Here is a 57,336-nt window from a genome sequence, read left to right as displayed (position 1 = left end):
GGACCCGCTTGAACTCCAGTCGTAGTGCGGCGGCCAGTGATCGGACCAGCAGCGTCTTCGCCACGCCCGGAACACCTTCGAGCAGCACGTGCCCGCGGCACAACAGCGCGATCACCAACCCGGTGATCACCGCGTCCTGCCCCACGACGGCCTTGCCGATCTCGCCGCGCAGCGCGAGCAACGCCTGTCGCACCGCTTGGTCCGCCGGCGGCTGAGCCGGGCTATGGGGCTGTGTCATGAGTGGGCGACCTGCCTTTCGATGTCATCGAGTGCGCGGGCGAGCTGTACCAAATCGGTGTCCGTGGCAGGTGGTGGGCCAAACAGGATGTGCCACAGCGGCTCCGGGCCAGATCGGTTGCGTGCCGCGATCGCTTGAACTACCGCCGCCGGAGACGCGTCAGCGCCCACCCCTAGCCTGGGCCGCAGTCGTTGCAGCGCCGCATTGCGCAGTGCGTCCGCGGCACGATCACGCGCCCGCCTTGACCGGTACAACCGGCCACGGCCCTCGACCGTCTCCGATGCTCGGACGACCACTGGGAGCGTCTCGGCCACCAGCGGCCCGATCCGGCGACCCTTCCACAGCGCGACCAGGCCGACGGTAACGCACAACTGCATGATCATCCACAGCACGCTGTCCGGAATCAGGTCGACGAGTTTGCCTTTGGCCGACGATCCCCCTTCGACGTGATTCGGCGTGAACCAGACGAGACGGGAATGCGTCCCCGCCAGGTTCATCGCCAGCGCGGCGTTTCCGGCCCGCAGCAACGCCCCGTTCGTCATGAACTCGGTACTGCCTACCACCGTGACGGTGCGGTCACCGTCGCGGTAGCGGACCAACGCGCCGCCATAGCAACTCGACACGGTTCGGCCGCCGGCGGCCTGAAAAGCGTTCGACAGCCCGAAGTCGACCGATCCGGCCTGATTCGCCTCGCGCAGCTCACAATTGGGCCTGTCGGTAGGTGAGCCGCTACTGGCGTTGCGGATCCCCGGGGACAGGGCGGCGCGCGCTCGGGAAGTGGGTTCGAGCAGCAGCAGGTCGCCGGGAGTGCCGGCCAGGCGGTTGAGCAGCGCTTCGGTGGTGACGCGCTGCGTTTGTCCGAACAGCAACAGCGATCCCTGGCCGGCGGCGTTCACCGCCTCGTCGACGCTGTGCGCCACGACGACCGTGACACCGCGATCGCGCAGCAGTGTGACGAGCGCGTGTGCGCCCGCCGGGCCAGTCGATTCAGGGTCCATCTGCCCGCCCGGGCGCGGTGCGGTCAGATAGGTACTCAGCGCGGCGACCGCGCAGATGACCACAAGGGCGGCCAGCAGCCACCAGCGCCGTCGGCGCACCGGTCGTGGTGCGTGCGTCGCGGTCACCGTACCGGCATCCACGTGTCGCGGACTACCTGCTGAGTGGAGTCGAGTCCCCTTGCGCCGGGGCGGTTTTGAAGGTGGTCATCGAGGTCGACGATCACGCGGTAGGCGGCCTGGGTGCCGGGCAGTTCACCGTATGTGACGTCGTTGAATGCGGCTGCCGCGCGGGATAGCTCACCGGCCAGCTCGGGTAGCCGGTCGGCGGTGTCGGCGGCCAACTCGTTGGCTGTCCGTCCTGGCACCGGCTCCAGCGTGCCGCTCTCCTCGAGCCCGCGAGCCACCGCGCGCAGTCGGTGCCGAATCGCCGCGGCCCAGTTTAGCTGAGCCGCATAGCCTTCCGAGATCGCGCGATGCTGTGCGGAGGTGAGCTGGCCGTCGTCGAACAACTGGTGATCGCCGTCTCGGCGGGTTCGAATGGTACGACGTGCGATGCGAACGGCCGCCACCACCGCGGCGACGATCAGAATCGCCAGGACCACGATGGTGAGCCAGCCGCCCGGAATCGACGATCCCTTCTCGATGATCCGGTACAGCAATTCGTGGATCCACTCGTGGATGCGTTGTGCGACCGAACCCTTCGGGTAGATCGGCTTGCTGAGTTCGCGCTGCGCGGCGTCGTGTGCGGTCTCGCGGTCGATGTCGATGGCGGGCATCCTTCAGCCGTCCCTACACCGGCCGCGTCAGCCATAGGTAGTCGGTCGACGCGGGATGTGCGGGCGCGCCGGTCTGCAGCACGAGATCGAATGCCTCGCTGCGAATTCGGCGATCGGTATAGAGCAGGACGACCACACCGGCGTCGAATGGTGTGGTGATGATCCGGCCGATTACCGCCCCGACGGCTCCCACTGTCGCCGCGCCCAGCACAGACGATCCGGCGACCAGGTGACCGAGGAACTCGAACGGCACCGCGACCGCACCCGCGATCAGGCTCACCACCAACCAGGTGAGCAGGCGAATGCCGAATATCCGCCAGAAACTGTTGTGCACCAACGCAAAGGAACGCGTGATCGCGTCGAACACCGGAAGGCGCTCGAGCACAATCAGCACTGGCGCGAACGACAGCGCCACGTAGAGATACACCACCACCGCAATCGACGTCAGCACCAGCGGAAAGCCAAGCAGGACCGCGGCGGGGACGTTGCCGGCGGCCACGGTCGCACCGATGATCGTCCCCACACCGCCGGCGAGCAGGATCATTCCGACGGCTTCGAGCGCCATCAGTCCAAGCAGCGCGGCCAGTCGCCCGCGAATCCGGGCCCAGGCCTCGCCCGCTCCTATCGTGCCGCCGAACACTGCCCGTCCGACGACGACGGTGAGCATCCCGGTCAGCAGAAGGCCGCCTAGCCAGCCGACCAAGCCGCTGAGCCCGGCCGAGGCCACCCAGGCCCCGACGTCGCCACCGGTGAGCTCGTCAGCCGGCGCCGTCCGCAGCCGGCTCGCCGCGGCAAGTGGGCCTACCGAGGCAGCCAGCGAGATCAGCTGCGTGATCACCACGACGATCGCCGACCACCCGAGCGTCGCCCGGGGATTGGCCCGGATGTAGACGGCCGCACCGTTGAAGATGTCGCTGAGGGTCAGCGGCCGTAATGGGATGATGCCGGGCGCCCACGAAGGACGAGGCGGCGGCGGGCTGCCATAGAAGTAACCGGACTGCGGCGGGTAACCGGTCTGCCAGCCACGGGTCGGCGGCGGATAGCCCGGTGGCGGGTAGGGCTGCGGATAGCCGGGTGGCTGTCCCACCGGGGGATAGCCCGTCACAGGCGGGGCCGGAGGCGGCTGATGTCCGTACTGGTAGTACGGGTAGCCGGGTGGCGGGGTGTTCACCGGGTGATGCCGCTGTCGACCGGTACGCGGCGCTCCTTGGCATCGCTTGGCTCTGCATCGTCACCGCGGTTGCTGACGCGGCGCTCCTTAGCATCGCTTCGTCGCGGCAGTCCGACTCCTCCTCGTTCCGCTTCGCCGAACGCATCGTCGTCGGACGCTGCATCGTCACCGCGGTTGCTGACGCGGCGCTCCTCAGCATCGCTTCGCTCTGCATCGTCACCGCCGGGCATGTGGTCCATATTGTCGAGCACCCGACTATTTCTCAACGCGGCGCGGCCCGGCGCGTACCGTCTCCGGCATGGCCGAACTCAAGTCCCGACTGCGAGCAGACCTCACCGATGCGATGAAGGCGAAGGACAAGCTGCGCACCGCGACGCTGCGGATGCTGCTGGCCGCGATTCAGACCGAAGAGGTTTCCGGCAAGGAAGCTCGTGAACTTTCCGACGACGACGTGCTCAAAGTGCTGGCCAAAGAGTCCCGCAAGCGCGGTGAGGCGGCTGAGATCTACACCCAGAACGGCCGAGGTGAACTTGCGGCGAACGAGCACGCCGAAGCGCGAGTCATCGATGAATACCTGCCCACGCCGCTCAACGATGCGGAGTTGGCCGACGTCGTCGACACAGCGCTTGCACAGGTGGCCGAGGAATTGGGCGAACGTCCGGGTATGAAGCAGATGGGTCAGGTGATGAAAGTCGCCACGGCGCTGGCGGCCGGCAAAGCCGACGGAGCGCGGTTGTCGAAGGCGGTCAAGGACCGGCTGTAGACCGCATCGGCTCGAGTTGAGGCGACGAGGGTCGTTTGCCTCGGCACGTCCCGGGTACCCGCAACGCATGACCCGGTTCGGCTATACCTTGATGACAGAGCAAAGCGGCCCCAAAGAGCTTGTGCGGGATGCGATTTCGGCTGAACATCGAGGTTTTGACTTCGAGGTCAGCAGCGACCACTTCTCGCCCTGGCTGGTGTCGCAGGGGCACGCACCGAATGCGTGGGCGGTTCTCGGTGCGGTGGCGCAGGTCACCGAACGGGTGGACCTCTACACCTACGTCACCTGCCCGACCATGCGGTACCACCCGGCAGTCGTGGCCCAGCAAGCTGCGACCGTTCAGATCCTCTCGGACGGGCGATTCACGCTAGGGCTGGGCAGCGGCGAGAACCTCAACGAACACGTGGTGGGTAGGGGCTGGCCGGCAGTCACGCAGCGTCAGGAGATGCTCCGCGAGGCGATCGAAGTCATCCGTGCGCTGTTCACCGGCGACCTGGTCGACTGGCGGGGTGATCACTTCCAAGTCGACTCCGCGCGGCTGTGGGACCTGCCCGAGACCCCGGTCGGCATCGGCGTGGCCATGGGAGGCAAGAAAGCGGTCGACACGTTCGGTGTGCTGGCCGACCACCTGATCGCGACCGAACCCGATGGCGACCTGGTGCACGAGTGGCACTCCAGCCGCCAAGCCAACGGCCTGGCCGGCGGCGGCCGAGTCGTCGGCCAGATCCCGATCTGCTGGGACCCCGATCGAGACACCGCGGTCGCGCGTGCGCATGACCAGTTCCGGTGGTTCGGCGGTGGCTGGAAAGTCAACGCGGACTTGCCGACTCCCGCCGGCTTTGACGGGGCGACTCAATTCGTCCGACCGGAGGACGTTGCCGACAGCATTCCTTGCGGCCCGGATTTCGACGCGATCGTCGACGCTGTCCGGCCCTACTGGGAATCGGGGTTCACCGACATCGCCCTGGTTCAAATCGGGGGCGGCAGTCAAGACCAGTTCCTCAAAGAGGCCGCTGAGCCGCTGCTGGCGTCGCTGCGGTCGGCATCGCGGCAAAGCACCGACGACTGACAACTCGGCCGACCTGTACACGGCGTTGCATACCACGCGCAGCAACGGCCGGCACGCAGCGTCGTCATAACGTAGAAGAAGGAGCGAAAGTGTCAAACTCGTTGCAAGGCAAGAAAGTAGCCGTCCTGGCCGCCGACGGCGTCGAGAAGGTCGAGTTGGAAACGCCGCGTGCGCACTTGGTGGAAAGCGGCGCGGATGTTCGCCTGCTGTCGATCAAGAGCGGCGACATTCAGGCGCGAAACCATGATCTGGAGCCGGCCGGAACCATTCGCGTCGATCAAGAGGTGTCGGACGCATCAGTCGACGACTACGACGCGCTGGTATTGCCGGGTGGAACGGTCAATCCGGACAAGCTGCGGCTCGACGATGCCGCCGTCGCCTTCGTGCGTGACTTCGTCAACTCCGGCAAGCCGGTCGCGGCCATCTGCCACGGACCGTGGACTCTGGTTGAGGCGGGAGTGGTCTCGGGTCGAACCCTCACGTCCTATCCCAGCATCCGCACCGATGTGCGCAACGCAGGCGGCAACGTGGTCGAGGAAGAAGTGGTGGTGGACGGGAATCTGATCACCAGCCGCTCTCCGGACGACCTGCCGGCGTTTTGCTCGCGCCTGATCGAGCAGCTAGAACAGGCTCCCACGGGTAGCTGAGCACTTCGTGATTCGAACCGGTTTCGGGCGTGTGAATTCTGGGCATCAGTCACATCGAGCCGTAAGCAGCACGGCGTTTGTTATTCGCGAAAGGCCGACGTGACTACTGCTTACTCTGCTCCGTTCAGCACGCTTGACATCAACGGCGTCTACCCGCCGCAACAAGATTCGCAGCTACTGATCGACAGCCTCCGCAAGACCGGATTGGCCGCGGGCCGGCGAGTTTTGGATGTATGCACGGGCAGCGGCATTGTTGCTATCGCCGCCTCTGAGTTCGGCGCATCCAGCGTGGTCGCGTTCGACATCTGCCCGCGTGCCGTCAGCTGCTCGCGTGGCAACGCAAGCTACGCCGGTGCCGACATCGATGTCCGCGAGGGATCGTGGTCCAGTGCACTGGATTTCGCGCCGTTCGATCTCATCGTGTCGAACCCGCCATACGTGCCCACTCCGCCCGCCGGTGACACCAACGTGATCCCGCTGACCGCCGGTCCGGCGCGGGCCTGGGACGCGGGTGTCGACGGCCGGATGGTCCTCGACCCGTTGTGCGAATCCGCGGCCGGACTGCTCGACGTCGGCGGCTCACTGCTGGTGGTGCATTCGGCGCTCGCCGGTGTCGACCAGTCGCTGAAGACGCTCCGGTCGACCGGCTTGAAGGCCGAAGTCATTGCCTGGCAAAAGATCCCGTTCGGACCGGTGCTTTCCGCCCGGGCCGGGTGGCTGGAAGTCACCGGTCAGATCCCCCGCGGATGCCGAATCGAGGAGCTGGTCGTGATCCGCGCGGACAAGCCATGACCGACAGGGTTCGTGTGCAAGTGGTGCCGAGGGGCCCGGTCCTGGTGTCGGGCCCCGTCAGCATCGAGACACCCGGAGGCGAGGTCGTCGAGTCCGACCGCTTCATGGTGGCGATCTGTACCTGCAGGCGAAGTAAGAGCTATCCGATGTGCGATACCAGCCATCGGCGTTGCCGTCCTGTCGCGCAAAAGAATTCAGTCGAGGGGACGTCGTAGCGACGTCTCGTCGGCCTTCCATGACGACATGATCATGTCGGCCAGCCGGTCCTCGACGGCGGCGTGCGCACGGATACCGAACACCACGTCGTGATTCAGCTGCGGCTCCCGTGCCACCAGCGCGGCGACGACATCGTTGCGCACGACCTGCTCGTGTACCGCGTCCGCTTCGACGTGCTCGGCGTAGAACGTCACGCACTGTTCGGGCGCGCCCATCCGCCGCAGCGCATCGACCAAACGACGCGAGCCCGGAGACGAAGTGATCTCCGTCGAAGCGAAGTGTCCGACCGCAGCGCCGCGGAATTGGCGGTGTAATCCGAACAGCGACATCAGGTTTACGACCGCCAGTGCCTCGGCGGGTACCACCTCGAGATAGGCCAGATAGGTCGGGTCGAGTTCGGCCGCCGCCAGCAAGTCGGCAAACAGCTGTTGGTGCACCCTGGCGCCATGCCCGGCGCCGTACTCGTCGTATTCGACCGCGACGAACGATGCCTTGGCTTGTCCGGTGAGGCGGGGTATCGCGAAAGCGTGCGGGTCACCTTCCTTGAGGTGATACAGCGACCTGTGCACGAAGTACTCGCGCATCTGCTGCCAGGTTCCGTTGTCGCGCAACCAATACGACGGCCCCGTCCCGTCGGAGGGTTCGATGGCGAGGTCGGCCATTTCATCAGCGGCGGTTCTGCCCGGCTCGATGGGACCGACATCACGTCGCACTCCGGCCAGGAACGTGCGCTCCAATTGCGCTCGCAGATGCAATAATCCGGGATTCCACTCCCAGGTTGGGTCGACGCCGGCGAAGCCGCGGTAGTGCAGTTCGTAGCACATGTACAACGCCAGATGCAGATCCAGGCCGTAGGGGTCGGAGTCGCGGACCGATGCTCCGACGCGGGTCAGTTGATCGCGAGGCGCCGGCTGCGTGAGGCACTGGCGGACCGCCATGGATATCGGTCCATGCGCCACGGGCAACTGGGGCTCGACGATCTCCTGGAGTTGAGTCACGGGCATGTTTACCCCCGGCGCCGTCTCGGTCAAACGGGCCAGTCGCAGCCGGTTAGCTCGACGGACAGATCCCAGAGTCGGCGAGCCATCGCGGCGTCCCGCGCCTTACTACGGGGCTTGGTGACCTTCGGCCGGCCCCACTGGCCGAAGCGTGGCGCCAGATATGTCCCGCTCGGCAGGTCGGTGGTGACGGCCTGAATGGTCGAGCGTGCGCCGACCTGAGCGCTGTGGGCGGGAAACCCGCGGAACGTGTGGTCGCGTATCCACGGCACGATGCCGCTGGCGTCGCGGCTGATGTCGGTGTTCGTCGCGCCGGGGTCGGTCATGTAGTTGCGCACGCCGCGGCCGGTCAGTTCGTGGTTGAACAACATCACGGCCAACTTGGATTCGCCGTAGGCCAGCCAGGTCGAGTATTCGCGGCTGTGCCAGTTCAGATCCTCGAGGTGCAACCGGGACACGGCGTAGGCCGAGCTGACCACCGAAATAACCCGATCGGAGATCCGGTCACCGAGCAGACAGGTCAACGCGAAGTGGCCGAGGTAGTTGGTTCCCATGTGGGCCTCGAATCCGTCCGCGGTGCGGGTCAGCGGCAGGCCCAGGACTCCGGCGTTGTTGATCAGCACGTCGACGCCGTCGACAGAATCGGCGAACTTACGCACACTCGCGAGGTCGGCCAAATCCAGCTGGGCGACCGTGACGTCGCCGTTGATTGATGCCGCGACCCGCTCTGCCTTCGGAATCGTGCGGCACGCGATCACGACGCTGTGCCCGTCGGCGGCGAGTGCGGTCGCGGTGGCCGCGCCGATGCCGCTGTTGCCGCCGGTGACGATGACTCTCACCCGGCGATCATGCTTTGTCCTGACAGGCGCCCAAGGGGTTTTGGGCGAATTGACCACCCGAGCGCACCGCTTGCCGACGGCGTCGCACAGCCTTTACCAGCTACCTTCGCGTCGCTACGCCAGCCAACTCCGGAACGGCGACATTCGCACGAAAACTGAGGCTTCGGTAAAGAAAAGTTCGTGGCCTGGCAAATATTTCTCATTCCGGATGCTTCAAGATCGGCCGGGCGATACCCTCTGCAGATTCGGATCTGTTGCATACGAGTGCAACATCCCACAGGGGGGATTGAGGCATGGATCAACGTCGTCTTTTTTTGGTACTCGGCGTGGCCGTCAGCGGCCTTGCCGCCGCTGTCGCGCCCGCCACACTCGCGCACGCCGATGACGGATTCAGCGACCAGGGCCTTTCCTTGGTCTCGGGTGGACACCACGTGCCCTACACGCCGCTCGGTCCGGACGGATATGTGGGGTTCCAGCCGCTCTTCACCGAGTGGCAGCAATACCAGCCGACCAATGTGTTGATAGGCGGAACCACTGTCGGCAGTTACAACGTGTTCGAGTCCGACTACGCGACTCCGTGGAGCGACGAGTCGGTCTACACGTTCGGTACGGCCACCAGCGGGGGTACCGACCCCGGCGGTCTGGCCGGCGCGACGGTGACCGATTCCGCGTTCTTCCCGAGTTTCAACGCCGCCACCGAGCAAGAGCCGCCGGCTGACGTCACTGCCGCGTTGCACGACATCAACGTGGTGTTCGGCAACGGCCAAGTCGACAATTTGCTCTCCACGACTCTCGGCACCTACTACTCGGTGGACGACCCGGGCGTCGGCTCCGCATTTTGGTTCGAGGCGCCCGGCTCGACCGACGCCACGCTGTTATGGAGCGGGTTGGCTGACACGTCGGCGGCGCTCGCCGCGGTCGAGAACCTGTCCAGCCTGCTACCGCCGGATGTGTGGTACCCCGGCATCTGAGGTGACCAACCTTGACCTGGATAGCAACTATGTGAGCTGATACCGCAGTGAAGATCGTGGTGGTCGGCGGCACCGGAGCTCTCGGATCTAAAGTGGTCAAAGCATTAAATGATCGCGGCCATGACGCCGTCGCGGCCTCGCCGCGGACCGGCGTGAATGCCCTGACCGGGGAGGGGCTCACCGCAGCACTCACCGACGCCGCCGTTGTCGTGGACGTCGCCAACGCGCCCTCCTTCGATGACGATCCGGTGCTGGAGTTCTTCACAACGTCGACGACGAATTTGCTTGCCGCGGCGCGAGATACGGGTGTGGGCCACTACCTCGCAGTATCGATCGTGGGCTGCGACCAGCTGCCGGAGAGCGGTTATATGCGGGCCAAGGCCGCCCAGGAGAAGCTCATCGAGGGGGCGGACGTTCCCTATTCGATAGTGCGGGCGACCCAATTCGTGGAATTCACCGATGGCATCACGGAGTCGCTGACGGTAGGCGACCAAGTGCGCGTGCCGGACGCGCTGATACAGCCGATCGCTACCGCAGACCTGGCGATCGAGGTTGCCCGAGTGGCAGCGGCCCCGCCGATCGACGGCATCGAGAACATCGGCGGACCCGAGAAGATCACCTTCGAGCAGATGGCGCGCAATGTGCTGGCCAGACGCAGTGACGGCAAGAAGATCGTGGTTGATCCGCAGGCGACGTACTTTGGTACGCCGCTCTCAACCAACAGCCTGGTCGTCCCTTAGCGCAGCCTCAGCCGCTCTTCTTCAGTTGCGCGTGGGAGGTCTTTCCCGCGCACGACTGGGTCATGAAGAGTCTGGCGTCCACTGTGTCCGTGCACGATTGGCCGCTGAGCGATTTCGCTGTACCGGTCCACGCGCCGTCGCGGAGGTGCAGGTCGAAAGCGCCGGTTGGCGAAAGTACATGCGCGCAGCCGGGGCCGCATGCCACGAACGTCAGGGTCGACGTCATGCCGGGTACCTCGAGTCCCGTCGCGTCGTCGATCGCCATCGCGGTGTAGCGCCCGATCGGCGGTTCACCCGCCGCGTGAAAAGCCAATCCGGCGGCAACGGCTGCGAATGTGCCGCCTGCCGCCAATCCCCGTGCAACCCCCATGAACTGCTCCCCATCCCCAGTGAACCGCGTGCTGCTGCCTAAAAAATAATGAGCCTGTCGTGGCGGCGATACAGGGTTTTCCCTTGATTCAAAAGCTGAGAATATGCAGCAAGGCGCACCGCCGCCGTGCTGCCCAAATGTGAGTCGGGGTGGCGGGATTCGAACCCACGACCTCTTCGTCCCGAAACAAGCCACCTGAGCGTTTGCTGGAGTGAGGTGTGTTGGCCGGAATGCGATGGCGCAGCTCAAATATGTTGTCCACGTTAGTTGGAGTGGGCAGCCAGTGGTGCCGCTGCGGACTGTGTGCGGATCAAGCGGTCCAGAGCTAGATCGCCGGCCTCCCCAGGGGTGCGGCACCCCAAACCTGGCTATTTCACGTTGTAACGACGTCGAACGCGATCGCCCAGCTCGGCAGTGGTGATCGACCCACGGGCGTAGCGAACCTGGTCAGCTCGAGTGGCCGCGGTGCTGTGTGAACCTTCGAGCTCGCTGCTTTGACGGGCGGCGCGCACAGTCTTAACCCGGCGCTTGGCCCTCTGCAGATCGGTCACCGCGTCACCCCTCATTCCGATCACCTGAGTTACGCGGCGGGACCTCATAGGCGAGTCTTCACAAATCATCGTCGATGAGCTGGGGTGGGCACAGCGCTCATCTCAGGCCGTAGCGTGCGCGAACCTCTTCGCCGCTGACTGTACGTCCGGCCAAGTAGTCGGCGTCGGCCTGGCGCAGTTCCTCGAGTAGGCCCGGGGTTTGCAACGCTGCAAGGGTCTCTTCAAGCGATTCACGATCATCAGCAGCGGTCACTTCTAGCAGGGTAATCCGCCGCCTCTGCGGTTCTGAGAAGTCTGGAACCGTGCGCAGCAAGCGGGACAAGTGACTTACCGCGGCAGTGCCGACACCGTGACCGCTCAGACCGATGCATGGGCGCCTTCGAAGTGGCTTACCCGCGCGGGGTCGCGGCCTGGCGAGCGCGATTCTGCAGACGGATCTGCAATTGCTGGCGAACCTCCGTATGAATGTCCGATTGGACCGCGGCGCCGATCTCAAGGGTCGCGGCGAGACCGAAGCGGACCGGCGACGACAATCGGCCGGCGTCCACGCGGCAGTCCACGCCAATCTGCAGGGCGTCCCCGACAGCGAAGGCGACCGCGCGCCGGCCCTCGAATACCTCATGCTGCACGGTTCCGGCTCTAGCGACCCAATATTCGGCCTGAGTGCCCTCCACTGCCAGTGGGCCGCCGGGCGGGTCGAAAGACAAACGGGCCATCCGGTGCTTACGGGTGCGGGGGTTGACCTCGGAGATCCATCCCAGGGTGACGGTCAGCCGCCGCCACTCTGTTGTCGCGGCCAGACTTCCGGGAAGGGGCAGGGCGAACGTCAGGCGCTGGTTGGCCGAGATCGACCCGGCGCCGAGCAGAAGCACCCGGTTCGAGGTCGCAGTAGCAACGCGCTCGTCGTCGATGGCGCCGTATCCCAGCAGCCGTGAGACGGCGCGCCGGTTAAGGCTGGTGTCGGTGATGGCTTCTTCGACGTCGCTCCGCAGCGACCCCCACGATGCGGCGTGTACCAGCAGACTTTTGGCCAGCACAGGATGGTATTCCGCTGCAGGAAATGGGGGTTCACTCGGTTGGAGGGATAGTCCTTCGAGTACGTCAAAGATGCCGTCGACGGTTCTCGTGGCCAGCGCTGTGGCGTTACTAGTGCCATGGGTGTAGGCCGAGGAGGTGATCGCCCCGCCGGTGCCAGGGGCGGCGACGCGAAGCCCAGGACCGGTGACGGTCGTTTCGGCTGCATACAGTGCGGTATCGCCTTCGACGGATGGCGGCCGCTGATGCAAGCTGCGTCCGCCGGGCAGCATTACCTCGGGTTTCGCGGAGTTGTGGTGGCCAAAGCCCACCGGGGTGTACAGCGCCGGCATCCCGGCGCGAACGGTGTCGAGGACGGTGTCGCTGACCGGTGTGGTCGCTGCGTCGAAATGTAGGGCGCCGACCGTCACCACGTTGATTGCTTCGGCCGGCGAGAGGATGCGTCGTAGACGGGCCCGCTCGTGCATCGCAGTTGCGACGGATTGGCGTAACGCTTCGGTGTCGCTAAGTGTCGCGGCCGGGACTGTGACGTCGATATCGTGGTTGCCCGCGCTGACCAGGATGACCAAGTTGTAGCGATGCGCCAGCCAGTCGAGCAGTTTGGCGACCGGGCTGATGCGGCGGATGAACATTTGTGCGGGATCGCCGACGGACAGGTTGACTACCCGGACGCTGGGAACTTGCGGTGAAGCCGAGCCATCAGCCTCGAACATGCGCCGAAATGCGCGATGGATGAGATCGACCATCAGCCGATCGGGGATGACGATCTCGCTTTCGTCAAACAACGGGTGCGGCCGCATGATCGGGCGGACGTAGAGGCGGCGGCTGCTTGGCGCCGCGTCCTCGTTGAGGTCGCCGTGGCAGATGAGCGATGCCATCGCCGTACCGTGATGCATCTGGGAACTCGAGTAGTCGACGGCGATCTGGTCCGGGTCATCGATGATGAGCCGCCCGTTGAGGGCGAGGTGGCCAGCCATCGGCAGACCGTCAAGCAGCGCCACGCGCGGGGGCTTGCCGCTCGGTGGTGTAGCAAACCGTGCGGGGTCCAGCGGTTCGTCGGTGGCAGCGACTCCCAGGATCGACATCGGGCGCGCCGGAAGGACGTACATGATGGTGTCGGTGCGTAGCAGTTCAATCGCATCGGGGCCTTGTTGAACGACCGATTCGACTTGCTGGTAAGGAATGTCGACCAGCATTGCGTGGTAATCGATGCCCTCGATGGTCACCTGGCTGATGACCTGTCCGCCCGCCTCAGCGACTACGCCCGCCACCTCGGCTTGCGCAACGGCGCGACGGGCCGAGTCACGGCGGTACCACAGCTCAATCTCCACACGCGCGAAACTGGTTGACTGGCCTACTATTTCGACGGTTTCGCGCCAATCCTCCAACAGCCCGGTTTCACGGACCCGGTCCTGGGGACCCCACCGACGGACCTCCCGTAGGAGGGCAAACACGCGGCGTAGCGGAGCCAGGCCTCGCGGCAGCGGTCCACGCGGATCACGTTGCCATTGAGCGAACAACGACAGCAGTTGCGCGACAGCATCGGCGTTAGACATCACCACATAGAGGCTGTCGGTGACCGGGTCCGCGCTGCGCTTATTGCTCCGCACAAGGTAGAAGTCGTCGTCGGGTTCGAACTCTTCGCCGTCGACCTCGAGGAGGAACTCTAAGCCGGGCACCTCTCCGGCGGCTCGGGCGAACTCCGCAACGGTCCCGGCCAGATCGAATACCACGACCAGCTCGGGGTCGGCTTCCGCGGTCTCTGCTGTGACATCGACGCGGCCTGACTGCAGTGCGCCCTGCAGAGCGGTAAATTGCGGTTCCAGCCGTTCGCGCTGGCGGGTCGGCCCCGGTCCGGCAGTGCTGCCCGGGAAGCGTGGCGTGCCGGTGGGAATTTGGCCAGCAGTCGGCGGCCCGAACGGCAGCGGAGGTCGCGCTGAGGTCACAAATTCCTCAACGCGTGCCACTGCTTTAGCTGGTCGCGTACTACATCTTCGACACGACCATCGGGAAGAGCTAAGACGAAGCGGCGCATAACGTCTTGAGCGAACTCCTCGATTTCGGCATAGCTTGCTCCCGCCAACTTATCGGCCAGCGTCCGTGGAGTCTGGCCCAGGCTGCCGCCCAGTTTGATGCGCAGGCGCTCCAAAAACTCAGTGGCTTGAGCGCGCGACGGCGGTTCCAGGGGTAAACGCAGCTGAAACCGTCGCCAGGCGGCCCGGTCGAGGAGCTCCCCATGGTTGGTCGCGCATACGGCTACCACATGTGACGGCAGCCGGTCGATCTGCAACAGCAGGGTTGACACGACCCGCTTGATTTCGCCGGTCTCGTGGGCGTCGGCGCGCTCTTTCGCGATTGTGTCGAATTCATCGAAGAACAGGACGCATCGCCGGGTGCGGGCGAACTCGAAAACGTGATCAAGCCGGCTCGTTGTCTCGCCGAGGAAACTGGAGACGACCCCCTCGTAGCGCACTACGTAGAACGGCACCATCAATTCCGCCGCTATCGCTTCGGCCAGCGATGTTTTGCCGTTACCGGGCGGCCCTTCTAACAGAATGCGGTTACGCGGCTCCAGGCCGTGGCTGCGAAGCAATTCGCAGCGGTGGTGTTCCTCAATGACCGCGCCGACGGCCGCGGCGACGCGCGAATCCATCTGCACGTCAAACAGCCGCCGCTTTGGAACGACTTCCTGCACCAAGTCAGCGACATGGCGGGCGGAATCGTCACGCGCCAGCGGGCCGAGTGCCCCAGCGGTGGTGATCAATTGCGACAGCCGGTCAGCGACTAAATGGTGCTGATTGCTGCGTTCCTCAGCGATAATTGCTTCGACAAGCATCCGAAATCTGCTGTTGTCGCCACGCTGCTGCGCCTCGACCAAGTCGATGATCAGATCCGACCTCGCCACAGTCCCTCCTCGGGCGCCCGCGCAGCGTTGCCCACACTCCATGGCGCTGCCTGCATCATGTCAGAACCCACCCACAGATCCATCCGTGACGCTCAGGTTGCGAACAACCAAAGTATGTCATTCCGTGGTCTTTGCGACGCCAAGTTGAGTTGGGCGTTTCCGCGGAGGCCTGCTTGTCGAAAACGAGCCTGCATCCGCCAAGCGCCGCCCAGGATGATCAGGAGCCAAATCCGCGGAAACACCTATTGCCACGAATGCAGCTCGCCTGTCGCAAGATTGGCGGCGGGCTGGGCGAACGGAACCGACCGTGACTGAAGCCCAGCGCGACCCTCGCGTGACTCGCGATGCTCGCCGCCGCTGTAGCCCGGCTGTCAAACCCAAGCCACCTTTAATCACTCACGCTCCCTCAACGCATTCACCACTGCCACAACACCGTTCATTCTCTCTCAACCCCACCACCTCCTTCCAATCCCATTCGCACCAAAACGTATATCCTTGCTACACAATGGAATTGACCATCGGCACATTGGCACAAGGTGTGCAAGACTGGTTGCGGTCGCGCTTCGCGCGCCCCCAACCGCTCGTCCCCCGGCCGGGCCCGAGCCGTCGCCGTTGAGGAGGTGGCCGCTTGTGTTGACGATTTCGCGGCTGTCTCGGTGGAGCATCGCCTATTACGAGAAGACGGCGAATGAGGCCAAGCAGGCGTCGATGGACCGGGTGTCTGCCGGCGGCGGGCTGGGTGAGTATTACTCCGAGGCCGACACCAGGGTTCCGACGTGGATCGTCGGCGGGGATGTTTCCAAGGTTGCCGAGCTGACCGGGTTGTCGGATGCCGCGGTCGCGGGTGGGTTTGCTGACGGGGATGAAGTGACGGCGTGGCTCGATGAGGGGGTCGCCCCGAACGGCATGAGGGGCCGGGCGTTCACCAAGACGTCGGTGCACGGGTTCGATCTGACGTTCGCGGCCCCGAAGAGTGTGTCGCTGCTGCGGGCGTTGACCAGCGATGTCAACGAAAAGGTTGTCGCTGAAGCCCACTTGCGGGCGGTGAAGGCAGCGATGGACTACCTGCATGAACACGCCGGGTACACGCGGGTGCATAACCCGTTGACCGGGAAAAAGGATCTGCAGCGGCTGCCGGGCCTGGCGGCGGTCGCCTACCAGCATGAAACGTCGCGCTGCGGGGATCCTCACCTGCATACCCACGTCATCCTGCCGAACCGGCAGGCCCGCGCGGACGGTGAGATGGTGTCGATCGACTCCAAATCGCTGTTCCATGAAGCCAAGGCCGCGGGCATCATCTACCAGGCCGTGCTGCGCCACGAGTTGCACGCTGAGCGCGGCGTTGAGTGGGTCGACGTTGACGAACGCTCCGGCATGGCCGAGATCGCCGGCATCACCAAGGCGTGCATCAAGGCGTGGTCGCGGCGTTCGACGCGGCTGCGGGAATGGGCGCGCAACAATCTCGTCGTCGTCGAGGGAGAGCCGACAGCGCAGCAACTGCAGACCGCGCAGAAAGCGACGCGCCCCGCTAAGCCGGAATCGCAGTCCTGGGCGCAACTGAGAGAGGAGTGGCGTGCCGATGCGCGCGGCCTGGAAATGGACCGCGCCGCGCACACCGAAGCGCGCCGCGCGCGCCGCGCCGCGCCGCGCATCCTGGGTGGCCGCGCCGCGCTCGCGCGCACCGCGGCGCGCATCGACAAAAGCGCGTTCACCCGCGCGGACATCGTCGAGCTCGTCGGCGCGCAGATCCCGGTCGACGCGGACGGTGACCCGCGCGCGCACATCGACATGATCGTGGACGCGGTCAGCATGCGCGTCACCGCGCCGCGCGAAGCGCACCACCGCGAAGGCCACGAACTGTTCACCGTCGACGCGGTGATCGCCGAAGAGGTCCGCATCTTCGACATGATCGACCGCGCCGACCCGCGCACCCGACTCGATGTGCGCGACGCGGATTTGGGTGACCTGTCACCGGATCAGGCGCGCGCGATCCGCTCGATCGCGCAATCGCCCTACCTTGTTCAGCCGCTGCAAGCGCCCGCGGGCGCGGGCAAAACGCACTCGCTGAAATCGCTGCGCGCCGCCGCGCACCGCGCCAACAAAGGGGTCCTGGTGATCGCGCCGACCGGCAAGGCCGTTGACGAGGCGATGCGCGATCAGGCCGGCGACCAAGGACTAACCGTGGCCAAGGCGTTGAAGATGATCGAAGACGACCAACTCCGCATCGACCGCTCCACCGTGATGGTGATCGACGAAGCGTCCATGGTCGGCACCCCGGAACTGAAAAAGCTGCTGCGGTGCGCGGTCAACGGGAACGCCAAGATGGTCCTCGTCGGCGATGCCTACCAGCTGTCGCCCGTGCAGGCGCGCGGCGGCATGTTCGAGCAGCTGTGCGGTGAACTGCCGTGGAGTCAGCGTCTCGGTGAAGTGTGGCGGATGCGTGAACCCGAGGAACGCGACACCTCCCTCGCGCTGCGCAGCGGGCACGGCAACCGGCTGCGTAAAGCGGTCGGCTGGTACCGCAACCACGACCGGCTACACACCGGCGACCCGATCGCCATGGCCGACGACGCGATCACCGCCTATAAGGATGCGCGCAGCCAAGGCCACGACGCGGCGATCATCTGCGACAAATGGGAAATCGCCGACGCGATCAACCTGCGACTGCACCGCGACAACCCAGCGACCGAACGCCCGGCGGTGCGGGTCGCGCGCGACCAGGACGTGCGCGCCGGCGACATCATCATCAGCCGCAACAACGACGCCAGCATCGCGGTTGCACCCGGGACCGGACACAAGCGCGGCGACCGGATCGACCAGGTCCGCAACGGCAACCGGTGGCGGGTCGTCATCGTCGACCAAGAGAAAGGCCAGATCGCGGCTGAACGGCTCACCGACAAAGCACGCGTCCTGTTCGAGGGCGACTACCGAACCCAGCACGTCACCCTCGGTTACGCCACCACCCTGCATGCGGCCCAAGGGATCACGGTCGGAAACTCCACCACCCGTGGGGCCTGCTTCACCGTGCTCAGCGACCAAGCCAGCCGCGCCATGGCCTACGTCGGCATGACCCGCGGTAAAGACGAAAACCACGCCTTCATCTACCAGCCCATCACCGGTGAAAGCGATCACGAACACAACGCCCTCGCAGCCGGCAACCAAATCCACAAGATGCGGCGCGGCAACAAATACGCTGCCGCGCACTACTTCCGCATGATCCTGGCCAAGGACGACCGGCCCCGCACCATGCACGCCGAAGCTGAACGCACCGATCGCACCCTGCTACCCGCCGTGGTGCGCGGCCTGCTCGACCGCAACGACGAACGACGCACCAACCGCACCGCAGAGTGGCGCCAACACAGCGCCCAAGCCCGCCGCCGCGAAGCCGCCTACCAACGCTTCGTCGCCGACGCCGAACACCGCCGCGAACACGCCGCCGAACGCCAGCAAACCCAGGACGGCGACTGTCTCGAACTCTAGGTCCGCAGCGCGCTCACCCTCCGCTTTGGTAGCGCCGGAGGGTGCTCATTGTTGATCACGACGAGATGCGGCGGCAGTTTTGTCGAATACAGCCGCAGCCTTCGGCTTAGAAGTCGGTGGGTGCTGGGATGATTTTCCTGTGTCGAAACTTTCCGCCATTATCGACGCGGCAACCGCGGACGCCACGTCGTTGGCGTCCTTGCTGCGGATGACCAAAGTGGTCGCTGCGCGGATTCAAACACCGCTAGTGATCGACTGGGTCGATAACGAATTGGCCGGCTACCCGACAGGGACATCGCTGCCGGAATATCGTGGACCGTTTCAGACTCAGGTCTTGAGTGAATGGTCGGGCTTCGGGGGCTCGACGATTCGTAATGCGCCGCTAGCACCATCGGCGTTCCCCGAGGGATTACGAGGTGCCGGCGCATTTGAAGTCGAGCTGCGGGAGTCCGTGAGCGAACTTGAGCGACTCGCCACGACGGACGGCCTGTTGTCGTACTTCTGGCCCACTGACGTTATCGCCCTCATCAATGGGATGATGCGGAAGGGGCAACTCAAAGAGCTACAGCAGTTCGCGCCTCTACACGGCTTGGTGGCAGCCCATAAACGGGTATCACCGGCTCTGCTGACATCAGTACTCGACAGTGTTAGAACACGGGTGCTGAGCCTTGCACTGGATCTCGAGCAAGTCCTGCCCGACGCGGGCGAACCTGGAGTAGTCCCCGTTGACCCCGCCCCGATTAACAACATCATCACCAACTATTTCAGTGGCCCGGGCACTGCTGTGGCTTTCGGCGGATCGGCCGCCGTTCAACTCGCCACCGTGCTACCCGGTGACCTCGACAGCCTGCTAAATGCTGTGGCGACGTTAGGATTACAGCCCGAGGACGTCGCCGAACTGCAGACGGCGATCAGAGACGACGACGCTGACTGCACATCACCCAAGGGCCCCGGTCGGCGCGTGACCCAATTCCTGGGCAAGGCCGCTCTCGGCGGCCTCAAAAGCCTGGGCCAAGCCGGCATTCAAGAATGCGTGAAGATCATCGGCGAATGGGTCCGCATTTACCACGGGATCAGCTAGCCGCGCCCAGCCAGCACGGCCGAGTGCTGCCCTGGAAATGGTTGCGATAACGATCATTTTGTTGATGCGAGTCGTGTAGGCCGCAGTCTCGGCCATGTCAACGGTGCTGCCCTGCGACACAGCTGCGGCCGAAGCAGAGCGCCCGCGACAAGAGGCAAAGAACCTTGCGTGGTACGACAGGGCTATAGGTACCGCTGATTCGAGGTCCGGTGGGCCACCAGCTGGCTTCGCGCAGGAGTGTGGCGATGGCGGGGACGGTCAGGGTGCGCACGAGGAAGGTGTCGAGTAGAAGTCCGCAGCCGGCGATGAGCCCGATTTGGATCATGATGGCAATCGAGCCGACCATGAGGCCGAACATGCTGGCGGCGAAGATGAGTCCGGCTGAGGTGATGACGGAGCCGGTGCTGGCGATGGTGCGTAGGACGCCGACGCGGATGTTGTTGCCGGATTCTTCGCGTAGGCGCGATACGAGCAGCATGTTGTAGTCGGCGCCGACGGCGACCAGGATGATGAGCGTTATTAGTGGTACGGGCCAGGCGATTTCGTAGCCAAGGATCCACTGGAACACCAGGACGCCGATGCCCATGGAGGCGGTGTAGTTCAGGACGACGGTGCCCATGAGGTAGAGCGGTGCGAGGATGGCCCGCAGGAGCATGATGAGGATCAGTCCAACGACGAGCAGGGTGGCGACCGCGAGAAGTGCGAAGTCTGACCATAAAAGTCGCTGGATATCGGCGTTAACGGCGGGAAAGCCGGCGATAGAGACGGCGGCGTCGGCGAGTGCGGTGTTGGGGCGGGCGGCGTTGGCGACGTCGACCATCTGGCGGGCCAGGCGGGTGGCGTCGCTGCTGTAGGGGTTGTAGCTGGATTCGATGCTCAAGCGTGCGGTCTTGCCGTCGGGTGAGAGGAAAAGCTTGGCGACGTCGGCGAATTCGTGATCATCGAGGGCGCTGGCCGGTAGGTAGAAGCCGCTGGCGGAATCTGATCCGGCGCCGGCGCGTGCTGAGTTCTGCAATTGGGTGGCGATTTGGCTCATCCTGGACAGCGTTTGAATGTTGCTGTCGGCCAGCGTGTGTACTCCGGTGGATAGTGCGTGGGCGCCGGAGGCGAGTTGGCTGATGCCGGCTTGGAGTCGGCGAATGTTGGCGGCCATGTCCGTAGGTTCGCCCAATGCGCCGAACGCTGTGTTCATTGAGGTGACCGCGTTCTGCAGTTTGGTGAGTGTGCCGGTGATGGTGGCGTTGGTTGCGGGGTTGTAGCGGTCACCGAGGTCGGCGATCTGATCGAAGAAGCCGTTGTTGCGCAGAGTGACCAGAATCTGCACCTGGTCGCGGATTTGGGCGCATTGTGGGGTGGCGGCACACCACGGTGCGGTGTTCAGTGCTGCCACGAGTGGGTCCACGGTGGCGATGGCGTTTTGGGCTTGTTCGGCGAGGGGCCGGATTCCCGGGCCGGATTGGATGGCGTGGTCGATGTCGGGTGCGGTGGAGGACAGTTGTTGGAGCAGAGGCCGCATCTGATCGATGCTGGTGCCGGTTGTTTGAATGTTGTTGACCAGTCCGGTGATCGGGGCCAGGGCGGTGCGCAGGGTGGTGTCGAGTTGTGTCAGCCCGCTGGCGAGTTGGTCGGCGCCGTCGGTGAGCTGGGTGAGGTCATCTTTTTTCGCGTTTCCCTGGGCTGCGGCGCGAGCCATCTTGTCGCCGATCTGGCCGTTTTGCCAGGACAGTTGGGCTTGCTCTAGTCGCGTGCCGGCGGGTCTGGTGACGCCAGAAACTTTGGTGACGCCGGAGAGTTGGGCGATGCGCGAGGCCATCTGGTCGAGGTCGGCTAAGCCTTTGCCGGTGCGCATGTCGGTGGGGTTTTCCACGACCAGGAATTCGCGGATCACGACGTCTTTGCGAAAGTGGCGATCAAGCAGCTGGTAGCCGAGGTTGCTGGGTGTGGTCGCGGGTTGACCGGCGCGGTCGTTGTAGCTGATTTTAATGGTGGCGGCCACCCCGGACAGCGCGGTCAGGATGATTAGGCTTATCGCGAGCAGCGGTGCGGGGCGGCGCACTACCGCGACGGCGACGCTGTTCCAGTAGCGCCGGGTGCGGTCGGATTTGGGGTCGCCGATGCCGCGCCGGGCGGCCAGTGTCAGCACCGGAGGTAGCAGGGTGACGGTGGCCGCGAACCCGATGAACACTGCTAGAGCGCACGCCGGTCCTAGTGCGGCGAACACGTTGAGTCGAGCGAAAATCATGGACAGGAAGGCCAGGGCGACGGTGGCGGCCGAGGCGAGGATGACTCGGCCGATGCTGGCGGTGGCGTAGATGGCGGCTTGGTCGGCGGGTCTGCCGGCGCGGCGTTGTTCGTGGTAGCGGCTGATGAGAAACACGGTGTAGTCGGTGCCGGCGCCGAGGAGGATCGCGCCCATGAAGCCGATGGTGAATTCGGAGACCGGCATGCCGGCTTCGCCGAGCGCGGACAGCACACCGCGGCCGGCGGCCAGGCTCACGCCGATGACCAGCAGCGGCAGCAGTGCGGTGAATAGCGAGCGGTAGACGATCATCAGGATCAGCGCGATCAGCGCTGCGGTGGCGATGGAGATATAGAGCAGGGAGTGCTCCATGCTGGCGATCATGTCGCTGAATGTGGAGGCCGGCCCGGTGACGTACACCGTGGTCGAGGTGTGAGCGAATTCCGTGGCGGCCGCGGCGCGTACGGCGCTGACGGATTCGGCCGCGGCGGTGTCGCCGAGGGTGCCGGTAACGCCGACGGCTAGGTACCACGCTTTGCGGTCCTGGCTGAGGCCCTGGACGCGGGTCGCGGGGTCGGCGAGCAGGTCTTGGATCAGTACGACGTGGCGGGTGTCGGTGCGTAGCCGCGAGATGAGATTGGTGTAGTGCTGTTGCGCGGTGGGGGTCAGACCTGATGGGTCTTCCATGGCCACGAATAGCGTTGTGCGCGAACCCTGCTCATTGAACGCTGCGCTCATCCGGTCGACCGTTTGCAGCGACGGTGCGGTGCGGGGGACGAAGTCCACCGACTGCTGGCGAACGACGGTCTCCAACTGGGGGAACAGCAGCGCCATAACGACGGCGACGCCGATCCACACGCCGAATACCAGAGCTGTGTGCCGTATCGCGAATGCGGCCACCCACGCGAGACGGGCGCTGTATTCACCCGGCGGCGTTGGCTTGTCGTGGCGGTGCCGAACCGCGACTGCGGCATCTGTGTCGATCGAGTCGGTGTCGATCGAGTCGGTGTCGGTCATGATGTGGCGCAGGCAATGTCGATGGAGTTCGCGCGGTCGATGAGGAGCCGAGTGGCGCGGTCGATTCGGTCGCGGGTGGCGTCGGCGGACGCGCGTCCGCCGATGAATGCCCGCAGGTTCGCCAGCCAAATGTCGGCGATGAGCGCGGCGACCCGGTGATGGCCCGCGGTGGGGGGTCCGCCGCATACAGCGGTGGCGAGTAGGCGTTCGATGACTGCTGCGGCGTGGTCGAGCTCACCGGCGGCGCAGGTGTTGGCAACCACGAAAATCCGTGTCATCGCTTCGGTGAGCAGCGGCTGGCGCTGCCACTGTCGGTGCAGAACGCTGGTGAGTCGTTCGAGTCGGCCAACCGGTGTGGCTGGGCCGCTCGCCCAGTCGTGGTTTGTTGCGAGGCGTTGGAAGTCTCGGGTCAGGGCGTGTGCCAACAGGTGGTTCTTGGACGGAAAATGGGCGTACAGGGTGCCCACGCTGATCCCGGCGCGCTTGGCGATCGTGCGCATCTGCACCGCGTCGTAGCCGCCCTGTGCAGCTGCGTGCAGCGCCGCATCCAGTATCGCTTCGCGGCGATCTGTGAGCGCGCCCCGCTGAGGTGGGGTGGCCTCGCGCACCGGGTCACGAGGCGGCGACTCCGCGTCGCGGGACCCGGATTGAATCGGCAGATCTGTGCTGAGAGCAATCATTGCGGCGGGTCCGGGGAATTAGTGGCGATGTCGCTGCCGGCCAGGAACTGTGCGAGCATTTCGCCGAACGCACCCAGCTCTGCGTGGGCGGCGAAATGATCGGCGTCCACTGCGATGAATACGGCGGTGGCGGTGAACCGCGTGATGTCGTCTATGCCCGTGCCGGTCGCGCTGACATGCAGCTTGCGGCCCGTACGCGCGGTGATGTGCGCGGTGATGCGGTGTGGTAGCTGCAGCGGCACCGGCAGCAGGTATTCGACGGTCAAGCTGCGGGTGACCGCCGGTGTGCCGGCGATCCAGAGGGTGAAGCCGAAAAGGTCGTCGCAGGCAGCGGCGACGGCGCCGCCGTGCGCTAACCCGGGCGCCCCGACGTGGCGTTCGTCGAAGGTGATATCGGCGTACACGGTGTCGGCGGCGCGATACGCCACCATCTGCAGGCCGTGCGGGTTGTCGGGGCCGCAGCCCATGCACGTCGCCGTGTGCGCGGGCAGCAGCTGTGGTGCCGATGAATCCGCGTCCCCGGCATCGCCGTGGCGACTCGGCGGTGATTCGAGCACCCACGACCCCCAATACCAATAGTTCCGCTGTGGAACTATTGGTACCATAACTGAGTGGATTTGTGGGACCGCGTGGGCCAGCAAGGTCGGGACGGCACGGTGACTGAGCGTTGAGCGCACGGCCGATTTTCGTCCATGACGAGGACGACGACGATATCGATCCCCGCCGGATCCGTTCCCGCAACCGCCTTTTGGATGCTGCCGGCTCGTTGCTGAGCAGTGGTGGCATCGGGGCGGTCACCGTCGATGCGGTGACGAAGGCCTCCAAGGTGGGTCGGGCCACTCTGTATCGCCATTTCGCGAGTTCCTCGCACCTGTTGGCCGCGACGTTCGAGCGGTTGCTGCCGCAGGTTGTCGCGCCGGCGCCGGCAGAGGGCACGCTGCGCGAACAGCTGATCGAGTTGCTCAATCGTCAAGCGACGTTGTTTGACGATGCGCCACTGCATGTGACCGTGCTGGCCTGGCTTGCTCTGGGTCCGACGACGACCGATCAATCTGCCGGCGAGCAGGCCTCGGGGGCCCTGCGGGCCCGCGTGATCGACCAGTACCGCCAACCCTTCGATGCCTTACTGCACAGCGGACAGGCGCGGGGTGAGCTCGACGATTTCGACGCAGGGTTGGTGATCTGTCAGCTTGTCGGGCCACTCGCCTTTGCCCGAATGACGGGATTTCGCACCATATCCCGCACCGACTGCACCCAGATCGTCGATGATTTCCTCCTCGCCCATCGGCACGGCGAGGTCGCCGGTACCCTGCCACGGCACGTGGGCACCAGAGCGTGAGCGACGACAGCCGTGACCGTGGTTTGACTAGGAGACCTCCGATGGAATTCGCGCATTTCAATCCGCAGGTCGTCGAGGACCTGCAAAACGCGGCGGCGGGTGCAGGTGGCCTGTCGCGGTATCTGGACTTTCGCCACACTGAGTTCACCGCCGGGCGTCTCGTGGTCGAGATGACCGCCCGCGAGGACCTGCTGACACCGTTCGGGAATCTGCACGGCGGCTGCCTGTCAGCCATGGTCGATCACTGCCTGGGCGTGGTGTTCTACCCCGTCATCCCCGGTGGATCATGGGTTGCCACCACCGAATTCAAGCTCAATCTGTTGCAGCCGGTGACCAGCGGGGTGTGCGTCGCGGTCACTGACATCATCGCGCTGGGCAAGCGCAGCGGTGTGGCCCGCATCGACATCACCAACAACGGTCGAGCCGTGTGCGCCGCGCAGGGCACAGTGACCGTCGTCGGCCCGCGACACACCCCGTCATGACCGCGCACCGCGCCCCGAACAGCGCGTCGCGCTGATGGAGGCCACCGTCACGGAATACTGCACCACCAGCGATGTGGTGTTGAGCGCGGACTGCTACCGTCACGACCCGCCCGCCGATGTGGTGCTGCTGCTGCACGGGGGAGGGCAAAACCGGCACGCCTGGACGCGCACGGCGCGCCGCCTGCACAGGTTGGGCTACACCGTCATCGCCTATGACGCGCGCGGTCACGGCGATAGCACCTGGGACCCCGAGGGGCGCTACGGGCTCGAGGTCCTGGCCGCGGATCTGCTCGCGCTACGAGGACACCTTCGGGGCGACCGCGCTCCGGCAGTGGTCGGCGCGTTGATGGGGGGCATGACGATTCTGGGCGCGCACCTGGCGGCCCCGGCTGATCTGTGGTCTGCGGTGGTCCTCGTCGACATCACCCCACGTATGGAATTCGATGGCGCGCAACGAGTTCTGTCGTTCATGGCCGCCCACCCGCAGGGCTTCGACACACTCGCTGACGCCGCCGCGGTGATCGCCGACTACAACCCGCACCGCGCGCGACCTGGCACCATCGATGGACTGCGCAAGGTGTTGCGGCAGCGCGATGATGGCCGGTGGATCTGGCGCTGGGACCCAGCATTTGTCACCTCGAGCTTTCAGATCCTTCAGGGTGACCCCACAACCGGTACCGCGAATTTTGACACCATGAGCGAGCTGCTCATCGAAGGGGCGCGCCGCATCCAGGCGCCCACCCTTCTGGTGCGCGGGCTCCACTCCGATGTGACGTCGCAGCAGTCGGTCGAGGAGTTTCTGGACGTCGTTCCGCACGCCGAGACGATCGATGTTTCTGGCACCGGACACATGGTCGCCGGCGACGACAACGACGCCTTCACCGCTGCGGTCACGGATTTCCTTGCGCGCGAGCTCCAATAGGTCTGCCCAGGCGCACGCCCGCGCACATCACCGCGGCGACATCTGCTCCCGGGAATGTTGCCCTCGCAGCCGGATGTGCGCCGGTGCAACGCTTACCCGGCCTGCACGATGACGACCGGTTAGCGAGCGACGAGCGATCGCGCCGCCGCGTCGAGCGCATCGGCCAGGGTGTGTTCTGCCTCAGGCAAACCGGCCGCGAGATCGGCGGCCGCTTGACACCGATCCCGCAGCGGCACAGTCGCATCGAGGGCTGCGGCGGCCACCGCGCTCCACAGACGTGCCGCATCGGCAGCGGCCGTCGCCGCGTAGGCCACGGCCTGGGCACCGAGCAGATCGGCGATGGTGCTGCAGCCGCGCGCTTGCAGTGAGCGGAACAGTCCGCCTCCAGTACCGGCCTTCTCGATGAACGCGCCAAGCCCGAACAGGGCCGCGCCGAGCGCGTCATCATCGAAAAGCTCGGGCCAGCAACGCACATCGTCGACGAATATCTGCACGCCGGACAACCCGGAGCCGGTCACGTCGGCGTCGGGGACAACGATCACAGACGGCTGGGAAGATTCGCCGCGCATCTGCGCGGCACTGTCGGCCAGCGCGGGCCCGCCGATCGCGGCCATGTCCGGAACCGTGTGCGGCCAGTCGATCAGATACGTCGAGTGCCGGGTGGGTACCGGGAACCCCGTCGAGGACCTCGCGCGCCGCAGCTTTTCGTAGGGAACGAGCTGGGTCGCCTCGCGGTCATTGTCGACGACCGATGCCATTTGCTGGGCGTCGTCGTATCCGGTGATGACGATGTCGTGGCGACTCATGTTGAGCCGCACCCGAAGATACGGTAATTCGGCGATGTCGGCCCAGACCATGACCGGTCGGCCGGCGTCGATTTCGTCGATGACCCAACCCCAACCGATCTCGGGGTCATCTGTTGACTGCAGACGGAATCGAGCACCGATCCGATCAAGATATTGATCTTCCAGCGCACCGCCGCGACCCACCAAATACGCTCGCGGCATCAAAGTGCCGGATCTGATGTACAGGAAATCCAGGGCGCCCCCCAACACGAAGATGAGTCCCTCATCGGGCACGTCGGTGCCCCAGCCGAGCCCGGCCCACTCGGTGAGATCACGCAAGGCGCCCGATCCGCAGTGTCCGCCCATGCGGTGCCGATACCGAATGTGGCTCATCGCCGACCCCGTGAGGTGTGCATACCTGGTCAACCCCCTGCCGTGGCACGCCGACACAGCGTGACCGGCAAGCCGTCCACCGGAATGGGAAGCGACGTGTTGTCCCAGCGGACGTCATAGTCAGGTCGGACACTCCAGGTGAAACTGCGCAGCATCTGGTGCAGGATCGCTTTGACCTCCAGCGTCCCGAACTGCATGCCGATACATTTGTGAGCCCCGCCGCCGAACGGAATCCAGGCAAAGCGGTGCCCGTGGTCTTCGCGCCGACTGGGACCGAACCGGTCGGGATCGAAATGATCAGCATGACTCCACACCTCGGGGACGAAGTGGTTGACCGCCGGTGCGACGGCCACCAGCGTGCCCGCGGGAATGTAGTAACCCGCTATGGCGGTGTCGTGCACAGCCTTTCGCATCACAATGGGGACCGGTGCCACCAGGCGCAGCGACTCCTTGATCACCAAATCCAACTCGGTCAACGCCTCGAGATCGTCGATGTTGGGCACCCGGTCGCCGAGGACATCTGATGCGGCACGCACACGGTCTTGCCAGTCGGGATGTTTAGCCAGGAAATAGGCCACCGCTGTGGTGGTGATGGTCGAGGTATCGTGGGCGGCCATCATCAGAAAGATCATGTGGTTGATGACGTCGTCGTCGGTGAACTGTTCTCCATCCTCGTCTGTGGCCTGACACAGCGCGCTGAACAAGTCATTGCTGCTACCGAGGCGCGCCTGCGGTAAGTGCAGAGCGAAGTAATCTTGCAGGACCCGTCGGCCGCGTACGCCGGCGCGAAATCGGGTGCCGGGCAGCGGTGCTCGGACAATGGCGCTGGCAGCGCGCACGGTGGCGACGAAAGCCCGGTTGATCGCTGCGCTGTCATCTTTGCCGCACCCACCCATGAATACATCAGTTGCGATGTCGAGAGTCAGGTTTTTCAGCAGTGGGTACAGACGCGTCGATGGCCCAGTCGCCCAGTTCGGGATCGCGGTGCGCACGCACGGCGCGACCTGATCGACGTAGCCCGTCAGACGGGGCCGGGTGAAGGCCTCTTGCATGATGCGTCGATGCATCAGATGTTCGTCAAAGCTCATGAGCATCAAACCGCGATGGAAGAACGCGTCGATCAGGAAACTCCAGCCGTCTTGCGAGAACGCCTTCGCGTTACTGGTCAGGGCCTGCTGGGTGGCCTCGGGGCCCGCGATGACGACCATGTTGGTGCCAAAAGCGCCCATCCAGGTCACCGGCCCGAGTCGCTCGTGGCGTTCGCGGGTGAACGCAGAGCCGAACCGGATGTAGTCCAAGGTGTGTCCGATAAACGGCAGCCCGCCGTCACCGGGCACGGCCTTGAGTCCGCTGCCGAGCGGTGGCGTCGCCAAATCCCGCACCGGCCAGCGCTGGCTCAGTCCGCGCAGCCGGTCGTCGATGCGTCGGGGCGCGGGAGTCAGGATGACCGACGACAACCGTTCGCGGGCTTTATCGATCGGTGTGTGCAACAAGCTCGTCATTGAGGTTTCTCCCTAGCGTCGCGCCCTCTGTGCGGCCGCATCGATGGATGCGCGTTAGCGTGAGCGCGCATCTGCCGGCCGATCGCCGCAGTCGGGGCCGGTTTTTCGGCGTTAGCAGCCAATCCAATAGCGCGATCTTTTACAAGTAGGCGACTTTTGTCAAGATCTGGACAGATTAGGCTGTGCTGTTATTGCCGGTTGTTGGCGAGTCGTCCAGTCGCAAGTAGCGCAGGGCGATATGTGAGATGCGGGTCGCTGTGGTGGCGGCGTCGGCGATCGGCAAGACGAGGTGACTCACTGTCAAACGCACGAGGGCATCGACGATGTCGGTGACCTCGGTGGCGTCGAGGCCGGGAAAGTGTTCGATGAACCACTTCGCCATCCTCGCTGAGGACAAGTCGAGCAGCGAGGCCGATGTGGGGAGCAGGGGAAGCATCCCGGTTGCCGGGGAGTCTGGCTCGTCGGCGCGATGCGACGTCAGGACGGCTTTGAGCAGTGGGCTGGATTCGGCCTCGTCAAGGGTGTAGCGCACGGCGGCGGTGATGCCGCCGGCCGCATCGCCGGGATGCTCGTCGAGGACGGCCTGGATGCCCTCGAGGAATCTCTCGCCTTCCTGTACCACGAGGGCGTCGCCGAGCCCGCGCTTGTCGAGGAACTCCTTGTACAGGGTGGGACGCGAAATACCGACGAGGTCGGCCACCTCGCTCATGCGCACCCGATCCCAGCTTTTCTCGATAGTCAGGGCACGGGCCGCGGCCAGGGCTTGTTCGCGCACATGCCGGCGAAATGACAGTCGCAGCGGCTCACCGGGCATGCTCGGCAGGATAGCCCGGTAAGCGGCCGGTCTGGCGGGTCGTGGTGGCCCGCGGGCACGCGGCCGCGGACCTGCCTGCTGGTGCGCTCGTCATCTGGGGTGTCAATCCGCTGTTTCCGCGAGACAAACGATGCCCCGAAGTTCGGCGCGAGGAAACATGTTCTTCGCACCCCGCATCGACGACAGTGGAGGACGATGCCGCAGACAGGGGGGCCATCCGATGGCGAGTGACATCTCGCTTACCGCCGACCACGGGCCGCGTCCCGCCTTGTGGCGAGACCGCAAGCGCTACCTGTGGCTGCTCGGCCTCATTCTTCCCACCATGCTGTTTGCGATGCTGCCCGCGGTGTGGGGCCTCAATCGTGCGGGCTGGCACACCAGCGCGCAGCTGCCGCTGTGGATCGGGCCGATTCTGATCTACCTGATGCTCCCGACCCTTGACCTGCTGGTGGGCACCGACGGCCATAATCCCCCCGCCGACGCGGTAGGAGTCCGGCGCGTCGACATCGCAGGACTGATCACCGCCGCCGTCGAAGCCGTGGGCTTGGTTGCACCGCGGCTACGGTTGAGCGTAGGCGACGACGTGGCACGGTCGAGATCAATGCTCAGGGGCTGCGGCGTGTGCTGACCAAACTGCTGAAAGACGCTTCCCGGCACAGCCATGAAGCTGCGATCGACGTGATGTGCGCAGGCATCGGCAACGATGCGGTCATCGAGATCGTCTACCGCGGGCCTTGCATGCACGCACATAGTCTGAGCCACTTGACGGCAATACGTCAGCGCCGCTGACCGGCGCGGCACTGCCGGGCTGGGCTTGTGGATCGTGCATCAAATCCTCGAGGAGATCGGTGGGCTGGTCGATTGCAGCGCGCGTAACGGCGGCGGGCTCGTGGCGACCGTCCGCGCGCCAGCGGGATGATTCGATCGGGCGGCAATTGGCCTGTGTGGGCCACTGCTTGGCAGGCACTCGACCAGCACCGTGTTGCTGCGATCGCGACCCTGGCTAAGACACAGTGGTGGCTCGCACTACAACGCCGCGATGACGGTGCCGCTGGCACATATCGGCGTGTCACTTATCGCATAGGACGGGGGTGGGAGAGAGTCGTTGGTCGCCGATACGGACGAGGTTTACGCCGACCTCGCGATATTTTCCGGCGTGGCCTGGACGAGGAAGGCTTCGCTGACAAGAGTTCGCGCGTGGTGTTTCGGATCCATTACTCTGATCCGGAAGCGGTGGTGACGGTGGAGATGCCAAACGAGGTCAGACAGACCGGTCCTGGGAGCGCGACGTGCTTAGTTGTTCAGTCGGCCGAGATGGGCAACAGGCTCTGGTTGGGCAAGGCGAACTTGACGGTGACGGTGGCTGAGGGCACGGTGCGGGCCTAAGGTGCAGTGGCTAAGCTGCCAATCTGACCCGTAGGCCAAAAATTTGTTCCCGCGATACTGACTTACGTTGCACGCGGCGCACCGCCTGGACCTCACCGACGCGTGGGCCGGGTCGGTCGGGTGGGTTGGCTTTGCGGTGGAATCCACAATTCAGGGTCGTGTTGTTTGTTGTCACCGGCATCATCGAGTATGCGGCGACGGTAGGTGGCGAGCGGGAACTATTCACCACGTGTGGTCACGGCAACACTTTTCGCGTGGCGCACGGTGGATTAGCGGGTCCGCGGCGCGGCTGACTATCGCGTCACGTGAGATCAGTTGCTCGGCGATGAGCGGGTCGCCAAGCTGCAGTGGAGCAATCAGGAGCATTGGGATAGCAACGCCCGCGGTGCCGTCGATGACCCGGAGCAGCCCATCAGGCCCCGTCGGACAGCCCTTGTGTTCATGAGCTAGCCGCAACAGCTCGACCGCAGCCTTCTCCTCTGCAGACCGCTCAGCCGCTGTCTTCTTCGCGATATCTTCCAGTGTCGCCATCGCGGCACTTCCCCGCCGAGCATTGCTCAGCGTGTCAGTGCTGGAAACACCGTTAAATTCTCAGGTCCCCGCGCGGCCGCGCAGCATGGTTGATCAACGGACCAGGGCACCTTATAAAGGTGCGATGTCGGCCACCCCGTGGCCGGCGAGTGAATTCGACTCACAGAGGGGGTCTCTCGCGGGCAAATTCGAGGCTGACGCTATCTCCGCTCGACGCGAGCATCTTCGTGTCTCCTTGCTCGCAAAGCAGTACGGCGCCCAGAGCTTTCACTAGAAGCCCGAAAACTGCAAGGAGCGTAATCAGTAAAAGAAATGCCATCGAAGTCCCCCGGGGTGTTGTGACTTAATACGTTGGGTTATGCGTGTCAGCGTCATGCTGTAGCGTCATCCGCGACGTTACTGCGCGGACTTGGGCGTTAGCTACGTCGCGAGGCGCCTACGTTGTCGAGCTTCTTTGTCCTCAGGGCACAAGCCCAACGACATTGCCGGCGGGGATGGGCTCAGTAGGCGTCTCGCGACTGTTATCGAAATGCTCTAGCGGTGTCGAACGGGTCGTCGGGCAAGGACACGTTGGGTCAAGGGCGGATCGGAACTGTGGCTCGGCAGTCTCACGCCGACGTTGCGGCCCCCGGCGCGAACCAGATTGCGTTTCCTTTTGGTGCCGGGGCGGCCCGTGACCACCTCGGCCAGGAGTAGCTGCCCGCATGACCGCCCATCTGCTGGCGCCGCTGCCGCCGATCGGCTCGGGATTCGACTGCCTGGGAAGCGGGCGGTCATCACTGGCGCCGCCAGCGGCGTGGGTCTGGCGCTGACCCGCTGCCTGCTGGCTGGCGGCTGGCAAGTCGCCGCTCGGGCTGGCGACGCCGACGAGCTCGGCTGGGCACCGGGGCAGCACCGCAGCACGCCTCGGCGTCGTCGACGTTGTCGACCCCGCGGCCGTCAAACACGCCATCGACAACTTCGCCGACACTTCCTGCGGCCTTGAGCTCGCGGCCACCGCGGCCGGCATCGGCGCCGGTGGCCGCTTCGACGAGCTCCCGGTCGACGCCTGGGGCCGGGCAACGGTGTTGACGCTTCCCAGAGAGGCATCCTTCGCGGTTCCCGGAAAAAGGTGACCCACCCCAGGGCCGGTGGGGGTGATCAAGGTGAAGGACTGGCCGGAGGTCCGACGGTTACGTTGGGCTGAGGTGTGCTGATCCGGGAGATTGCTCGTCGGATTGCGTTGTCGTTCGACGCGGTCGTGCGCGGCTACCGGCTTGGCGGTCTTCGGCCATCCCGCGGCCGCGCCGTAGGGGGCCGGCATCTTGACGCGGCCGCGCGGGTGCGTGTTGACCATGGTGACGTCGCCGTCGCAGTGCTCGAAAACCCTCTGATACATCAGCTTGCGGCAGATCGGTGGGACGTCGGTGAGCGTGTTCAGCGAGCCCTAGCCGGCAGGCAGGCGAGTTCTAGAAGCTACGCAGCGCCGGCTACCGCGTATTGAGTTGGCGCGGTGGTCGCTGAGGCGCTGGAAGTGGTAACAGAACGCGTCGGTCAACAGGTGATCAGAATTCCGTCCGAACTCGGGCGTGCGCCGCTCATAGTGGGTCCGCGGCATGAACTCTTAGGACTGCTGCCCGGAGGCGTTTGTTTCGAAACGACAAATCCGCGATGAAGGTTGGGTTTAGGGCAACATTGTCGCGGGGCGGTCGAGTTTCTACGTTTGCTCACCGTGGGTAAACGATTGCATTGGACAGGATTCGACGAGACGACTGTGGGCGAGCGTGCCGGCTGTGTGCGATGACTCGAGGACTGGGCTCGCTGCAGCGGCATATATTGACCGCTCTGCAGGAGCGCGCCGCCTCGGACTGCTATCTCGCTAACGGCACCGCGGAACTTGCCGGGAGCGGGCCGGTTATTCAGGCACGCTGGCGCTGGTACACCCTTGAGCTGCTAGGTCTGGTGGACGACACGGCTACCGAGGCTCAGCGGCACACGGCGAACCAGGCGATCAGCACCCTGGCCCGTCGCGGCCACGTCCGCACGCGATTGACCGATTACCCTTATCACGGGCCGTTCGGGGGGTACGATGCCGGCGGCGGTGAGATGGCAGGTCAGGTCGACCTGGCTGAGTTGAGGTTTCTGGACTCCCGCTGGCCAGCTCGGCACGGACGCCGGATATGGTTCCAACTGCCCCCGCCATGCAACATTCCTGCCGATGATCAGCTTGCAGTGCTGCGACGTCTGCACGTCAACCGCCCAGATGAGTTTGAGGACTTCGCAGCCTCGGTGGACCGTCACCATGCTTGGCGCTCGCCCATCGGGCATCTGGTGGCTTGGCTGCTATGCGGCAGTCCCAGCAAGGGTTCCGCGCCAACGCTGCGGGTGAGCCACTAACCCAGGGCGGTCCCATTGACCACACCACAGGTCGATCACTCCGAGGCCAGGGTGATGATCACCGAGCCGGTGTTGGCTCCGGTCGCGGCCGGCGTCCGCGACGTCACCTCGGTGCTGCAGACGATCGTGGTGGCCGGCGACTCGTCCGACGAGGGCCTGCTGGCCTACGAGGATCTGGTCGACGAGCCGGGCGACCCGGCCGTCGCGGCCGACGTCCCGAACGATTCGCCCGCGCTGATCATGTACACCTCGGGCACCACCGGCCGGCCCAAGGGCGCCGTGCTGACGCATACCAACCTGAGCTGTCAGACGACAGCCAACCTGTACACCCACGGGTTCGCCGCCGACGACATCGGCTTCATCGGAGTGCCTTTCTTCCATATAGCCGGAATCGGCAACCTGCTGACCGGAATGCTGATGGGCCTGCCTACGGTGATCCATCCGCTCGGCGCGTTCGACCCGGGACACCTGCTCGACGTCCTCGCCGCCGAAAAGGTCACCGGGATTTTCCTGGTGCCGGCCCAGTGGCAGGCGGTTTGTGCTGCGCAGCAGGCACATCCGCGCGATGTGCGGCTGCGGGTCATCTCGTGGGGTGCCGCGCCGGCGTCCGACACGCTGCTGCGTCAGATGTCGGAGACCTTCCCCGGGGCGCAGATCCTGGCCGCGTTCGGCCAGACCGAGATGTCCCCGGTGACCTGCATGCTGCTCGGCGAAGACGCGATCAGGAAGCTCGGCTCGGTGGGCAAGGTGATCCCGACCGTGGCCGCCCGCGTCGTCGACGAGGAGATGAATGACGTGCCCATCGGTGAGGTCGGTGAAATCGTCTATCGCGCACCCACATTGATGAGCGGCTACTGGAACAACCCGGAGGCCACCGCCGAAGCGTTTCACGGTGGCTGGTTCCATTCCGGCGACCTTGTCCGGATGGACGACGAGGTATATGTCTGGGTTGTCGACCGCAAGAAGGACATGATCATCTCCGGTGGCGAGAACATCTACTGCGCGGAGGTGGAGAACGTGTTGGCGAGCCATCCGGCGATCGTCGAAGTCGCGGTGATCGCCCGCCCGCACGATAAATGGGGCGAAGTTCCGGTCGCCGTTGCGGCGGTGTCGGAAGCCAGTCTGCGCATCGAGGACCTCGACGAATTCCTGCGGGAGCGCTTGGCCCGGTACAAATATCCCGAGGGCCTAAAGATCGTTAAGGCCTTGCCGCGCAACCCCGCAGGCAAAGTGTTAAAGACAGAGCTGCGGACGCGGTATGGTGCCTCGGACGTCGCCCAAAGCGGTTCTGGTTCAACAGATACGACGCCGGGTGAAGTCAGCTGACACGTTGAAGAACACGCAGGTCAACTGTACGAGAGGCTAATAACGCCGATGAAATGCGCACGTGTGAGCGCATCGGGTACAGTCCTGTGGTCCGCCTTACTTCTAGCCAGTAAGGAGACGACGATCACAGTCTTGACATCGGGGAGGAAACGGCAGTGACTACTACGCAGCCGCGGGTCACTGATTACATCCGTGACCAGATCGGGCCGCCGCTGGTACTTGTCGGTGGCTTCTTCCGGATGTGCGTGCTCACCGGAACAGCGTTGTTCCGGCCCCCATTTCAATGGAAAGAATTCATCCTGCAGTGCTGGTTCATTCTGAGGGTTGCGCTGCTGCCAACGATGGCCGTATCCGTGCCGGTGACAGCGCTTTTCATCTTCACGTTCAACATCTTGCTGATTCAGGTTGGAGCGGCTGACATTTCCGGCGCCGGCGCCGGTATCGCCGTTATTACTCAGATTGGCCCGATCAACACCGTGCTGGTGATCGCCGGCGCCGTCTCGACCGCCATCTGTGCAGACCTCGGCGCGCGCACCATCCGCGAAGAGATCGACGCGATGGAAGTGCTCGGTATCGACCCGATCCACCGGCTTGTCGTTCCCCGCGTGCTGGCCTGCGCCCTGTGTGGGATGCTCCTCAACGCTTTGGTGTCGATGGTCGGCCTGGTCGGAGGATTCCTGTTCGGCGTCTATATGCAGAACGTCTCGGCCGGTGCGTATCTGGCCACGCTGACTCTGGTGACCGGCCTGCCCGAGGTCGTCATCGCGACGATCAAGGCCTTGGCATTCGGGCTCATTGCCGGGCTGGTTGGTTGCTACCGCGGTCTGACCGTCAGCGGTGGTTCTAAAGGGTTGGGCACCGCCGTCAACGAAACCGTGGTGCTGTGCGTGGTCGCACTGTTCGGGGTCAACGTCATCCTGACGACCATCGGTGTGAAATTCGGAACGGGGATGTGACATGTCGACCGCTCAGGTAATCCGCGGCCGATTTCCGCGGGCCTCTGTAAACATCGCGAAGTACAGCGCCGCGGCCAGTCGCCCGCTCGACGAGGCCGGCCGCATCGGCTGGTTCGCGGTCATCGGTGTGCGCGACATGGCGTGGGCCCTCACCCGCTACCGCAAGGAAGTCCTGCGCCTGATCGCCGAGGTCGGCATGGGCACGGGCGCCATGGCGGTCGTCGGCGGCACCGCTGTCATCATTGCGTTCGTGACGTTGTCGGCCGGGTCGCTGGTCGCCATTCAGGGTCTTGCGTCCTTGGGTCACATCGGTATTGAGACCCTGCTCGGGTTCGTCGCCGCCTTCATCAACGTGCGCCTGGTCGCGCCGATCGTCACCGGCATCGCGCTGGCGGCCACCGTCGGCGCCGGCGCCACCGCTGAGCTTGGCGCTATGCGGATCAGCGAGGAGATCGACGCTCTCGAGGTGATGGGCGTCAAGTCGACGGCCTACCTGGTGTCCACCCGGATGCTGGCCGGTCTCGTAGTGATCATCCCGCTGTACTCGATCGGTTTGATCCTGTCCTTCTTGTCGCCGCAGATCGTCACGACCTTCATCTACGGGCAGACGTCCGGCACTTACGAGCACTACTTCCGGACGTTCCTGCGACCCGACGACGTGTTCTGGTCATTCGTCGAAGTCATCATCATCTCGATCGTGGTGATGCTGTCGCACTGCTACTACGGCTACAACGCCAGTGGTGGTCCGGTCGGTGTGGGGGAGGGCGTCGGCCGTTCGATGCGCTTCTCGCTGGTGGCTAACCCGATCGTCATCCTGTTGGCCGAGATGGCGCTGTACGGCGTCAATCCAAACTTCAACTTCACGGTATAGGCGGCTATGACGAATCCACGAGGGAAAGTCAACAAGGCGCCGTTCCAGCCCTATCGGGTGGCCGGTGTCGTCGTCTTCTTGATTTTCGCGCTGGTGTTATGGCTGGTTTTCCTGCAGTACAAGGGTGACTTCACTGAGAAGACGAAGCTGACGATGCTGTCGGATCGGGCTGGCTTGGTGATGGATCCGGGTTCGAAGGTCACCTTCAACGGGGTGCAGATCGGCCGTGTCGACAAGATCGACGAGGTTGAGCGTGACGGTAAGCCTGCGGTGAAGTTCAGCCTGGATGTCTACCCGAAGTATCTGCACCTGATCCCGGCCAATGTGGACGCCAAGATCGTGGCAACCACGGTGTTCGGTGAGAAGTACGTGTCGATGACCCCGCCGGAAAACCCGCTCCCGCAACGGGTTACGCCGTCGACCGTGATCGACGCCCGTTCGGTGACGACGGAGATCAACACGCTGTTCCAGACCATCACCGAGATCGCGGAGAAGGTCGACCCGGTCAAGGTCAACCTGACGCTGAGCGCGGCGGCCCAAGCGCTGAGCGGGCTCGGCGACAAGTTCGGGCAGTCGATCATCAACGGCAGCGCCGCCCTCGACGACATCAACCCGCGGATGCCGATCATCCGGCACGACATCCAGCAGTTCTCGCGAGTTGCCGACACCTTCTCGAACGCGGCTCCCGACCTGTTCGACTTCCTGAACAACGCCTCGACGACGGCGCACACCGTGCACGCGCAGGAGAAGAACCTCGACCAGGCGCTGCTGGCCGCCGCGGGGTTCGGTGCCACCGGCGCGGAGATCTTCAACAAGGGCGGCCCGTACTTCGCGCGCGGCGCCAAGGATTTGGTGCCGACCGCTCAGCTGCTCGACACCTATAGTCCGGAGATACTCTGCTCTATCCGCAATCTGCATGACTCGGAACCGAAAGTTGCCGCATTCACCAGTCCATACTCACTGCGGACAGAAACCGAGATCTTCTCTGGTCTAGGGCTTTTGCTTAGCTTGCCCGGTATTGGAATGACGGCCGCAACGGCTGGATTGCTTGCGCTGGGCGGTCTGGTCGGCGGCGCGCCGAACCCGTACATCTATCCGGAGAACCTGCCGCGCCTCAACGCCCACGGCGGCCCCGGTGGTGCGCCGGGCTGTTGGCAGACCATCACCCGTGAACTCTGGCCGGCCCCGACGCTGGTCATGGACACCGGCAGCAGCATCGCTCCGTACAACCACATCGACACCGGCTCCCCGTATGCAGTCGAGTACGTCTGGGGCCGCCAAATGGGAGACCACACGATCAACCCATGAAAATCACCGGAACCCTCGTCAAGCTCGGCATCGTCGCGACGGTGCTGCTGCTCTTCACCGCGCTCATCGTCGTGGTGTTCGGTCAGATGCGCTTCGACCGGTCCCACACGTACTCCGCTGAGTTCAGCAACATCAGCGGTCTTCGCAACGGTCAGTTCGTGCGGGCGTCCGGTGTGGAGATCGGCAAGGTCAAGAGCATCAAGCTGGTCGACGGCGGCCATCGGGTGCAAGTCGAGTTCGATGTCGACCACGACGTTCCGCTGTACCAGTCCACGACGGCTCAGGTGCGTTATCTCAACCTGATCGGCGACCGTTACCTGGAGCTCAAGCGCGGTGAGGGCGAGGGCTCCGATCGGGTGCTTCCCGTGCACGGGTTCATTCCGCTGTCGCACACCTCGCCGGCGCTCGACCTCGACGCGCTGATCGGCGGTTTCAAGCCGCTGTTCCGGGCGCTCGACCCGGACAAGGTGAACAACATCGCGACCTCGATCATCACCGTTTTCCAGGGGCAGGGCGGCACGATCAACGACATCCTCGACCAGACCGCGCAGCTGACCTCCAAAATCGCCGAGCGCGACGAGGCTATCGGCGAAGTGGTCAAAAACCTGAACATTGTGTTGGACACAACGGTTAAGCACCGCAAGGACTTCGACGAGACCGTCGACAACTTCGAGAAGCTGATTACCGGCCTGAACAACCACGCCGACGGCTTCGCGGCGGGCATCGCGAATATCAGCAACGGCGCGGGAACGGTGGCCGAACTGCTCGCCGACAACCGGCAACTGTTGCACAAGACGCTGAACTACCTTGACCCGATCCAGCAGCCGATCATCGACCAGAAGGATCTGTACGACGACCAGATTCACCGCACCCCGATCGGCATGAACATTGTGGGTAACGCAATAGGTAACTACGGCGACTGGGTCAACTTCTACCTCTGTGACCTCACTCTGAAGACCAACGGTCTGCAGGCCGGTGGTCCGGTCCGCACGGTCCGTGTGTGGTCGCAGCCGACGGGTAGGTGCACCCCGCAATGAGGACACTAGAACCCGCCAACCGGAAGAAGATCGGCCTGATGGGCCTGATCGTCACGGTTCTCACGGTCGCGGTCGGTCAGACGCTGACGAGCATCCCGCAGATCTTCGCGCAGCCCAGCTACTACGGGCAGTTCACCGACTCGGGCCAGCTGAACACGGGCGACAAGGTCCGCATCGCCGGTGTCGACGTCGGCCAGATCGAGGCCATCAACATCGACGGCGACCACATCAAGATGAAATTCTCCACCGGCAGCGACACCATCGGCACCGAAAGCCGGCTGGCGATCAAGACCGACACCATCCTCGGAAAAAAGGTGCTCGAGATCGAGCCGCGCGGCACTACGACGCTGCGGCCCGGCGGCACGCTGCCGCTCGGCCAGAGCACCACGCCGTACCAGATCTACGACGCCTTCTTCGATGTCACCAAGGCTGCGGCCGGCTGGAACATCGACACCGTCAAGCAGTCGCTGAACGTGCTGTCGCAGACTATCGACCAGACCGCTCCGCACCTGAGCGCGGCGCTCGACGGGGTGGCGAAGTTCTCCGATACCGTCGGCAAGCGGGACGAGCAGATCACCCATCTGCTCGCGCAGGCGAACCAGATCGCCCAGATCCTGGGTGACCGCAGCCAGCAGGTGGACCGGCTGTTCGTGAACGCCAACAACTTGCTGGCCGCGTTCAACCAGCGCAGCGCCGCGATCAGCTCGCTGCTGGCCAACGTGTCGGCGTTCTCGGCTCAGGTGCAGTACCTGATCAACGACAACCCGAACCTTAACCACGTCCTGGAGCAGCTCCGCACGGTCAGCGACCTGCTGGACAAACGGAAAGATGATTTAGCGTTAGTGTTTAAGACATTAGGCAAAACCGCTGCGGGGCTTAACGAATCTATTGCCTCAGGTCCGTATTTCAAGGTGCAGGTGACCAACCTGCTGCCGTACTGGATCCTGCAGCCTTGGGTGGACGCCGCGTTCAAGAAGCGTGGCATTGACCCCGAGGAATTCTGGCGTAACGCCGGCCTGCCGGCGGGCAAGTTCCCCGACCCCAACGGCACCCGGTTCCCCAACGGTGCGCCGCCGCCGGCCCCACAGCTGCTGGAAGGAACCGCCGACCACCCAGGTCCGGCTATCCCGCCGGGAACGCCGTGCTCCTACACCCCGCCCCCGGAACTGCTGCCGCGGCCGGGCAACCCGATGCCGTGTGCGGGCATCAACCAGGACGCCGGTCCGTTCGGGCCCAACGGGCCATACCCGAACCCGAACATCGCGTCGTCGCCGCCCAACCCGAACGGGCTGCCACCGACACCGGGCATCCCGATCGCCGGCCGGCCGGGGCAGGTCCAGCCGGACGTGCCGGGCACGCCCGTGCCGATTGCGCCCGGACCCCCAGGCGGACGCACCGAACCGCTCGGACCGCTGCCGGGCCCCGCCCCGGGCAACCCGGCGGCCGCACCGCCGCCGCCGCCGCTGAACGTGCCCCCGGCTCCGCCGGGACCGGGTGCCAACCTGCCCGCGCCCTACATCAGCGGGACCGGTGGGGCTGGCGGCTCGGGAGCGCAAGGAGGTAATGGGAATTGAGTACCGTCTTTGATTTCCGGCACCTCCGGATGCCGAAGCTGTCGCGTGCGGCGGTGATCATCGGGTCGTTGGCGATCGTCGCGGCGCTGGTGCTGGCGTTCCTCGGGATCGAGCTGTACAAGAAGTTGACGACCAACACCGTGGTGGCGTACTTCCCGGTGGCCAACGCCTTGTATAACGGCGACAAAGTCGAGATCATGGGCGTCAAGGTCGGCGCGATCGACAAGGTCGAGCCGGCCGGCGACAAGATGAAGGTCACCTTCCACTACTCGAACAAGTACAAGGTGCCTGCCGACGCCCAGGCGGTGATCCTCAACCCGACGCTGGTCGCGTCGCGCTTGATCCAGCTGGAGCCGCCGTACAAGGGTGGGCCCACGCTGGCCGACAACGCGGTGATCCCCGAAGAGCGCACCCAGGTGCCGACCGAGTGGGACGAGCTGCGCAACACGATCACCAACGTCATCTCGAAGTTGGGGCCGAGCAAGCAGCAGCCCAAGGGCCCGTTCGGTGACGTCATCGAGGCCTACGCCGACGGACTGGCCGGCAAGGGCAAGCAGATCAACACGACGTTCAACGACCTGTCCAAGGCGCTGACCGCGCTGAACCAGGGTCGCGGCGACTTCTTCGGCGTGATTCGCAGCCTGGCGCTGTTCGTCAACGCGCTGCACGCCGACGACCAGAAGTTCGTGCAGCTCAACAAGAACCTAGCGCAGTTCACCAACAGCCTGACCGGGTCCGACCAGGATCTGTCGAACGCGCTGCAGCAGTTCGACGGCCTGCTCTCCACGGTTCAGCCGTGGCTCACCAAGAACCGCGAAGTGTTGACCCACGACATCAACCAGCTCGCCGACACCACCAACACACTTGTCCAGCCGGACTCGTTGACCGGCCTGGAAACCAGCTTGCACGTGCTGCCGACGGCGCTATCGAATGCGAATTTGATTTATCACCCTGCCCACAGCGCGGTTGTCGCCCAGCCGACGGGCACAGTCGGCACCATGGGCTTTGCCAACCCGATGGAGTTCATCTGCAGCTCTATTCAAGCCAGCAGCCGGTTGGGCTACCAGGAATCCGCCGAGTTGTGCGCGCAATACCTGGCGCCGATCCTCGACGCGATTAAGTTCAACTACCTGCCGTTCGGGTTGAACCCATTCAGTTTGACCGCGGTGACGCCTAAAGAAGTTGCATATTCCGAAGATCGTCTACGTCCACCGGCGGGCTATAAGGACACGACGGTTCCAGGCATCTGGGTGCCCGATACCCCGACGTCGCACCGCAACACCCAGCACGGCTGGATCACCGCGCCCGGCATGCAAGGTGTCAAGGTCGGCCCAGTGACGGCCGGCCTGCTGACACCGGACTCGCTGGCCGAGTTGATGGGTGGCCCGAACATCGCTCCCGTGCAGTCGCAATACCAGACGCCGCCGGGATACCCGAACGCGTACAACGAGGAGCCCGGCCCGGCGCCGTTCATCGGCGTCCCCGGCAATCCGTCGCCGATCGCGTCGCCGCCCCCGGGGCCCAACGTGATCCCCGGGCCGCCACCGCCGTCGGCCGTCGGACCGTCGCCGCTGGGCGCACCGGCGCCGCCGCCCGGCCCCGCCCTGCCCGCCGAAGCACCAGGAGGAGGCCAGTGATGCGCGTGGCATTGTGCAAGGCCCGCCACCAGATCTGGCAGGGCGTCGTATTCCTCATGGCCGCAATGGTGTTGAGCTCGTGCGGCTGGAAGGGCATCTCGAACGTTTCGCTGCCCGGCGGTCCGGGTGGTGACGGCTACACGCTCTACGTGCAGGTGCCCGACACCCTGGCCATTAACGGCAACAGCAAGGTGATGGTGGCCGACGTGTTCGTTGGCTCGATCCGCAAGATCGAGCTCAAGAACTGGGTCGCCACTGTGACCTTGGGCGTCGAGAAGAGCGTCAAGCTGCCGAAGAACGCCACCGCGAAGATCGGCCAGACCAGCCTGCTGGGTTCGCAGCACATCGAGTTGGCCGCGCCGGCCGACCCGTCGCCGCAGATGCTGAAGAACGGCGACACGATTCCGCTGAAGAACTCGTCGTCCTACCCGAGCACCGAGCAGACGCTGGCCAGCTTGGCGATGGTGGTGCGCGGCGGTGGCCTGCCGAACCTCGAGGTTCTGCAGAACGAGGTCACCAAGATCCTGTCCGGCCGCGGGCCGCAGATCCGCGCGTTCCTGGGCAAGCTGGACACCTTCACCCAGCGCCTCAACGAGCAGAGCGGCGACATCACCCACGCGATCGACTCGACGAACCGGCTGCTGGAGTACGTCGGCACCCACGACCAGGCCGTCGACCGGGCGCTGACTGAATTCCCGCCGCTGATCAAATACTTGGCGACCCCGGAGTACACCCGTCACCTGGTCGACGCGGTCGACTCGGTCGGCGCGCTGAGCCAGGCTGCTGCGCAGTACCTCGGCGAGGCACGCGGACCGCTGCACCAGGATCTGCTGTCGTTGCAATGCCCGCTGCGGGAACTGGGCAAGGCCTCGCCCTACCTGCTCGGCGCGCTGAAGCTGATTTTTACGGCGCCCTTCGATGTGGACACGGTACCGAAGCTGATCCGCGGTGATTTCATGAATACGTCGCTGGAGGTCGACACGACACTGTCGGCGGTGGACAACGCTTTCCTTACCGGCACCGGGTTCTCCGGAGCACTGCGGGCGTTGGAGCAGTCGTACGGCCGCGATCCCAACACGATGATCCCGGACGTGCGCTACACGCCGAACCCAAACGACGCTCCCGGCGGGCCACTGGTGGAGAGGGCGGACCGGCAATGCTGACCAAATTCATCCGGCGCCAGTTGGTCATCTTCGGCATCCTGACCGCGGTCGCGTTGCTGGTGCTGGGCGTGTACTACCTGCGGCTTCCGTCGCTGGTCGGCATCGGGCAGTACCAGCTGAAGGCCGAGCTGCCGGCGTCGGGCGGGCTCTACCCGACGTCCAACGTGACCTACCGAGGCATCACGATCGGCAAGGTGACCTCCGTCGAGCCGACGGAACACGGCGCTGAGGCGATCATGAGCATCGACAGCAAGTTCAAGATCCCGCTCGACGCCGTCGCCAACGTGCACTCAGTGTCCGCGGTCGGTGAGCAGTACCTGGACCTGGTATCCGAAGGCAAGTCACGAGGTTTCTTCTCCCCCGGACAGACAATGACTAAAGGCACCGTGCCGAGTGAGATCGGCCCGGCCCTGGACACCGCCAACCGTGGACTGAGCGTGCTGCCCAAGGAGAAGATCGGTCAGCTGCTCGACGAGACGGCCGAGTCGGTCGGCGGGCTGGGTCCGGCGCTGCAGCGGTTGGTCGACGGCACTCAGGCGATCGTCGGCGACTTCAAGGCCAACATCAACCAGGTCGACGACATCATCCAGAACTCGGCGCCGATCCTGGACAGCCAGGTCGTCTCAAGCAACGCGATCGAACGCTGGGCCCACAGCCTCAACATCCTCGGTGGCGAGGCGGCGAACAACGACGGCCACCTGAAGAGCATCCTGAATCAGGCCGCCCCGACCGCCGACCAGGTCAACTCGGTGTTCAGCGACGTTCGTGAATCGCTACCGCAGACGTTGGCAAACACCGAGATTGTGTTTGACATGTTGAAGCGATACCACCCTGGAGTAGAACAAACATTGGTATTTCTGCCGCAGCTTGCTTCCATCATCCAGGCCATCTCGGCGCCGTATGAGAAAGACCGTCAGGCTGCCCTCGACCTCACGCTCGCCATCAATTACCCAGCGCCGTGCATGACTGGCTTTCTACCGGCCTCGCAGTGGCGCTCGCCGTCAGACACCAGCATTGCGCCGCTGCGTGACAACAACTACTGCCGTATCCCGCAGGACTTCCAGGCTAACGCGGTTCGCGGCGCAAGAAATATCCAGTGCATGGACGTACCCGGCCGGCGTGCCGCCACCCCGCAAGATTGCCGCAGTGGCAAACCGTACGAGCCCCTCGGCACCAACCCCTGGTACGGTGACCCAAACCAGATCCGCAACTGCCCCGCCCCCGGCGCACGCTGTGACCAGCCGGTCGACCCCGGCCACGTGATACCGGCGCCGTCGGTCAACAACGGCCTGAACCCCTTGCCGGCCAACAAGCTCCCACCGGGAGGACAGACCCCGCCGCCGACCAGCGACCCGCTGCAGCGGCCGGGTTCGGGCAGTGTCCAGTGCAACGGGCAACAACCCAACCCCTGCATCTACACTCCGGGCGGGCCACCGGCCGCGGTCTATAGTCCGATGAGTGGCGAGGTAGCGGGCCCCGACGGTTCTAAGTACTCCGTCAACAACTCGCGCAACACAGGAGATGACGGATGGAAGGAGATGCTGGCACCAGCCAGCTGACCCCGAACGAGACGGATGAAGATCCGTCGTCGGAACCCGATCTGGCGACCGACGATTCCACCGCTGACGAAACTGCCGAGGATTCAACGGAATCCGACGCTGCGGACAAATCGGACGCTGACGCCTCAGAGGACGATCCGCGTGGGCCGTCGCGGCTCGGGCGGACGTGGTTCATCGGTATCGCCGCCGCGCTTGCCGTGCTCGCCGGTGGCGTCGGAACCGGTGGGTACTTCGCGCTGCGCGCCCACCACCAGAGCCAGATCACCGCGCGCAACGACGCCGCCGCATTGGATGCCGCCAAGGACTGCGTCGGGGCCACCCAGGCACCAGACATCGGGGCAATGGCGTCCGCCGCGCAGAAGATCATCGAGTGCGGTGCCGGGGCCTTCCGGTCGCAGGCGATCCTGTACAGCGGGCTGCTGGTCGAGGCGTACCAGGCCGCCAACGCCCACGTCCAGGTGTCCGACCTGCGCGCCGCGGTCGAACGCAACAACCCCGACGGCTCGGTCGAGATCCTAGTGCCGCTGCGGGTGAAGGTGTCCAACGCCGAAACGCAGAACCAGGAAGCGGGCTACCGCCTCCGGGTGACGATGGTGCGCGAAGAGGGCAAGTACCGGATCGCCAAGCTCGACCAGGTCGCGAGGTGACGGTGCTGGTCGAAAAGACCGAGGCCGCACCGGCAGTCGACGAAGCACCGCCAAACGAGTTGGCGGGCTGGGTTGTTCGCGCCGCCGCACTCTTGGTGGACGTCCTGCCCGCCATTGCCGTGGTGGCGACGATGGCACTGGTCTGGTTGGCGGTCCCGCCGCAAAGCCTGTGGTGGTGGGAGTCGGTCTCGGTCCTGGTGTTCGCCGTGCTGGCGACCATGGCCAACCGCGTTGTGCTGCCCGCGGTGCTCGGCTGGAGTCTGGGGCGGGCGCTGCTCGGAATCTCGGTCGTGCAGCAGGACGGCACAGCCGTCGGCATCGGCCGCCTGCTGCTGCGCGAACTCGCACACCTGCTCGACACCCTCTCGGTGTTCGTGGGATGGCTCTGGCCGCTATGGGATTCGCGCCGACGCACCTTCGCCGACCTGCTACTCGGCACCGAGGTGCACGTCGTCGGGACCGACCGGCGACCCGCAGACATCAAGCGGCACAGCGCCATTGCGATCGGAGTTGCCGTCGCACTCTGCGTCGCGGGAGCCGCGATCAGCGTCTTCGCGATCTACCTGCCGGACCGCGCGGCCGACAGGACCCGCACCGAGGTCAACGAGCAGGGCCCCAAGATCGTCGCCCAGATGCTCACCTACGACCCGAAGTCGTTGCAGCAGGACTTCGATCACGCCCGCTCGCTGACCACCGACAAGTACCGTCCCGAGCTGGTCAAGCAGCAGGAGGCCGTGCAAAAGGGCCACCCGGTGATCAACGAATACTGGGTCACCGACAGCACGGTGCTGTCCGCGTCGCGCAACGACGCGACGATGCTGCTGTTCATGCAGGGCCACCGCGGCGGCGGCGACGAAGAGCGCTTCATCACCGCGACCGTTCGGGTCGCACTCGTCAAGGGCAAGGACGGCCACTGGCTGGTCGACAACCTCGACGTGGTGACCAAGCCGAAGCCGGCACCCGCCAAGGGCGCGCCGCCCGGGGCGCCGCCGAAGGGGGGAAAGTGAGTCCCCGCAGACGAATTCAGCCGGGTGAAGAGCCCCTGCTGAAGACGCCGAAGCCGACGCTCTGGTCGAGGCTGCCGTGGCACCCGACCCTGTCGGAGCAGTGGTGGAAGCCGTCCCGCAAATGGGCGCTGCCGTCGGCGGTGGCCGGCGCGACGATCCTCACCGTGGGCGCACTGACCACGTCGTCTCTGGTCCTGATCGATCAGCGGTCGCATCACCGCGACGCCATGCAGGAAGTCGACGTGCTCGGCTACGTCAAGGCGTTCATGGCCGGCTTCACCACACTGGACCCATTCCACGCCAACGTCTACTACGACCGGGTGATGGCCAACGCGACAGGCGATTTCGCCAAGCAGTACCACGACAAGCACAACGAGATCCTGGTCCAGATCGCCCAGGCCGAGCCGACCAAGGGCACCACGCTTGCCGCCGGGGTGGAGCGCTGGAACGACGACGGCACCGTCAACGTGATGGTGGCGACGGACATCTCGATGAAATCGCCGGACGGTAAGCAGAAGGTCGAGAACACAAATCGTTGGGTGGTCACCGCTCAGCGGGAAGGTAAGCAGTGGAAGATCAGCAGCCTGCAACAGGTGATCTGACCGAGGAAACGGCCGTCGACACCGCCGCTGAGATCTCGCCCGTCGACCCGTCCGAGGACGTCTCGGACAGCGAAAACGCCGACGAGACAATCGAAGACGACGAAGCGGTCGAGTCAGATGACGACGGCATCGTCCGCTTCCGCGAGGCGCATCCCGCCACCAAGTGGACGACGATCGCCGCGGTAGTCGGCGCCGTGCTGTTCGTCGGCGCCGGAGCGTTCGCCGGCGCGATGATGCAGCCGTACCTGGCCGACCGGGCCACCGTCGCCACCAAGCTCACCGTCGCGCGCACCGCCGCCAACGCGATCACCACGCTGTGGACCTACAACCCGGACAACATCGACAAGCTACCCGACCGGGCGTCGCAGTACCTCAGCGGCGACTTCCAGGCGGCCTACCGCAAATACCTCGACGCGCTCGTCGCGCCGAACAAGCAGGCCAAGATCACCAACACCACCCAGGTGGTCGGCGCCGCCGTGGAGTCGCTCAGCGGATCCGACGCGACCGCCATCGTCTATACCAACACCGCATCGACGAGTCCCACTACCAAAGACGTACCGTCGCTCAAGTACCTGTCGTATCGCCTTGTGCTGCAACGGGAACACGCGCGGTGGCTGGTCACCAAGATGACCACGATCACCTCGCTGGACCTCACGCCCAAGTTTTAGCCGAACCCGAATTGCCGGAGCGCACAACAGTGACAGATGAACTTAGGCGGCCGCTCGCACCGCGTCGGCAGCCGCACAGCGACGAGCCGATGAGCAGGCCCTACGTGGCCGGTGGTCAAACGCCGATCGCCAATCCTCTCGTTGCCCCGAAACCGTTTGCACAGCGTCTGTCGAGGGCACAAATGTCGGACGAAGTCGCCGACCACCTGCGGTCCGCCATCATATCCAAGAGGCTGCAGCCGGGAACCTTCATCCGCCTACATGACACGGCTGCTCAACTGGGGGTCAGTATCACACCGGTTCGAGAAGCTCTGCTGAAGCTGAGCAACGAAGGGCTAGTGCGGCGAGAGCCGCACCGCGGTTACGTTGTGCTGGCGGTGACCAAGCAGGACATGCACGACATCTGCTGGTTGCAGGACACCATCGCCGCAGAACTTGCCGCCACGAACGCGCACCGAATTGCCCACAGTCATATCGAAGAACTCCAGCGGATCAATGACCGCCTGGTTGTAGCCCTCACTGCCGGCAACGCCAAGGCGATGGCGTCCGCCGAGGCATCGTTTCAGGAAATTCTTGGGCGCGCGAGCGGTCGGACGGTCTTGGCGCGATTTCTTTTGCATGCCCAGCGTTATCTGCGCGCCCAGATTGAGGTCTCCGGTCCCGAGCGGATGAGAGCAGTGGTTGATAGCAACCGTCGGTTGATCGTTATGCTTCGCGCGGGTGACGCGGCCGCAGCGTGTCCGAGTTGTGCGGAAGCTCGCCTCCTCGAACCGGGAAGTGAGAGCGTCATCGCCTCTGCGCAGGGGCGGCACACGTCGGCGAATGCGGATCCAACCGCCGTAGGTCCGCCGGGTGATGCTGAATTCGTTGAACCACAAGACAAGACGATCGGCATCGGTCAACTGCGCAGTGACACGTTGAGCTACTTTGAACGCGTTGCTGAGGGCGCGACTATGACCGTGATTCGCAGGGGCAAAAAGGTCGCACGGATAGTCCCCGAGCGGCGTCAGTCGCGCATGCCTGACCAGTTGCCGGAGTCTGCCCCCAATGTTCGCCGCTCCATGACAGTACCTGTCGCGCTCGATGCTTTACGGACCCTCGCAGGCCGCTACCTAGATCGGGTGGCGGCTGGCGAGACGCTGGCGATAATTCAGGGCGGCCAGATCATTGGGCTGGTCGTATCGCCTGAGCCGGAGTAGCGCGCGAGCCAACTGCCAGAGCTCTCGCGTCGCGGCGCATCCTATTAAAAACAGTCCTGGCGACGCGTCGTTTGACACCACTTATCGCGTAGCCGTGCAGCTTGCGATCCGCGCGTCGACGCCGATAGTACTGTTCTGCCGGGCCGCCCTTTTTGATCTGAATCATCGCGATCTGGTGACAAGCGGCGTTCAGTTGTCGATTGCCTCCCCGGTGGGAGCGCACTCGACCTTGCGTCGATCCCGACGCGTCCGGCAGCGGCGCGAGTCCGATATAGCGGGCGAAGGCAGCCTCGCTGCGAAAGCGCGTCACATCGGCGGTCTCGCCCACAATGCGTGCCGCGGTCACCGCGCCGCAGCCGTAGAGCTCAAGAAGTGACGGTGCACTGACGCGGACACAGTCGTTGAGGCGCTTCTCAAGACCCTTAATGATAGGTGTCAAGCGGATTATTTCGGCGAGTTCGTTGCGCGCCAACTCAGTGACCAGGCCGGACCGCTCGGACAGCCAATCGGCAAGTGCGGTCTGGGTGGTGCCCCACGTGACCGATCGCGACTTGAGCTGGTAGGTCGGATCCAGCTCGTGGATTCGCCAAAGCAGTCGCTGCGTGAATGCGGTGCGATACTGCACGAGATCGTCGCGGTGGTCGACCAGCAGTTTGAGCTCACGCGACCAGACGTGGTGGCGCGCTACGGGCAGATCGGGCTCGCGCAGCGCCGCGCGCGCAGTGGCGAGGGCATCGATTGCGTCAGACTTGCCTCGCTCTCGCGAACCGCGGCGCGCCCGTGCCATCAATTGCGAGGGCACCCTTAACACAATTTGATCACCGGCGCTGAGCAGATCCCGCTCTAGCCGCGCGGTCATCGCGCGAGAGTCCTCTAGGGCCCACGTTACTTGGCGGCCGAACTTTTTGTGTGCCCACCGCAGCGCCGCCAAATGTCCCGTTGTTGAGGTTTCGACTGTTTTTTCGGCGAGCTTCTTCCCGACGGCGTCAACGGCGACCATAGTGTGCGTGCGCTTGTGGGCGTCGACTCCGATCACGATCATGGCTGTGGTCCCCTTCCATGCCGAGCGGCGTATGGGCCGCGCACGCAGCACCTGGGCGGCAACATTGGGTAAAGCCGGCAGTGATCGGCACAGCCTTCGTAAGCCAACGCCGGGTGCCGCGTGCGACCGTCTCCGTCCGTCCGGAGAGCGGCTGTGCTTACAAGCCACGCCAGTCGGTCCCCGTCGCCCAAATCGGCACCGTCTGGGTAAGCGCCCGCCTGGGCGGGGCATGATTTGTGGCAGCCAAAAATGGACGGCCGAGACTTTGCGAGCCTATCGCGCGCACGCATGCTCATCGACGCCGGTGCCGACATGAGCCCGTCGCGCCCGCACGGGTCCAATCCGTCGCTGTGAGACGTAAGTTAGCGCTACATAAGGCCCTTGAGCGATGTCGGAACGCCGGAATCATCGCGGTGGGTTAATCGTTGCGCATCCTGCTCGATGCGGCATGCCTAACGCCCCCGAACGCCGCCGACGAGGTCACCCGCGTCGGAAGGCCCTGGAATTTGTGCGCGAAGGCCGCGTCGGTTCGACTGCCAGCGCCTGCGCTGGACGACCCGTGGGACCGGGCGCTGACCGCGGTGGGCAACGCACTGTATCGGGGTGAGCATCCGTCGCTGGCGGATCGCTCCGAGAGCGAGAGCCAATTATTGGCGACCGTGTTCATCTTGTAGGTAGGTTGTAGCGCTCCGAACATGAACGGGACTGGACCGGCAACCGTATCGATCCTGATGACCCAGGCCGGCATCGACGGCTTTCCCGGATCACTTGCCGCCACGAAACGGGGGGGTTGGTGCCAAACGCCAACGCGACCGCACGGGCATCCCGAGTCGGCAGATGCGAGAGCCGAGAGTCCTCAACGCCAGCCAACGGGTCACCGACCGCGATTCCGGGGCGAGTCATCCTGCATTCGTGAATCCGCGTACGCACCCCGAGTAGCACTGGCCTCCAGAGGGATCCACGCCCATCCGGTCAAGCTGTCCACCGGGATGAACTGCGGAGACTCGGGGGCTCCGACCGAGCCGGCGATCCGTTTGAATGAACTTCTCCAGAGCTACCGGCTCGTCGCCGTCGGCGAGCTTCTCGTACTAGGCCGCGACCGCCAGATGAATGCGGCTGAGCGGCTACCGCGTTGCGGTCGTCATGCAATCCACATCGACGTAGGCGTCATCAAGAAACTCGCGAACTCGCAAAGCGCACCTGCTGTTCTGGTTCTCCAGCCAGCGGTCGCGCTCATCCTGGTATTCGGCGACCACTTGCCGGGAGATGGAGTCAATAGGGCGCAAGGTGGTTTCCGATATCTGGCCGAACACCTCCAGCGCGAGGAGCGCATCGAGGTCGGCTCGGCGTACGACGCGCAGCACCGCGTCGAGCACGGCTTTATGACAAGCTGGTAGGCGCGGACGATCGCGTTCACCGACACGCCGCGCTGCGCCATCCGGCGGGCGTGCTTAAGAGCGGCGGTCGGGGGCTCGACGTGATGCAACGGGATCTCGACGTGATGCAGCGGGATATTGTGCCGGATCGCGGAAAAGACAGTGTCGATGTTGGTTTCGACGGTTCTGTGGAGCAACTAGATCAACTGAGCGTCACCGTACAGATCAGGCACCTGCGCGAGCAGCATCTGCTGCACCCCACCGGTCAAGTGACCCAGCTCGCTGCTCAACTGCGCGATCACCGCGGCCGCTGACGCCGCGACAGCCCGCGCGGTTGGTAGAGCAGCCCTGTGCCTGAAAACATGACAGTAGTTCGCTGACCTGGCCATGTCGGCGAGATTTGTAAACGATCTTGATGTTTTCGCCCTCAAAGCGTCTGAATGCTTGTCGGTTGTCTCCAGGCGACAACTGAGCGGCCAAAGTTGGTCACCGCAGCACGTCGCCACTCGCTATCGAACTCGGTAACTTTCATCACGCGGCGGGAGTCAAGAGAAGTAACTGTCTCGACTCACTCCGTTGGATTAGCTGAACGAAAATATTCACTGCAGATCCGCACGCGCGCGACATGCCCATGCTGCGGAGAAAGCGAATGAGCAAATGCTGGAAAGCTATTTCGTCGTTGCCTTATTCACCTTTTTGGTGCTCTCGCCGCTGATGGTTCCGATCTTCATCACGGTCCAGCCCCAGATCGCTGCCGGCTTCCGCAGCGTGTCCCGGCTGATTTCCCGGCCTCAGCGAACCACCGCGCGGACGCCCGCCATCAGTCATCGCGCAGGCGCTCATGACGTCCAATTCTCCTCTCCCGCAGACCGGTTCCCAGTCACCGCTTCGGTGAAAAGCTAGAACTGCGCAGACTCGGTCGACAACCGCAGGCGCGGATGGTGACACTAGTATCGATCTAGAGAGCCCGGACCGGATCTGAAAAGGAGGATGTTCGGAGAGCCGAGAAGCGTACTGCGTTGTCCGCGAACATTTTCCGGCTCGTTCTCGCCGCTGAACTGTCGCGGTGTCGACTATGCGTTGCACTGTGGAGCACCGCGCGGAGTCTGCGGATGGTTTTGAGGTGCAGTACCGAGGCTTTCGCAGCCGCTGGCTGTCAGGACTCACCACTTCCGCCGGTTGATGGCCGAGCAGAAAGTATTGTGGCGCAATGCGAACCGGCATTAGCGTCGGTCTGTGGCGTAGTCACCAGGTGACTATCTGGTGATGGACCGGCCCAAGCCTCACACGGCTTGATGATGTTCTGCGCGGTGCTGGTGTATTCGCGGTGGCGTTTCGTGTGCTTTGCCGCTGACGAGAAGGCCTCGACCACGCGCGCGACGATCGCCGAAGCGCTTGGGGCGATCGGTGGGGTTTCAGCCAAGATCCTGGCTGACCGGATGGGCTGCCTCAGCGGCGGTGTCGTCGCCAATGTTGTTGTCTCGGAACCGGATTACGTGCTTTTCGCCTCGTACTACGGGTTCGACCCAATTTCTGCCACAGTGCTGATCCCCAATCGAAGGGCATCGTGGCGCATCTGTGCGGCTACGCCCAAGACGACCCCGCGATTCCGCTGCTGACCGAAGTAGTCGTGGCCGGCGAAACTGTTGATCTGCGTGCGCTCAGTGTTCCGTCTGCGTGTATTCCCCCATCGCAGCTGATCCGCAGAAGCGTGGAACGTCACTCGCTCCCGACCGCGTTCCAGCGATCGGCGTTACGACCGCAGGACGGTGTGCCGATCTCACGGTGTCGCATGGTTTCGTGTCTGTGGGCGAAGTAGGTTTGCCGGTCGCGTTTCGCGTAGCGGGCCAATCGGGTTGCGATGTCGATGCCGAGGATGTCGGAGAGCATGGCCGCGGGAAGCTCGGACGCGAGTTAAATCAGCGCCGTGTTGCTGCCGCCTCTTGAGCGGATTCCACGTTGTTTGAGTCGGTTCGCGAAGTGTTCGGGGTCGATCGCGCGATGCGGTGTGCGGCCTGGAAAAAGGAGTCGGCGCTCGATATTTTGACGTTGGGCAGAGTGGATTCTCGAGCTGGACGTGGGAGTTATGTCATGAGGCCGGCGAGAACTGGTGGGAGCAACAGCTCGTGCGCGCCGAGCATGAGGTAGGTGTCTCCTGATGGGTGACATAGGAATGCCGCAACGAGTGCAGGTCGGGCGTTTCTTCAAGCCCGGCCGCCTCGCGCGCCATCTCTTCGGCCTCGTCCGCACATCGCAGTGACTGCCGGTCGCACCGCTCGGTCACCCATAACGCCGGATGCGGCCCAGGGCACAAGCAGGGACGTACCTGGGTGAGGTGGTGGTCGAGCACCTCCACGACCCCGTCCATCTCCGGCACCGTCAAGACGGTGCGGCGCTTGGGCACTCGTCCTCGTGAGGAGTTACCCGTTGCGGACGTAGATCCCGCCGAACCGACTATAGGCCTTGAAGTTGTTCTGGACCGGAATCGCGTAGCGCCGTCGACACACCCTTGCGTTGGTGTTTGCGGGCCTTGTCGGCGCGGCCATCGGCTGCGTCGAAGAGCAGTTGACCTTCGTCGTAGCTGAACGGACGCCGCCCGGCCTGAACCTCGAACTCGTTGACATGCCCGATGATGTCCCATCCGTGCAAGGTATGAGCAGGACAGTCCCAAATCGATCCTCGCACAGAACATTCTGGGAGTGGCGCCGCTTTGGAAGAGGTCCGACCGGCGTCGATGCCTACAGGGTGCAGCGACCGAGGAATTCGGTGACGGTGGCTGTGAAAGCGTCATTGTCATCACCGGCGATCATGTGACCCGTGCCAGACACGTCAACGGTTTCGGCATGGGGGACTAGCTCTGTGAACTCGTCCACGGTGCTCTGAGATACGACGTCGGACAAGAGTCCGCGCACCAGGAGTGTCGGTACCGTGACGCGTCGGGCTCCGTCAATCAACAGATGACTGATCGCGTCGAACTGCTCGGTTCCCGCGGTCGAATCATCACGAAGGAAGTCGAAGTTTGAGTGGATGAACGCTGGGTCCCAACGCCACATCCAGCGGCCGTCCTCGCGTTGCCGCAACACTTTATTGAGGCCGTCGACGTTGTCAGGACGCGCGCGATACGGGTTGTATGCGGCGATGACCTCCGCGGCCTCGTCGAGGCTACCGAAACCTTCGGGGTGGGCCGACATGAACGATACGACACGCCGCGCACCCTGAAACTCCAACCGCGGGGTGACGTCCACCAGCACGACCGCAGCCCACATCTCCGGGGGTGCGAGCAGATGCGCACCTAGAATCGTCATGCCCCCCAGGGAAGCACCCGCCACTGCGGGTGGCTCGTCGGCGCTGAAATGATCGCGCACGGCGATCAGGTCAGTTGCCAGTCGCTCGACGTCGTATCGGCCTTCCGGGTCCCAGTCACTGTCACCGTGGCCGCGCGCATCATAAGTGACCACTGCGTACCCACAGGAATGAAGGCGACGCGCTGACGCACTCCACGCGTGGCGGTTCTGGCCGCCGCCGTGTAAGAGAATCAGCACGGGACTCACGCCATCGTGGCGGTAGTACTCGGCGGCCAACGTGATTCCATCGGCGGTCCGGACGCGGTGCTGCGCGATCGAGATCATGACACGGTAACGGCTGAGCGGGAGTTCAATTGCAGCATGCAGTCGGCGACGGAGACGATCACTGCGTGCTGACGATCGTCACGGTACCTTGGGCGGCGCAGACGGCCTTGTCGCCATTGGTGATGTCGATCCGTGCCACACCGCTGCGCTTGCCCAGTGACACGATGTCGGCGACGGCGACGCACACGCCACTGGATACGGGTCTGAGCAAGTTAAGTTTGAACTCGGCGGTGGCCACCCAGGATCCCGCCTGGATGACGGGGTAGAACACGACCCCGAGGCAGTGATCAACCATCGCGGTGAGGCATCCACCGTGTAGGTTGCCGAACGGTGTCAACAGTTCCTCGCGAGTTTCCATCTCTGCGACCAGTCGGCCGGCAGTAAGTTCGGTGTGCCGGAAGCCCAAGAATGTCGAGAGGCCACCAGCAGTGTTCGCCGATCTGAGCATCTGCTCGGCGATCTGCCGATCGAAGTGCGCAAACTTCACATTAATCATTGCGTAGCGTTTCCCGCCCTCATATTCGTTAGCACCGTCCATGTCGGAATCAGCCCGCCAAGATGTGAGTGCTCGTTCACTTACGCGATGTTACCCGGCGGTGTGGTATGAGCGGCACACAGCCTGCCATTGCGGCATGTATCACGGTGGGCTTGTGCCCCGCAGCACCCCGCCGCTGGCCCTTGCCGTCAATAGGCGCCGGCTGACGAGTTCTCGCCGTTCGAACGTACGCGGCGCTCGGGTCGTGCGTAACCGAGCAACGCGCGCGGCGCCGAGCACGTTGCGGGATCGCGGCGTCCCAGCAGTGAGAACGACTGTTGCAACTATGTGCGGAATTGCCGCCCGCGAGTGACCGGCCAGCGCGTCATTTGTCGAAGTGGCGGCTGTGCTGCGCGCGCAGTGCATTTTTCTGGATCTTGCCGGTGGCGGTATGTGGCATCGAGTCGGAGAACAGTACGGCCTTTGGAACCTTGAACCCCGCGAGCCGAGTGCGCGCGGCGGCGATCAGGTCCTTCTCAGTGAGTACCACGCCGGACTTGGGCGTCACGATGGCTACGACCGCCTCCGACCAGCGCTTATGGGGGAGTCCGACCACCACCACCTCCTCGATCCGTGGCTCGACCTCGTATAGCACCTTCTCGACTTCGATGGAGGCGACGTTCTCACCGCCGGACTTGATCACGTCCTTCTTGCGGTCGGAGAACCAGAGCAGCCCGTCGGCGTCGAAGTGCCCCACATCGCCAGAATGGAACCAGCCCTGCGCAAAAGCCTCGGCCGTTGCGTCCGGGTTTCGCAGATACCCCTCCATGGCGTGCGGGCCGCGGTACACGATCTCGCCGGTCTGCCCGGTCGGCAGGAGTTGGCCGGCGTCGTTCATGATCCCGACCTGAACGTTGGGTACGGGCAGACCAACCGATCCGGCGTGGCTGAGCTGGTGCTCGGGCGGAAATATCGTTGTGAGTGGGTTCATCTCCGTCTGGCCGAAGCCCAATGCAAAGTCGCAACCGAAAACCTCGATCATCCGGCGCAGCTCAGTGTCGGGCATCGGCGCCATCGCGTAGAGCGCGAGCCGTAGGGTCGTCAGATCACGCCTCTCGATGTCGGGGTGATCCATCATGGCCCGGTACATCATC

54 protein-coding genes and 3 pseudogenes (2 of these 57 running past the window's edge) are annotated in these 57,336 nt (G+C 64.4%); 32 read left to right on the top strand and 25 right to left on the bottom strand.

Translation table 11 applies throughout. The annotated features are described in order from the left end of the window. The 5 genes in view from MKK62_RS07070 to MKK62_RS07050 are tightly spaced (at most 13 nt apart) and all read right to left on the bottom strand, a layout consistent with a single transcriptional unit that may run on beyond the window. A protein-coding gene (locus tag MKK62_RS07070; protein WP_240261736.1) for an AAA family ATPase crosses the window boundary here: on the bottom strand, positions 1-238 show its beginning. Its footprint begins 743 nt before the window's first position; only the first 238 of its 981 coding nucleotides appear in the window; it begins with the start codon at positions 236-238; its stop codon lies beyond the left edge, outside the window. Continuing rightward, positions 235-1,377, bottom strand: a complete 1,143-nt coding sequence (locus MKK62_RS07065; protein ID WP_434085033.1) for a DUF4350 domain-containing protein — start codon at positions 1,375-1,377, stop codon at positions 235-237. The genes MKK62_RS07070 and MKK62_RS07065 overlap by 4 nt, the downstream gene beginning before the upstream one ends. After that, positions 1,359-2,012 carry a DUF4129 domain-containing protein gene (locus tag MKK62_RS07060; protein WP_240261738.1) on the bottom strand — a complete coding sequence of 218 codons (654 nt, stop codon included), beginning with the start codon at positions 2,010-2,012 and terminating at the stop codon, positions 1,359-1,361. The genes MKK62_RS07065 and MKK62_RS07060 overlap by 19 nt, the downstream gene beginning before the upstream one ends. 13 nt (positions 2,013-2,025) lie before the next feature. Next, positions 2,026-3,183: a hypothetical protein gene (locus MKK62_RS07055; protein ID WP_240261739.1), complete on the bottom strand. Its 1,158-nt coding sequence runs from the start codon at positions 3,181-3,183 to the stop codon at positions 2,026-2,028. Beyond that, positions 3,180-3,434 carry a hypothetical protein gene (locus MKK62_RS07050; protein WP_240261740.1) on the bottom strand — a complete coding sequence of 85 codons (255 nt, stop codon included), beginning with the start codon at positions 3,432-3,434 and terminating at the stop codon, positions 3,180-3,182. Before MKK62_RS07050 ends, MKK62_RS07055 begins: the two co-directional genes overlap by 4 nt. A gap of 47 nt (positions 3,435-3,481) precedes the next feature. On the opposite strand from MKK62_RS07050, the gene MKK62_RS07045 reads away from it, so the two are divergent. The 5 genes from MKK62_RS07045 (at position 3,482) to MKK62_RS07025 (ending at position 6,669) form a co-directional block, all read left to right on the top strand. Beyond that, positions 3,482-3,946 carry a GatB/YqeY domain-containing protein gene (locus MKK62_RS07045; protein ID WP_240261741.1) on the top strand — a complete coding sequence of 155 codons (465 nt, stop codon included), beginning with the start codon at positions 3,482-3,484 and terminating at the stop codon, positions 3,944-3,946. Between the two features lie 67 nt (positions 3,947-4,013). Beyond that, a complete protein-coding gene (locus MKK62_RS07040; RefSeq protein WP_240261742.1) occupies positions 4,014-5,015 on the top strand; it encodes an LLM class F420-dependent oxidoreductase in 1,002 nt (333 codons plus the stop codon). A gap of 89 nt (positions 5,016-5,104) precedes the next feature. After that, positions 5,105-5,662 carry a type 1 glutamine amidotransferase domain-containing protein gene (locus MKK62_RS07035; RefSeq protein ID WP_240261743.1) on the top strand — a complete coding sequence of 186 codons (558 nt, stop codon included), beginning with the start codon at positions 5,105-5,107 and terminating at the stop codon, positions 5,660-5,662. Between the two features lie 99 nt (positions 5,663-5,761). Further along, a complete protein-coding gene (locus MKK62_RS07030; RefSeq protein WP_240261744.1) occupies positions 5,762-6,454 on the top strand; it encodes a HemK2/MTQ2 family protein methyltransferase in 693 nt (230 codons plus the stop codon). After that, complete coding sequence (locus tag MKK62_RS07025; RefSeq protein WP_240261745.1) at positions 6,451-6,669, top strand: CDGSH iron-sulfur domain-containing protein; 219 nt, start codon at positions 6,451-6,453, stop codon at positions 6,667-6,669. Before MKK62_RS07030 ends, MKK62_RS07025 begins: the two co-directional genes overlap by 4 nt. On the opposite strand, the gene MKK62_RS07020 is transcribed toward MKK62_RS07025, so the two are convergent. Both MKK62_RS07020 and MKK62_RS07015 read right to left on the bottom strand, forming a co-directional pair. After that, the gene (locus MKK62_RS07020; RefSeq protein ID WP_240261746.1) at positions 6,649-7,674 is read right to left on the bottom strand and encodes an iron-containing redox enzyme family protein; all 1,026 of its coding nucleotides are present in this window, start codon (positions 7,672-7,674) and stop codon (positions 6,649-6,651) included. The two genes, MKK62_RS07025 and MKK62_RS07020, sit on opposite strands and share 21 nt — an antisense overlap. 23 nt (positions 7,675-7,697) lie before the next feature. Next, entirely contained in the window at positions 7,698-8,507 is an 810-nt protein-coding gene (locus MKK62_RS07015; RefSeq protein WP_240261747.1) for an SDR family NAD(P)-dependent oxidoreductase, read from the bottom strand. Positions 8,508-8,800: 293 nt separating this feature from the next. On the opposite strand from MKK62_RS07015, the gene MKK62_RS07010 reads away from it, so the two are divergent. Together MKK62_RS07010 and MKK62_RS07005 are read left to right on the top strand one after the other, a co-directional pair. Next, the gene (locus MKK62_RS07010; protein ID WP_240261748.1) at positions 8,801-9,478 is read left to right on the top strand and encodes a hypothetical protein; all 678 of its coding nucleotides are present in this window, start codon (positions 8,801-8,803) and stop codon (positions 9,476-9,478) included. A gap of 47 nt (positions 9,479-9,525) precedes the next feature. Then, positions 9,526-10,218: an SDR family oxidoreductase gene (locus tag MKK62_RS07005; RefSeq protein WP_240261749.1), complete on the top strand. Its 693-nt coding sequence runs from the start codon at positions 9,526-9,528 to the stop codon at positions 10,216-10,218. Between the two features lie 7 nt (positions 10,219-10,225). Here MKK62_RS07005 and MKK62_RS07000 read toward each other — a convergent pair whose 3' ends face one another. The 5 genes from MKK62_RS07000 to MKK62_RS06980 form a co-directional block, all read right to left on the bottom strand. Next, on the bottom strand, positions 10,226-10,588 hold the full coding sequence (locus MKK62_RS07000; RefSeq protein ID WP_240261750.1) for a hypothetical protein: 363 nt from the start codon (positions 10,586-10,588) through the stop codon (positions 10,226-10,228). 368 nt (positions 10,589-10,956) lie between these two features. Then, entirely contained in the window at positions 10,957-11,154 is a 198-nt protein-coding gene (locus MKK62_RS06995) for an antitoxin VbhA family protein (RefSeq protein ID WP_240261751.1), read from the bottom strand. Positions 11,155-11,236: 82 nt separating this feature from the next. Next, complete coding sequence (locus MKK62_RS06990; protein ID WP_240261752.1) at positions 11,237-11,392, bottom strand: hypothetical protein; 156 nt, start codon at positions 11,390-11,392, stop codon at positions 11,237-11,239. 136 nt (positions 11,393-11,528) lie between these two features. Further along, positions 11,529-14,120 (bottom strand): S8 family peptidase, encoded by a 2,592-nt coding sequence (locus MKK62_RS06985; RefSeq protein ID WP_240261753.1) that lies wholly within the window; start codon positions 14,118-14,120, stop codon positions 11,529-11,531. Then, entirely contained in the window at positions 14,117-15,079 is a 963-nt protein-coding gene (locus tag MKK62_RS06980) for an AAA family ATPase (protein ID WP_240261754.1), read from the bottom strand. The genes MKK62_RS06985 and MKK62_RS06980 overlap by 4 nt, the downstream gene beginning before the upstream one ends. A 630-nt stretch (positions 15,080-15,709) precedes the next feature. Between MKK62_RS06980 and mobF the strand changes: the two genes are divergently transcribed. Further along, complete coding sequence (mobF, locus tag MKK62_RS06975) at positions 15,710-18,559, top strand: MobF family relaxase (protein ID WP_240261755.1); 2,850 nt, start codon at positions 15,710-15,712, stop codon at positions 18,557-18,559. Between the two features lie 79 nt (positions 18,560-18,638). Further along, positions 18,639-19,640, top strand: a complete 1,002-nt coding sequence (locus MKK62_RS06970; RefSeq protein WP_240261756.1) for an AbiTii domain-containing protein — start codon at positions 18,639-18,641, stop codon at positions 19,638-19,640. Positions 19,641-19,737: 97 nt separating this feature from the next. Here MKK62_RS06970 and MKK62_RS06965 read toward each other — a convergent pair whose 3' ends face one another. The 3 genes from MKK62_RS06965 to MKK62_RS06955 are packed head-to-tail and all read right to left on the bottom strand — an operon-like array spanning position 19,738 to position 24,043. Continuing rightward, positions 19,738-22,896, bottom strand: a complete 3,159-nt coding sequence (locus MKK62_RS06965; RefSeq protein WP_240261757.1) for an MMPL/RND family transporter — start codon at positions 22,894-22,896, stop codon at positions 19,738-19,740. Then, a complete protein-coding gene (locus MKK62_RS06960; protein WP_240261758.1) occupies positions 22,893-23,576 on the bottom strand; it encodes a TetR/AcrR family transcriptional regulator in 684 nt (227 codons plus the stop codon). Before MKK62_RS06960 ends, MKK62_RS06965 begins: the two co-directional genes overlap by 4 nt. Beyond that, positions 23,573-24,043, bottom strand: a complete 471-nt coding sequence (locus tag MKK62_RS06955; RefSeq protein WP_240263785.1) for a PaaI family thioesterase — start codon at positions 24,041-24,043, stop codon at positions 23,573-23,575. Before MKK62_RS06955 ends, MKK62_RS06960 begins: the two co-directional genes overlap by 4 nt. 200 nt (positions 24,044-24,243) lie before the next feature. Here MKK62_RS06955 and MKK62_RS06950 point away from each other — a divergent pair, with 200 nt between their 5' ends. The 3 genes from MKK62_RS06950 to MKK62_RS06940 are packed head-to-tail and all read left to right on the top strand — an operon-like array spanning position 24,244 to position 26,319. Then, positions 24,244-24,915, top strand: coding sequence for a TetR/AcrR family transcriptional regulator (locus tag MKK62_RS06950; RefSeq protein ID WP_240261759.1), 672 nt, complete (start codon positions 24,244-24,246; stop codon positions 24,913-24,915). A 41-nt stretch (positions 24,916-24,956) separates the two neighbouring features. Then, positions 24,957-25,397: a PaaI family thioesterase gene (locus MKK62_RS06945; protein WP_240261760.1), complete on the top strand. Its 441-nt coding sequence runs from the start codon at positions 24,957-24,959 to the stop codon at positions 25,395-25,397. Positions 25,398-25,431: 34 nt separating this feature from the next. Further along, complete coding sequence (locus MKK62_RS06940) at positions 25,432-26,319, top strand: alpha/beta fold hydrolase (RefSeq protein WP_240261761.1); 888 nt, start codon at positions 25,432-25,434, stop codon at positions 26,317-26,319. Positions 26,320-26,438: 119 nt separating this feature from the next. Here the strand turns inward: MKK62_RS06940 and MKK62_RS06935 are convergent, their stop codons facing one another. The 3 genes from MKK62_RS06935 to MKK62_RS06925 form a co-directional block, all read right to left on the bottom strand. After that, positions 26,439-27,497: a BtrH N-terminal domain-containing protein gene (locus tag MKK62_RS06935; RefSeq protein ID WP_240261762.1), complete on the bottom strand. Its 1,059-nt coding sequence runs from the start codon at positions 27,495-27,497 to the stop codon at positions 26,439-26,441. 29 nt (positions 27,498-27,526) lie between these two features. Further along, positions 27,527-28,999 carry a cytochrome P450 gene (locus MKK62_RS06930; protein ID WP_240261763.1) on the bottom strand — a complete coding sequence of 491 codons (1,473 nt, stop codon included), beginning with the start codon at positions 28,997-28,999 and terminating at the stop codon, positions 27,527-27,529. Positions 29,000-29,174: 175 nt separating this feature from the next. Beyond that, positions 29,175-29,774 carry a TetR/AcrR family transcriptional regulator gene (locus MKK62_RS06925; protein WP_240263786.1) on the bottom strand — a complete coding sequence of 200 codons (600 nt, stop codon included), beginning with the start codon at positions 29,772-29,774 and terminating at the stop codon, positions 29,175-29,177. Between the two features lie 259 nt (positions 29,775-30,033). Between MKK62_RS06925 and MKK62_RS06920 the strand changes: the two are divergent. Further along, positions 30,034-30,300: pseudogene (locus tag MKK62_RS06920) on the top strand (alkane 1-monooxygenase); the annotation flags it as partial. A gap of 1,121 nt (positions 30,301-31,421) precedes the next feature. Here MKK62_RS06920 and MKK62_RS06915 read toward each other — a convergent pair. Next, on the bottom strand, positions 31,422-31,730 hold the full coding sequence (locus MKK62_RS06915; RefSeq protein WP_240261764.1) for a hypothetical protein: 309 nt from the start codon (positions 31,728-31,730) through the stop codon (positions 31,422-31,424). A 1,779-nt stretch (positions 31,731-33,509) separates the two neighbouring features. Between MKK62_RS06915 and MKK62_RS06910 the strand changes: the two genes are divergently transcribed. From MKK62_RS06910 to MKK62_RS06840, 15 genes and pseudogenes are all read left to right on the top strand, one after another. Further along, a complete protein-coding gene (locus MKK62_RS06910) occupies positions 33,510-34,106 on the top strand; it encodes a hypothetical protein (RefSeq protein ID WP_240261765.1) in 597 nt (198 codons plus the stop codon). A gap of 45 nt (positions 34,107-34,151) precedes the next feature. Then, positions 34,152-35,432, top strand: a pseudogene (gene fadD5, locus MKK62_RS06905) (fatty-acid--CoA ligase FadD5); the annotation flags it as partial. Positions 35,433-35,671: 239 nt separating this feature from the next. Further along, a complete protein-coding gene (locus MKK62_RS06900; protein WP_434085076.1) occupies positions 35,672-36,388 on the top strand; it encodes an MlaE family ABC transporter permease in 717 nt (238 codons plus the stop codon). Between the two features lies 1 nt (position 36,389). Further along, a complete protein-coding gene (locus MKK62_RS06895; protein WP_240261767.1) occupies positions 36,390-37,259 on the top strand; it encodes an ABC transporter permease in 870 nt (289 codons plus the stop codon). Between the two features lie 6 nt (positions 37,260-37,265). Next, positions 37,266-38,567: an MCE family protein gene (locus tag MKK62_RS06890; RefSeq protein ID WP_240261768.1), complete on the top strand. Its 1,302-nt coding sequence runs from the start codon at positions 37,266-37,268 to the stop codon at positions 38,565-38,567. After that, positions 38,564-39,604: a virulence factor Mce family protein gene (locus MKK62_RS06885; protein WP_240261769.1), complete on the top strand. Its 1,041-nt coding sequence runs from the start codon at positions 38,564-38,566 to the stop codon at positions 39,602-39,604. Before MKK62_RS06890 ends, MKK62_RS06885 begins: the two co-directional genes overlap by 4 nt. Beyond that, positions 39,601-41,178: a virulence factor Mce family protein gene (locus MKK62_RS06880; protein ID WP_240261770.1), complete on the top strand. Its 1,578-nt coding sequence runs from the start codon at positions 39,601-39,603 to the stop codon at positions 41,176-41,178. The genes MKK62_RS06885 and MKK62_RS06880 overlap by 4 nt, the downstream gene beginning before the upstream one ends. Next, positions 41,175-42,815, top strand: coding sequence for a virulence factor Mce family protein (locus MKK62_RS06875; protein WP_240261771.1), 1,641 nt, complete (start codon positions 41,175-41,177; stop codon positions 42,813-42,815). Before MKK62_RS06880 ends, MKK62_RS06875 begins: the two co-directional genes overlap by 4 nt. Beyond that, positions 42,815-43,978, top strand: coding sequence for a virulence factor Mce family protein (locus tag MKK62_RS06870; RefSeq protein WP_240261772.1), 1,164 nt, complete (start codon positions 42,815-42,817; stop codon positions 43,976-43,978). Before MKK62_RS06875 ends, MKK62_RS06870 begins: the two co-directional genes overlap by 1 nt. After that, positions 43,972-45,537, top strand: a complete 1,566-nt coding sequence (locus tag MKK62_RS06865) for an MCE family protein (protein WP_240261773.1) — start codon at positions 43,972-43,974, stop codon at positions 45,535-45,537. The genes MKK62_RS06870 and MKK62_RS06865 overlap by 7 nt, the downstream gene beginning before the upstream one ends. After that, positions 45,507-46,184, top strand: a complete 678-nt coding sequence (locus MKK62_RS06860) for an Rv1363c family protein (RefSeq protein ID WP_240261774.1) — start codon at positions 45,507-45,509, stop codon at positions 46,182-46,184. Before MKK62_RS06865 ends, MKK62_RS06860 begins: the two co-directional genes overlap by 31 nt. Next, the gene (locus MKK62_RS06855; RefSeq protein WP_240261775.1) at positions 46,181-47,191 is read left to right on the top strand and encodes an RDD family protein; all 1,011 of its coding nucleotides are present in this window, start codon (positions 46,181-46,183) and stop codon (positions 47,189-47,191) included. Before MKK62_RS06860 ends, MKK62_RS06855 begins: the two co-directional genes overlap by 4 nt. Further along, positions 47,188-47,793, top strand: coding sequence for an Rv1363c family protein (locus tag MKK62_RS06850; protein WP_286670891.1), 606 nt, complete (start codon positions 47,188-47,190; stop codon positions 47,791-47,793). Before MKK62_RS06855 ends, MKK62_RS06850 begins: the two co-directional genes overlap by 4 nt. Beyond that, the gene (locus MKK62_RS06845; protein ID WP_240261776.1) at positions 47,760-48,461 is read left to right on the top strand and encodes a mammalian cell entry protein; all 702 of its coding nucleotides are present in this window, start codon (positions 47,760-47,762) and stop codon (positions 48,459-48,461) included. The genes MKK62_RS06850 and MKK62_RS06845 overlap by 34 nt, the downstream gene beginning before the upstream one ends. An 89-nt stretch (positions 48,462-48,550) precedes the next feature. Beyond that, on the top strand, positions 48,551-49,660 hold the full coding sequence (locus MKK62_RS06840) for a GntR family transcriptional regulator (RefSeq protein WP_240261777.1): 1,110 nt from the start codon (positions 48,551-48,553) through the stop codon (positions 49,658-49,660). On the opposite strand, the gene MKK62_RS06835 is transcribed toward MKK62_RS06840, so the two are convergent. After that, positions 49,626-50,702, bottom strand: coding sequence for an IS110 family RNA-guided transposase (locus MKK62_RS06835; protein ID WP_240261778.1), 1,077 nt, complete (start codon positions 50,700-50,702; stop codon positions 49,626-49,628). The two genes, MKK62_RS06840 and MKK62_RS06835, sit on opposite strands and share 35 nt — an antisense overlap. Before the next feature lie 425 nt (positions 50,703-51,127). On the opposite strand from MKK62_RS06835, the gene MKK62_RS06830 reads away from it, so the two are divergent. Next, positions 51,128-51,376: a hypothetical protein gene (locus MKK62_RS06830; RefSeq protein ID WP_240261779.1), complete on the top strand. Its 249-nt coding sequence runs from the start codon at positions 51,128-51,130 to the stop codon at positions 51,374-51,376. 467 nt (positions 51,377-51,843) lie between these two features. Here MKK62_RS06830 and MKK62_RS26630 read toward each other — a convergent pair whose 3' ends face one another. Next, on the bottom strand, positions 51,844-52,215 hold the full coding sequence (locus MKK62_RS26630) for a hypothetical protein (protein ID WP_491562398.1): 372 nt from the start codon (positions 52,213-52,215) through the stop codon (positions 51,844-51,846). On the opposite strand from MKK62_RS26630, the gene MKK62_RS06820 reads away from it, so the two are divergent. The 3 genes and pseudogenes from MKK62_RS06820 to MKK62_RS06810 form a co-directional block, all read left to right on the top strand. Then, entirely contained in the window at positions 52,150-52,392 is a 243-nt protein-coding gene (locus tag MKK62_RS06820) for a hypothetical protein (RefSeq protein ID WP_240261781.1), read from the top strand. The two genes, MKK62_RS26630 and MKK62_RS06820, sit on opposite strands and share 66 nt — an antisense overlap. Positions 52,393-52,735: 343 nt before the next feature. Then, positions 52,736-52,981 (top strand): hypothetical protein, encoded by a 246-nt coding sequence (locus MKK62_RS06815; RefSeq protein WP_240261782.1) that lies wholly within the window; start codon positions 52,736-52,738, stop codon positions 52,979-52,981. A 264-nt stretch (positions 52,982-53,245) separates the two neighbouring features. After that, positions 53,246-53,744, top strand: a pseudogene (locus tag MKK62_RS06810) (IS21 family transposase); the annotation flags it as partial. Positions 53,745-54,532: 788 nt separating this feature from the next. On the opposite strand, the gene MKK62_RS06805 reads toward MKK62_RS06810, so the two are convergent. The 4 genes from MKK62_RS06805 to MKK62_RS06790 all read right to left on the bottom strand — a co-directional run. Then, complete coding sequence (locus tag MKK62_RS06805; RefSeq protein ID WP_240261783.1) at positions 54,533-54,763, bottom strand: hypothetical protein; 231 nt, start codon at positions 54,761-54,763, stop codon at positions 54,533-54,535. Between the two features lie 53 nt (positions 54,764-54,816). Beyond that, positions 54,817-55,707 carry an alpha/beta fold hydrolase gene (locus MKK62_RS06800; RefSeq protein WP_240261784.1) on the bottom strand — a complete coding sequence of 297 codons (891 nt, stop codon included), beginning with the start codon at positions 55,705-55,707 and terminating at the stop codon, positions 54,817-54,819. 58 nt (positions 55,708-55,765) lie between these two features. Beyond that, positions 55,766-56,203, bottom strand: coding sequence for a PaaI family thioesterase (locus MKK62_RS06795; protein WP_434085032.1), 438 nt, complete (start codon positions 56,201-56,203; stop codon positions 55,766-55,768). A 364-nt stretch (positions 56,204-56,567) separates the two neighbouring features. Next, positions 56,568-57,336 carry the end of an AMP-binding protein gene (locus MKK62_RS06790; RefSeq protein WP_240261786.1) on the bottom strand. 833 nt of this gene lie beyond the right edge of the window, so only the last 769 of its 1,602 coding nucleotides appear in the window; its start codon lies beyond the right edge, outside the window — the gene reads right to left on this strand; it ends in the stop codon at positions 56,568-56,570.

The organism is Mycobacterium paraterrae (assembly GCF_022430545.2).
GTDB lineage: Bacteria > Actinomycetota > Actinomycetes > Mycobacteriales > Mycobacteriaceae > Mycobacterium > Mycobacterium paraterrae.
Note: the sequence above shows the minus strand (reverse complement) of the source record. Positions and strands in the feature narration are given on the sequence as shown.

What these genes read in the sequence shown, in the direction of transcription:
- MKK62_RS06880 (WP_240261770.1), top strand. Translation starts at nt 39,601, where the DNA reads ATGAGGACACTAGAACCCGCCAACCGGAAGAAGATCGGCCTGATGGGC.
- MKK62_RS07040 (WP_240261742.1), top strand. Translation starts at nt 4,014, where the DNA reads ATGACCCGGTTCGGCTATACCTTGATGACAGAGCAAAGCGGCCCCAAA.
- MKK62_RS06940 (WP_240261761.1), top strand. Translation starts at nt 25,432, where the DNA reads ATGGAGGCCACCGTCACGGAATACTGCACCACCAGCGATGTGGTGTTG.
- MKK62_RS06955 (WP_240263785.1), bottom strand. Translation starts at nt 24,043, where the DNA reads ATGGGCTGCGGCCCCGACAACCCGCACGGCCTGCAGATGGTGGCGTAT.
- MKK62_RS07045 (WP_240261741.1), top strand. Translation starts at nt 3,482, where the DNA reads ATGGCCGAACTCAAGTCCCGACTGCGAGCAGACCTCACCGATGCGATG.
- MKK62_RS06960 (WP_240261758.1), bottom strand. Translation starts at nt 23,576, where the DNA reads ATGATTGCTCTCAGCACAGATCTGCCGATTCAATCCGGGTCCCGCGAC.
- MKK62_RS06900 (WP_434085076.1), top strand. Translation starts at nt 35,672, where the DNA reads ATGTGCGTGCTCACCGGAACAGCGTTGTTCCGGCCCCCATTTCAATGG.
- MKK62_RS06800 (WP_240261784.1), bottom strand. Translation starts at nt 55,707, where the DNA reads ATGATCTCGATCGCGCAGCACCGCGTCCGGACCGCCGATGGAATCACG.
- MKK62_RS06965 (WP_240261757.1), bottom strand. Translation starts at nt 22,896, where the DNA reads ATGACCGACACCGACTCGATCGACACCGACTCGATCGACACAGATGCC.
- MKK62_RS06945 (WP_240261760.1), top strand. Translation starts at nt 24,957, where the DNA reads ATGGAATTCGCGCATTTCAATCCGCAGGTCGTCGAGGACCTGCAAAAC.
- MKK62_RS06885 (WP_240261769.1), top strand. Translation starts at nt 38,564, where the DNA reads ATGAAAATCACCGGAACCCTCGTCAAGCTCGGCATCGTCGCGACGGTG.
- MKK62_RS06795 (WP_434085032.1), bottom strand. Translation starts at nt 56,203, where the DNA reads ATGATTAATGTGAAGTTTGCGCACTTCGATCGGCAGATCGCCGAGCAG.
- MKK62_RS06815 (WP_240261782.1), top strand. Translation starts at nt 52,736, where the DNA reads ATGCTGGAAAGCTATTTCGTCGTTGCCTTATTCACCTTTTTGGTGCTC.
- MKK62_RS06840 (WP_240261777.1), top strand. Translation starts at nt 48,551, where the DNA reads ATGAGCAGGCCCTACGTGGCCGGTGGTCAAACGCCGATCGCCAATCCT.
- MKK62_RS06915 (WP_240261764.1), bottom strand. Translation starts at nt 31,730, where the DNA reads ATGGCGACACTGGAAGATATCGCGAAGAAGACAGCGGCTGAGCGGTCT.
- MKK62_RS07025 (WP_240261745.1), top strand. Translation starts at nt 6,451, where the DNA reads ATGACCGACAGGGTTCGTGTGCAAGTGGTGCCGAGGGGCCCGGTCCTG.
- MKK62_RS06930 (WP_240261763.1), bottom strand. Translation starts at nt 28,999, where the DNA reads ATGACGAGCTTGTTGCACACACCGATCGATAAAGCCCGCGAACGGTTG.
- MKK62_RS06935 (WP_240261762.1), bottom strand. Translation starts at nt 27,497, where the DNA reads ATGAGCCACATTCGGTATCGGCACCGCATGGGCGGACACTGCGGATCG.
- MKK62_RS06870 (WP_240261772.1), top strand. Translation starts at nt 42,815, where the DNA reads ATGCGCGTGGCATTGTGCAAGGCCCGCCACCAGATCTGGCAGGGCGTC.
- MKK62_RS06860 (WP_240261774.1), top strand. Translation starts at nt 45,507, where the DNA reads ATGGAAGGAGATGCTGGCACCAGCCAGCTGACCCCGAACGAGACGGAT.
- MKK62_RS07060 (WP_240261738.1), bottom strand. Translation starts at nt 2,012, where the DNA reads ATGCCCGCCATCGACATCGACCGCGAGACCGCACACGACGCCGCGCAG.
- MKK62_RS06895 (WP_240261767.1), top strand. Translation starts at nt 36,390, where the DNA reads ATGTCGACCGCTCAGGTAATCCGCGGCCGATTTCCGCGGGCCTCTGTA.
- MKK62_RS07000 (WP_240261750.1), bottom strand. Translation starts at nt 10,588, where the DNA reads ATGGGGGTTGCACGGGGATTGGCGGCAGGCGGCACATTCGCAGCCGTT.
- MKK62_RS06890 (WP_240261768.1), top strand. Translation starts at nt 37,266, where the DNA reads ATGACGAATCCACGAGGGAAAGTCAACAAGGCGCCGTTCCAGCCCTAT.
- MKK62_RS06995 (WP_240261751.1), bottom strand. Translation starts at nt 11,154, where the DNA reads ATGAGGGGTGACGCGGTGACCGATCTGCAGAGGGCCAAGCGCCGGGTT.
- MKK62_RS07020 (WP_240261746.1), bottom strand. Translation starts at nt 7,674, where the DNA reads ATGCCCGTGACTCAACTCCAGGAGATCGTCGAGCCCCAGTTGCCCGTG.
- MKK62_RS06835 (WP_240261778.1), bottom strand. Translation starts at nt 50,702, where the DNA reads ATGATCGTGATCGGAGTCGACGCCCACAAGCGCACGCACACTATGGTC.
- MKK62_RS06865 (WP_240261773.1), top strand. Translation starts at nt 43,972, where the DNA reads ATGCTGACCAAATTCATCCGGCGCCAGTTGGTCATCTTCGGCATCCTG.
- MKK62_RS07010 (WP_240261748.1), top strand. Translation starts at nt 8,801, where the DNA reads ATGGATCAACGTCGTCTTTTTTTGGTACTCGGCGTGGCCGTCAGCGGC.
- MKK62_RS06910 (WP_240261765.1), top strand. Translation starts at nt 33,510, where the DNA reads ATGACTCGAGGACTGGGCTCGCTGCAGCGGCATATATTGACCGCTCTG.